The organism is Thiohalophilus sp., from assembly GCF_034521165.1.
Classification (GTDB): domain Bacteria; phylum Pseudomonadota; class Gammaproteobacteria; order UBA6429; family Thiohalophilaceae; genus Thiohalophilus.
This window is the reverse complement of the sequence record NZ_JAXHMV010000013.1, coordinates 1-57,671: the sequence shown is the minus strand read 5'-3', so window position 1 is coordinate 57,671 and position 57,671 is coordinate 1. Positions and strand designations below refer to the sequence as shown.

At 57.0% G+C, this 57,671-nt stretch carries 54 protein-coding genes, 2 tRNA genes and 1 pseudogene (1 of these 57 running past the window's edge); 26 read left to right on the top strand and 31 right to left on the bottom strand.

From position 1 onward, the window contains the following. On the top strand, window positions 1-470 hold the 3' portion of the coding sequence (locus U5K34_RS12370; protein ID WP_322568706.1) for a pteridine reductase. 265 nt of this gene lie to the left of the window's left edge; only the last 470 of its 735 coding nucleotides appear in the window; the start codon falls outside the window, past its left edge; its stop codon occupies window positions 468-470. Window positions 471-659: 189 nt separating this feature from the next. Here the strand turns inward: U5K34_RS12370 and folK are convergent, their stop codons facing one another. Both folK and folB read right to left on the bottom strand, forming a co-directional pair. Next, complete coding sequence (folK, locus tag U5K34_RS12365) at window positions 660-1,160, bottom strand: 2-amino-4-hydroxy-6-hydroxymethyldihydropteridine diphosphokinase (protein WP_322568705.1); 501 nt, start codon at window positions 1,158-1,160, stop codon at window positions 660-662. Window position 1,161: 1 nt separating this feature from the next. After that, window positions 1,162-1,518: a dihydroneopterin aldolase gene (gene folB / locus U5K34_RS12360; RefSeq protein WP_322568704.1), complete on the bottom strand. Its 357-nt coding sequence runs from the start codon at window positions 1,516-1,518 to the stop codon at window positions 1,162-1,164. 94 nt (window positions 1,519-1,612) lie between these two features. Between folB and plsY the strand changes: the two genes are divergently transcribed. Then, window positions 1,613-2,209 (top strand): glycerol-3-phosphate 1-O-acyltransferase PlsY, encoded by a 597-nt coding sequence (gene plsY / locus U5K34_RS12355; RefSeq protein ID WP_322568703.1) that lies wholly within the window; start codon window positions 1,613-1,615, stop codon window positions 2,207-2,209. A 285-nt stretch (window positions 2,210-2,494) separates the two neighbouring features. Here plsY and U5K34_RS12350 read toward each other — a convergent pair whose 3' ends face one another. Both U5K34_RS12350 and thiS read right to left on the bottom strand, forming a co-directional pair. Next, window positions 2,495-3,289: a thiazole synthase gene (locus U5K34_RS12350; RefSeq protein ID WP_322568702.1), complete on the bottom strand. Its 795-nt coding sequence runs from the start codon at window positions 3,287-3,289 to the stop codon at window positions 2,495-2,497. Window positions 3,290-3,352: 63 nt separating this feature from the next. After that, entirely contained in the window at window positions 3,353-3,553 is a 201-nt protein-coding gene (gene thiS, locus U5K34_RS12345) for a sulfur carrier protein ThiS (RefSeq protein ID WP_322568701.1), read from the bottom strand. A 458-nt stretch (window positions 3,554-4,011) separates the two neighbouring features. On the opposite strand from thiS, the gene U5K34_RS12340 reads away from it, so the two are divergent. Next, a tRNA-Gly gene (locus tag U5K34_RS12340) sits at window positions 4,012-4,085 on the top strand. A 27-nt stretch (window positions 4,086-4,112) separates the two neighbouring features. Here U5K34_RS12340 and U5K34_RS12335 read toward each other — a convergent pair. Beyond that, window positions 4,113-4,979, bottom strand: coding sequence for a methyl-accepting chemotaxis protein (locus tag U5K34_RS12335; RefSeq protein ID WP_322568700.1), 867 nt, complete (start codon window positions 4,977-4,979; stop codon window positions 4,113-4,115). Window positions 4,980-5,363: 384 nt separating this feature from the next. Between U5K34_RS12335 and U5K34_RS12330 the strand changes: the two genes are divergently transcribed. The 6 genes from U5K34_RS12330 to U5K34_RS12305 all read left to right on the top strand — a co-directional run bounded on the left by U5K34_RS12330 (window position 5,364) and on the right by U5K34_RS12305 (window position 10,119). Continuing rightward, a complete protein-coding gene (locus U5K34_RS12330) occupies window positions 5,364-7,637 on the top strand; it encodes an AsmA family protein (RefSeq protein WP_322568699.1) in 2,274 nt (757 codons plus the stop codon). 4 nt (window positions 7,638-7,641) lie between these two features. Further along, window positions 7,642-8,193, top strand: coding sequence for an SRPBCC family protein (locus tag U5K34_RS12325; RefSeq protein WP_322568698.1), 552 nt, complete (start codon window positions 7,642-7,644; stop codon window positions 8,191-8,193). Then, window positions 8,183-9,253: an A/G-specific adenine glycosylase gene (gene mutY / locus U5K34_RS12320; protein WP_322568697.1), complete on the top strand. Its 1,071-nt coding sequence runs from the start codon at window positions 8,183-8,185 to the stop codon at window positions 9,251-9,253. The genes U5K34_RS12325 and mutY overlap by 11 nt, the downstream gene beginning before the upstream one ends. A gap of 23 nt (window positions 9,254-9,276) precedes the next feature. Further along, window positions 9,277-9,549, top strand: a complete 273-nt coding sequence (locus U5K34_RS12315; protein ID WP_322568696.1) for an oxidative damage protection protein — start codon at window positions 9,277-9,279, stop codon at window positions 9,547-9,549. A gap of 175 nt (window positions 9,550-9,724) precedes the next feature. Beyond that, window positions 9,725-9,800, top strand: a tRNA-Phe gene (locus tag U5K34_RS12310). 115 nt (window positions 9,801-9,915) lie between these two features. Further along, window positions 9,916-10,119 carry a hypothetical protein gene (locus tag U5K34_RS12305; protein ID WP_322568695.1) on the top strand — a complete coding sequence of 68 codons (204 nt, stop codon included), beginning with the start codon at window positions 9,916-9,918 and terminating at the stop codon, window positions 10,117-10,119. On the opposite strand, the gene cysQ is transcribed toward U5K34_RS12305, so the two are convergent. After that, a complete protein-coding gene (gene cysQ, locus U5K34_RS12300; RefSeq protein ID WP_322568694.1) occupies window positions 10,113-10,988 on the bottom strand; it encodes a 3'(2'),5'-bisphosphate nucleotidase CysQ in 876 nt (291 codons plus the stop codon). The genes U5K34_RS12305 and cysQ overlap by 7 nt on opposite strands. A 67-nt stretch (window positions 10,989-11,055) precedes the next feature. After that, the gene (locus tag U5K34_RS12295; RefSeq protein WP_322568693.1) at window positions 11,056-11,757 is read right to left on the bottom strand and encodes a hypothetical protein; all 702 of its coding nucleotides are present in this window, start codon (window positions 11,755-11,757) and stop codon (window positions 11,056-11,058) included. A gap of 160 nt (window positions 11,758-11,917) precedes the next feature. Between U5K34_RS12295 and yrfG the strand changes: the two genes are divergently transcribed. Beyond that, window positions 11,918-12,571 carry a GMP/IMP nucleotidase gene (gene yrfG, locus U5K34_RS12290; RefSeq protein ID WP_322568692.1) on the top strand — a complete coding sequence of 218 codons (654 nt, stop codon included), beginning with the start codon at window positions 11,918-11,920 and terminating at the stop codon, window positions 12,569-12,571. Between the two features lie 491 nt (window positions 12,572-13,062). Here the strand turns inward: yrfG and U5K34_RS12285 are convergent, their stop codons facing one another. Further along, a complete protein-coding gene (locus U5K34_RS12285; protein ID WP_322568691.1) occupies window positions 13,063-13,467 on the bottom strand; it encodes a YkgJ family cysteine cluster protein in 405 nt (134 codons plus the stop codon). 92 nt (window positions 13,468-13,559) lie between these two features. Between U5K34_RS12285 and U5K34_RS12280 the strand changes: the two genes are divergently transcribed. Further along, window positions 13,560-15,296 (top strand): ATP-binding protein, encoded by a 1,737-nt coding sequence (locus U5K34_RS12280; RefSeq protein ID WP_322568690.1) that lies wholly within the window; start codon window positions 13,560-13,562, stop codon window positions 15,294-15,296. Beyond that, window positions 15,271-16,398: a sensor domain-containing diguanylate cyclase gene (locus tag U5K34_RS12275; RefSeq protein ID WP_322568689.1), complete on the top strand. Its 1,128-nt coding sequence runs from the start codon at window positions 15,271-15,273 to the stop codon at window positions 16,396-16,398. The genes U5K34_RS12280 and U5K34_RS12275 overlap by 26 nt, the downstream gene beginning before the upstream one ends. Here U5K34_RS12275 and U5K34_RS12270 read toward each other — a convergent pair. From U5K34_RS12270 to U5K34_RS12240, 7 genes are all read right to left on the bottom strand, one after another. Further along, window positions 16,379-17,026, bottom strand: coding sequence for a hypothetical protein (locus U5K34_RS12270; protein ID WP_322568688.1), 648 nt, complete (start codon window positions 17,024-17,026; stop codon window positions 16,379-16,381). The genes U5K34_RS12275 and U5K34_RS12270 overlap by 20 nt on opposite strands. Before the next feature lie 144 nt (window positions 17,027-17,170). Then, complete coding sequence (dtd, locus tag U5K34_RS12265; RefSeq protein WP_322568687.1) at window positions 17,171-17,623, bottom strand: D-aminoacyl-tRNA deacylase; 453 nt, start codon at window positions 17,621-17,623, stop codon at window positions 17,171-17,173. After that, window positions 17,620-18,576, bottom strand: coding sequence for a prolyl aminopeptidase (gene pip / locus U5K34_RS12260; protein ID WP_322568686.1), 957 nt, complete (start codon window positions 18,574-18,576; stop codon window positions 17,620-17,622). Before pip ends, dtd begins: the two co-directional genes overlap by 4 nt. A gap of 9 nt (window positions 18,577-18,585) precedes the next feature. Continuing rightward, window positions 18,586-19,143 carry a hypothetical protein gene (locus U5K34_RS12255; RefSeq protein ID WP_322568685.1) on the bottom strand — a complete coding sequence of 186 codons (558 nt, stop codon included), beginning with the start codon at window positions 19,141-19,143 and terminating at the stop codon, window positions 18,586-18,588. Window positions 19,144-19,237: 94 nt separating this feature from the next. After that, window positions 19,238-21,043 (bottom strand): GGDEF domain-containing protein, encoded by a 1,806-nt coding sequence (locus tag U5K34_RS12250; RefSeq protein ID WP_322568684.1) that lies wholly within the window; start codon window positions 21,041-21,043, stop codon window positions 19,238-19,240. A 148-nt stretch (window positions 21,044-21,191) separates the two neighbouring features. Continuing rightward, entirely contained in the window at window positions 21,192-23,006 is a 1,815-nt protein-coding gene (gene typA / locus U5K34_RS12245) for a translational GTPase TypA (protein ID WP_322568683.1), read from the bottom strand. A gap of 207 nt (window positions 23,007-23,213) precedes the next feature. After that, entirely contained in the window at window positions 23,214-23,924 is a 711-nt protein-coding gene (locus U5K34_RS12240; protein WP_322568682.1) for a response regulator transcription factor, read from the bottom strand. A gap of 480 nt (window positions 23,925-24,404) precedes the next feature. On the opposite strand from U5K34_RS12240, the gene U5K34_RS12235 reads away from it, so the two are divergent. Continuing rightward, window positions 24,405-26,273 (top strand): putative bifunctional diguanylate cyclase/phosphodiesterase, encoded by a 1,869-nt coding sequence (locus tag U5K34_RS12235; protein ID WP_322568681.1) that lies wholly within the window; start codon window positions 24,405-24,407, stop codon window positions 26,271-26,273. An 11-nt stretch (window positions 26,274-26,284) separates the two neighbouring features. Here the strand turns inward: U5K34_RS12235 and aroG are convergent, their stop codons facing one another. The 5 genes from aroG to U5K34_RS12210 form a co-directional block, all read right to left on the bottom strand. Continuing rightward, on the bottom strand, window positions 26,285-27,349 hold the full coding sequence (gene aroG / locus U5K34_RS12230; protein WP_322568680.1) for a 3-deoxy-7-phosphoheptulonate synthase AroG: 1,065 nt from the start codon (window positions 27,347-27,349) through the stop codon (window positions 26,285-26,287). Window positions 27,350-27,619: 270 nt separating this feature from the next. Further along, window positions 27,620-28,492, bottom strand: coding sequence for a dienelactone hydrolase family protein (locus U5K34_RS12225; RefSeq protein ID WP_416224097.1), 873 nt, complete (start codon window positions 28,490-28,492; stop codon window positions 27,620-27,622). Between the two features lie 272 nt (window positions 28,493-28,764). Then, window positions 28,765-30,006, bottom strand: a complete 1,242-nt coding sequence (locus U5K34_RS12220; protein WP_322568678.1) for a hypothetical protein — start codon at window positions 30,004-30,006, stop codon at window positions 28,765-28,767. Between the two features lie 79 nt (window positions 30,007-30,085). Then, on the bottom strand, window positions 30,086-32,500 hold the full coding sequence (locus U5K34_RS12215) for a putative bifunctional diguanylate cyclase/phosphodiesterase (protein WP_322568677.1): 2,415 nt from the start codon (window positions 32,498-32,500) through the stop codon (window positions 30,086-30,088). Window positions 32,501-32,700: 200 nt separating this feature from the next. Next, window positions 32,701-33,039: a rhodanese-like domain-containing protein gene (locus tag U5K34_RS12210; protein ID WP_322568676.1), complete on the bottom strand. Its 339-nt coding sequence runs from the start codon at window positions 33,037-33,039 to the stop codon at window positions 32,701-32,703. Between the two features lie 109 nt (window positions 33,040-33,148). Between U5K34_RS12210 and U5K34_RS12205 the strand changes: the two genes are divergently transcribed. The 4 genes from U5K34_RS12205 (at window position 33,149) to U5K34_RS12190 (ending at window position 36,995) form a co-directional block, all read left to right on the top strand. Continuing rightward, window positions 33,149-35,359, top strand: coding sequence for a tRNA(Met) cytidine acetyltransferase TmcA (locus tag U5K34_RS12205; RefSeq protein ID WP_322568675.1), 2,211 nt, complete (start codon window positions 33,149-33,151; stop codon window positions 35,357-35,359). Beyond that, a complete protein-coding gene (locus U5K34_RS12200) occupies window positions 35,356-35,646 on the top strand; it encodes a hypothetical protein (protein WP_322568674.1) in 291 nt (96 codons plus the stop codon). The genes U5K34_RS12205 and U5K34_RS12200 overlap by 4 nt, the downstream gene beginning before the upstream one ends. A gap of 101 nt (window positions 35,647-35,747) precedes the next feature. Next, entirely contained in the window at window positions 35,748-36,629 is an 882-nt protein-coding gene (locus U5K34_RS12195) for a PfkB family carbohydrate kinase (protein ID WP_322568673.1), read from the top strand. 6 nt (window positions 36,630-36,635) lie between these two features. Continuing rightward, window positions 36,636-36,995: a hypothetical protein gene (locus tag U5K34_RS12190; protein ID WP_322568672.1), complete on the top strand. Its 360-nt coding sequence runs from the start codon at window positions 36,636-36,638 to the stop codon at window positions 36,993-36,995. On the opposite strand, the gene U5K34_RS12185 is transcribed toward U5K34_RS12190, so the two are convergent. After that, complete coding sequence (locus U5K34_RS12185; protein ID WP_322568671.1) at window positions 36,980-37,177, bottom strand: PA3496 family putative envelope integrity protein; 198 nt, start codon at window positions 37,175-37,177, stop codon at window positions 36,980-36,982. The genes U5K34_RS12190 and U5K34_RS12185 overlap by 16 nt on opposite strands. A 222-nt stretch (window positions 37,178-37,399) precedes the next feature. Between U5K34_RS12185 and U5K34_RS12180 the strand changes: the two genes are divergently transcribed. The 4 genes from U5K34_RS12180 to U5K34_RS12165 all read left to right on the top strand — a co-directional run bounded on the left by U5K34_RS12180 (window position 37,400) and on the right by U5K34_RS12165 (window position 41,000). Then, window positions 37,400-38,248, top strand: a complete 849-nt coding sequence (locus U5K34_RS12180) for a LysR family transcriptional regulator (protein ID WP_322568670.1) — start codon at window positions 37,400-37,402, stop codon at window positions 38,246-38,248. A 173-nt stretch (window positions 38,249-38,421) separates the two neighbouring features. Further along, a complete protein-coding gene (locus U5K34_RS12175; RefSeq protein ID WP_322568669.1) occupies window positions 38,422-39,456 on the top strand; it encodes a putative zinc-binding metallopeptidase in 1,035 nt (344 codons plus the stop codon). After that, a complete protein-coding gene (locus U5K34_RS12170) occupies window positions 39,453-40,475 on the top strand; it encodes a D-alanine--D-alanine ligase family protein (protein ID WP_322568668.1) in 1,023 nt (340 codons plus the stop codon). Before U5K34_RS12175 ends, U5K34_RS12170 begins: the two co-directional genes overlap by 4 nt. Window positions 40,476-40,571: 96 nt before the next feature. Then, complete coding sequence (locus U5K34_RS12165; RefSeq protein WP_322568667.1) at window positions 40,572-41,000, top strand: hypothetical protein; 429 nt, start codon at window positions 40,572-40,574, stop codon at window positions 40,998-41,000. A gap of 78 nt (window positions 41,001-41,078) precedes the next feature. Here U5K34_RS12165 and U5K34_RS12160 read toward each other — a convergent pair whose 3' ends face one another. The 4 genes from U5K34_RS12160 to U5K34_RS12145 form a co-directional block, all read right to left on the bottom strand. Further along, window positions 41,079-41,753, bottom strand: coding sequence for a c-type cytochrome (locus U5K34_RS12160; protein ID WP_322568666.1), 675 nt, complete (start codon window positions 41,751-41,753; stop codon window positions 41,079-41,081). Window positions 41,754-41,973: 220 nt separating this feature from the next. Next, window positions 41,974-42,726: an MBL fold metallo-hydrolase gene (locus tag U5K34_RS12155; protein WP_322568665.1), complete on the bottom strand. Its 753-nt coding sequence runs from the start codon at window positions 42,724-42,726 to the stop codon at window positions 41,974-41,976. 74 nt (window positions 42,727-42,800) lie between these two features. After that, the gene (locus tag U5K34_RS12150) at window positions 42,801-43,790 is read right to left on the bottom strand and encodes a prolyl oligopeptidase family serine peptidase (RefSeq protein ID WP_322568664.1); all 990 of its coding nucleotides are present in this window, start codon (window positions 43,788-43,790) and stop codon (window positions 42,801-42,803) included. A gap of 24 nt (window positions 43,791-43,814) precedes the next feature. Beyond that, window positions 43,815-44,309, bottom strand: a complete 495-nt coding sequence (locus U5K34_RS12145; RefSeq protein ID WP_322568663.1) for a DUF302 domain-containing protein — start codon at window positions 44,307-44,309, stop codon at window positions 43,815-43,817. Between the two features lie 188 nt (window positions 44,310-44,497). On the opposite strand from U5K34_RS12145, the gene U5K34_RS12140 reads away from it, so the two are divergent. Further along, window positions 44,498-44,809: a cytochrome c gene (locus U5K34_RS12140; RefSeq protein WP_322568662.1), complete on the top strand. Its 312-nt coding sequence runs from the start codon at window positions 44,498-44,500 to the stop codon at window positions 44,807-44,809. An 18-nt stretch (window positions 44,810-44,827) separates the two neighbouring features. Beyond that, window positions 44,828-46,117, top strand: a complete 1,290-nt coding sequence (locus U5K34_RS12135) for an NAD(P)/FAD-dependent oxidoreductase (protein WP_322568661.1) — start codon at window positions 44,828-44,830, stop codon at window positions 46,115-46,117. A 150-nt stretch (window positions 46,118-46,267) separates the two neighbouring features. On the opposite strand, the gene U5K34_RS12130 is transcribed toward U5K34_RS12135, so the two are convergent. The 6 genes and pseudogenes from U5K34_RS12130 to U5K34_RS12110 form a co-directional block, all read right to left on the bottom strand. Next, window positions 46,268-48,226, bottom strand: a complete 1,959-nt coding sequence (locus U5K34_RS12130; RefSeq protein WP_322568660.1) for an alpha-amylase family protein — start codon at window positions 48,224-48,226, stop codon at window positions 46,268-46,270. Window positions 48,227-48,289: 63 nt separating this feature from the next. Then, the gene (locus U5K34_RS12125; RefSeq protein WP_322568659.1) at window positions 48,290-49,051 is read right to left on the bottom strand and encodes a M90 family metallopeptidase; all 762 of its coding nucleotides are present in this window, start codon (window positions 49,049-49,051) and stop codon (window positions 48,290-48,292) included. Between the two features lie 6 nt (window positions 49,052-49,057). Continuing rightward, window positions 49,058-49,828: an FkbM family methyltransferase gene (locus U5K34_RS12120; protein WP_322568658.1), complete on the bottom strand. Its 771-nt coding sequence runs from the start codon at window positions 49,826-49,828 to the stop codon at window positions 49,058-49,060. 145 nt (window positions 49,829-49,973) lie between these two features. Continuing rightward, window positions 49,974-50,093 (bottom strand): annotated as a pseudogene (locus U5K34_RS16205) (Cys-tRNA(Pro) deacylase); the annotation flags it as partial. A gap of 94 nt (window positions 50,094-50,187) precedes the next feature. Next, the gene (metH, locus tag U5K34_RS12115) at window positions 50,188-53,895 is read right to left on the bottom strand and encodes a methionine synthase (protein WP_322568657.1); all 3,708 of its coding nucleotides are present in this window, start codon (window positions 53,893-53,895) and stop codon (window positions 50,188-50,190) included. Between the two features lie 231 nt (window positions 53,896-54,126). Continuing rightward, window positions 54,127-54,543, bottom strand: coding sequence for a hypothetical protein (locus tag U5K34_RS12110; protein ID WP_322568656.1), 417 nt, complete (start codon window positions 54,541-54,543; stop codon window positions 54,127-54,129). Window positions 54,544-54,645: 102 nt separating this feature from the next. Between U5K34_RS12110 and U5K34_RS12105 the strand changes: the two genes are divergently transcribed. The 3 genes from U5K34_RS12105 to U5K34_RS12095 all read left to right on the top strand — a co-directional run bounded on the left by U5K34_RS12105 (window position 54,646) and on the right by U5K34_RS12095 (window position 56,915). Continuing rightward, window positions 54,646-55,425, top strand: a complete 780-nt coding sequence (locus tag U5K34_RS12105) for a tRNA 2-thiocytidine biosynthesis TtcA family protein (protein WP_322568655.1) — start codon at window positions 54,646-54,648, stop codon at window positions 55,423-55,425. Between the two features lie 290 nt (window positions 55,426-55,715). Beyond that, window positions 55,716-55,901 (top strand): hypothetical protein, encoded by a 186-nt coding sequence (locus U5K34_RS12100; RefSeq protein WP_322568654.1) that lies wholly within the window; start codon window positions 55,716-55,718, stop codon window positions 55,899-55,901. A 147-nt stretch (window positions 55,902-56,048) separates the two neighbouring features. After that, window positions 56,049-56,915 carry a lysophospholipid acyltransferase family protein gene (locus U5K34_RS12095; RefSeq protein ID WP_322568653.1) on the top strand — a complete coding sequence of 289 codons (867 nt, stop codon included), beginning with the start codon at window positions 56,049-56,051 and terminating at the stop codon, window positions 56,913-56,915. The last annotated feature ends 756 nt before the right edge of the window (window positions 56,916-57,671 follow it).

Sequence of the window (57,671 nt, the reverse complement as noted above, 5' to 3'; positions counted from 1 at the left end):
ACAACGCCTCGACCTTCTATCCCACGCCGATTGAGTCGGCCAATCTGGAACAGTGGGATGATCTGATGGGATCCAACGTCAAGGCGCCGTTCTTCCTGAGCCAGGCCGCCGCCCCGTACCTGAAACAGCAGCAGGGCTGCATCGTCAACATCGTCGACATTCATGCCGAACGACCGCTGCGCAACTTCCCCATCTACAGCATGGCCAAGGCCGCACTGGCCATGGCCACCCGGGCCCTGGCCGCCGAACTGGGACCGGAGATCCGCGTCAACGGCGTCGCCCCCGGCGCCATTTTATGGCCGGAAAATCTGGAAGACGACGACAAGGAAAAGATCATCTCCCGTACCTTCCTCAAACGCCGCGGCAGCCCGGATGACATTGCCAAAGCAATTCTCTATCTCATCCGCGATGCCGGCTACATGACCGGCCAGATCCTCGCCGTCGATGGCGGGCGGTCGCTGAATTCATAAAAGTGATTCACCACGAAGGCACGAAGACACGAAGAAAACACAAAGAATTTTATTATGAAGCTATTGGCCTGGTGGCAGTCACCAATTTAACCGGGGCACATTACCTATAATGATGTCCCGCGGCGGAAGATAATCCCCTGCCCTGACCGGATTAATTATTGATTACTTCGTGTCTTCGAGACTTCGTGGTTAATCTTTTCCTTCCCACTCGAAGGGTATCGCCCAGAGTGACTGGCTGGCCTTGTCGAACTGTTGCCACAGTTCCGATATGGTGTTCTGTAATTGGGGATGTTTGAGATCCGGGGCGATCTCTGCCAGGGGTTGCAGGACGAAGGCGTTGTGGGTGATCTCTTCGCGCGGCAGGTCGATGCCCTGGTCCTGCAAATCCAGGTCATCGTAGAGCAGCAGATCCAGGTCCAGGGTTCTGGATGAAAAACGCGGACCGGTGCGTTTGCGGCCAAACCGGTTTTCGATGTCGTGCAGTGTATCGAGAACGTCTTGCACGCTTTGATCGGTTTTCAGTCCGACAACCAGGTTGAGAAAGTTGTCGCCCTCGAAGCCGACCGAAGCGCTTTCGTAGACACTGGAGAGGATCAGTTCACCGTACTGTTCTCTCAGTGCATGGATGGCGCCGCGAATATTGTGTTCCGCGTCGATATTGCTGCCAATGCTGATATAGATCTGCGCCATATCAGGCCTGCGTGCCGCGCTCGATGATCACGCCCACATCCCGTGCGCCGCGCACCGCGCCCTGCTTGTTGAGCCGGATCCGCACCCAGGGCACGTTGAATTCACCCAGAATAATTTCGGCAACTTTTTCCGCCAGGGTTTCGACCAGCTGGTATTCGCTCTCTTCCACAAAGCCGATGATGCGTTTGGCCACGGCCTTGTAGTTGAGTGTGTCGTCGATGTGGTCGCTGGCGGCGGCCTTACGGATGTCGGCGCCCATTTCCAGATCCAGCACCACGGTCTGCTTGATGCGCCGCTCCCAGTCATAGATACCGATGACGGTATCAATGCGCAGGTCGTTAAGATAAATAATATCCATACTCGTACATCTTTGCCTGATCAACTGGCGCCCAACTATACACGGCTTGCGCCAATCCCTCTATAATCCGGCCTCCAGTGGGGAGGATTTATCCATGGCGATCATCGATTACAGTCTGATAGCGGGCGCTTATCTGCTCGGCTCGCTCTCATCCGCCATCATTGTCTGCAAGCTGGCGGGGCTGCCCGATCCGCGCGGCACGGGCTCCGGCAACCCCGGCGCCACCAACGTGCTGCGCCTGGGCAGCAAGAGGGCGGCCGCCATTACTTTGCTCGGCGATATGCTCAAGGGCTTGCTGCCGGTACTGCTGGCGGTCACGCTGCAGGTCAGTCCGCTGGTGCTGGGGCTGGTTGGCTTCGCAGCCTTTGTCGGCCATCTGTATCCGGTGTTTTTCCAGTTCAAAGGCGGCAAGGGCGTGGCCACGCTGCTGGGCGTCCTGTTCGGGTTTAGCTTCTGGGTTGGTCTGGCGACGGCCGCCACCTGGCTGTTCATCGCCAAGGGTTTGAAGATCTCTTCCCTGTCAGCGCTGGTCGCCATGGCGCTGGCGCCGGTTTATACGTGGTTGATACTCGGCCCGGCATGGGAGCTGGTGATTGCCAGCGCCGCCATGGCCGTGCTCTCCTTCTGGCGCCATCGCAGTAACATTGCCCGGCTGGTCAAAGGGGAAGAGAGCCTGATCGGCAAAAACTAGAAATAGCCTGAAATTCTGACTTTGCAGGCGATTGAAAACGTCACGAGCGAAGCCAGGACAAGGCGCGAGAGGACGACAAAGCGGAGTTTTGTACAGGATGTACTTACTTCGCGGAGGCCAGGGACGGCTGGGAGCGAGTTACACGAGAGAAGTGAGCATTTACAAAGGACATCCCTGTCCTTTGCCCTTCGGGCCGCGCCTTGTGCGTTCCAATTTGTTCCCGACAAATTGGTGGAGTCCTCTCGTAACGCCGTAGTGGCGAGCGCAGTAGTTTTCAAACGTCTGCTAGAAAAACGTCCCGTCCAGCGGCGATGAGGCACTGGCGTACTGCTTGCGCGGCATGCGCCCGGCCAGGTAAGCCTCGCGGCCGGCCTCGATCGCCTTTTTCATGGCCGAGGCCATCAGCACTGGATCCTGCGCCCCGGCGATGGCGGTGTTCATCAACACCCCGTCGCAACCCAGCTCCATGGCGACCGCCGCATCGGAGGCGGTGCCGACTCCTGCATCCACCAGTACCGGCACGCTCAGCTCCTCGATGATAAAGCGGATGTTATAGGGATTGCGGATCCCCAGCCCCGAACCGATGGGCGCGGCCAGCGGCATCACCGCCACGCAACCCATAGCTTCCAGCTCTTTGGCAATAATCAGATCGTCGGTGGTGTAGACCATCACCTTGAAGCCGTCCTTGATCAGGGTCTCGGCCGCCTTGAGGGTTTGCTGCACATCGGGGAACAGGGTCTTCTCGTCGCCCAGCACTTCCAGCTTGACCAGATCGTGGCCGTCCAGCAGCTCGCGGGCCAGGCGACAGGTGCGCACGGCATCGTCGGCGGTATAGCAGCCGGCGGTGTTGGGCAGGATGGTGTATTTGTCCGTCGGGATGGCGTCGAGCAGGTTGGGCTCGTCCGGATTCTGGCCGATGTTGCTGCGGCGTACCGCCACGGTGACGATCTCGGCGCCGGAGGCCTCGGTGGCCCGACGGGTCTCATCGAGATCCTTGTATTTGCCGCTGCCGACCAGCAGGCGGGAGTGGTATTCCCTGCCGGCAATGGTCAACGGGGTATCTTGTTTACTGCTGCTCATGGTCCTTCCTGAAAATCGGGCGGGTGAAAAAAAAGATTATACCCTCTCGGGCAGCGAGACAGGTCAACCGCCACCCACGGCATGGACGATTTCCACCCGGTCGCCGTCGGTAAAGGTATGCTCGCCATAGCGGCTGCGCGGCAGGATCTCCAGATTCACCTCCATGGCGATACGCCGCCCGCCCAGGCCCATCTGCTCGACCAGCGCCGCCGCCGTCAGACCCGGCTCAACCTGTTTCTGCTCGCCATTGACGACAATCTGCATACTTCCGTCCACCCGAATATCACATCAGTAAGGGAATCGACCGCCCGGCCGTTTGTGAAGGGCACTATCTTACCAGTTGCGGGCGCATCCCGTCAGGATCAAGGGGAGCCGGGAGCCGAAGCAGGTCTGATATAGCACCGCGGTGGAGGGGTTTCTGTCAGTGGACTCGTGGAAAGACGTGCGGCGGCGACTTCCCTGCCCCTGTTCTGTTCGCGCTTGCAAAGCGCTCCTACAGGGAGGGACAAAGATGGAGGCCCGATATAGCGCCGCGGTATCGAGCATTCTGTCCGTTAGGACTCGTGGGAAAATGTGCGACAACAACCTTCCTGCCCCTGTTCATCGCGCTTGTAAAGCGCTCCCACAGGGACAAGCTCAAAGGACATCCGGGAGCGGGTTTTTTTTCCTCGTCACTCGTCCCTGGTACCTCGCCCCTGCTCGCGCTAGAATAGCGCGAGCCTGCGGGTGTAGTTCAATGGTAGAACCGGAGCTTCCCAAGCTTCTAATGTGGGTTCGATTCCCATCACCCGCTCCACTTTTAAACCGTTATCCAGCCGGTGGATTAATCCGGAGCTTGTTCGTCCTGTTCCGCCAGCCCCGAGCAGGCGCTGCGTAACTGATCCAGCCGGATTTCGGTCTGGCGGCTGATCTCGCGTAACTGGCGCAACAGGGCCAGTGCCTGCCCGGCCGTCTCCTCCATTTCCGGCTGGGTATCCGATCCCGTGCCACTTTCCTGTATCCTGGCGACTTTCCTGATTTCCCCGACGTACTGGCGAATTTTCCAGGCCAGGCTGCCGGTTTCACGCGTCACCGTGGCGATACTCTCCGATCCTTCGTCGGCGCGGGCGGCCTCGATCGCCGCGTTGAGGGCAATGTTGTCGGTCTGCTCGGCCAGTTCCTCGAGGATGGCCAGCACACTGTGCAACGAGAGGTCCACTTCCTCGCCGAGGACCTCAACCACGCCGGGCTTGCTATCAAAACAGCGCTCCAGTAGTTCCAGCATCGCCTGCTGCAGTTCCAGGTCCTGTTGAATATCCACCACGGTCCGGGCCAGCACCCGGGCCTGCCGCGCCGGCAGTGAAATGACGTTGTCCGCCCCGGGGTCGCTCCCCGCACGGCCATAAAGGAGATCGCGCAGCGCCGAGCGAAACTGACGGACCGGGGTAAGACGCGGCGTGTTCGCTGGCATGGCCGGTGTGCAGCGTTGTGCCCTGAGACAAACAGTGGCCCATTGCAGGGTATCCCGGTACTGACGATTCCGGTACCAGAGCCAGCCCACGCCAGCGGCCAGAAGCAGCAACAGCAGCGCCTCGAACCAGGGCAACGTTCTGCCCTGACTGCTCAGCACGACGACAAGCAGGACGCCCCCCAGCAACAGGAGGGCTCCCGGCCAGAGTCGTTTCAGTGTGATCAACCGCGCGCTGTGCATCGCATATCAGCCTGTGCCGTCAAGTCGGCACATCAATAGACCCACTGCAATAATAGACAATATGTGACAATTTCCTATAGGGGAAACTACTTATAATACAACATGATTCACAAGGTTATTACCCCGTCAACTCAAGTCGCTATCTCATCGGATCCGGCGAAGCGGTCCCCAACAAAGCCGCATAACGCCCTGTCTAACGCAGCGCCTTGCGATGGAATCGATTGTCACTCGCTTCACCATTTGGCCCGGCTCACGGATTGGTGATCAGCAATGGCGACCCATGCCAAAAGCGCAAAACAAGCGGCCATCACCGCCATGTTCCCTCTACCGAAGCCGAGGCGACACTGATACTTTATAGGACCGACCATCCCTGACAGGAATGCCATGAGAGCCTTTTTTAAAATCGTATTGATTACCCTGCTGGCGATCGTCTTGTTGCTGCTGGCAACCATCGCAGTGGTCACCCTGGTCATCGACCCGAATGATTACAAGGAGCAGATCAGCGAGACCGTCGAGGCGCAAACCGGTCGCCAGCTGAGTATTCCCGGGGAGATTAACTGGAGCTTCTTCCCCTGGCTGGGGGTGGAGCTGGGCGAGGTCCGCCTGGGTAACGCGCCGGGCTTTGAACCCGAAACTTTCGCCGCCGTGCAACAGGTCGAGGTCCGCATCCGCCTGTGGCCGTTGCTGTTTGCCGAGTTGGAGGTCGGCCAGATCCTCCTCGACGGGCTGGAGGTCACCCTGCAACGCAATGCGGCCGGTGTCAGCAACTGGGACGATCTGCTGCAACCGGCTCCCGCGCAAGCACCAACCACCCCCGAAGCGCGGCAAGCTTCCGGCCCGCCACCGCTGGCCGCGCTGGCGGTGGCCGGGCTGGACATTCGTCAGGCGCGCATCGTCTGGGACGATCGCAGCAGCGGGCAGCACTTTACCGTGGACCCGCTCAACCTGAGTCTCGGGCGCGTGGCCCTGGCCACCCCCGTCCCCCTGCAGGCGGACTTTCGACTGCAAAGTCGCAACCCGCAACTGGATGGTCGGGGCAAGCTGTCGCTGCAGTTCACCGCCCACCTGGAGCGCCAGCAATTGCTGCTCGAAGATCTGCAGTTTCAGACCGATCTGAACAGCCCGTTGCTGCCCGGCGGCCAGGGCGAGGCGCGACTGGCCGGTCCGCGTATCCTGCTGGATCTGGCCCGACAAACCGCCACGGCCGAAGCCCTGTCGTTGCGCAGTTTCGATCTGCGCCTGCAAGCGGATATCGAGGCCAGCCGGATTCTGCAAACCCCCCGTTACCAGGCCAGCGTGGCACTGGCTCCGTTCTCGCCCACAACATTGTTGCAACAACTGCAGATCGAACTGCCGCCGATGGCCGACGACGAAGCCCTGCGCACGGCGCAACTGAACGCGGAGATTAGCGGTGACACTCAACAGGCCACGGTCTCTGATCTGTTTGTCCGGTTTGACGAGAGTGAGCTGAGCGGTGAAGTGGCCATCAGCAACTTCTCATCACCCGCGATCACCTACGCACTGCGGCTCAATCAGATCGATGTGGATCGTTATCTGCCGCCCGCGACCGACAGTAATACCCCGGCCGCGAGTGTGAATGAAACACCCGCCACGCAAAGCAAACCCGCTGCCGCGACACCGGCGACCGCGGCGACGGCAACCGCGACACTGATTCCGGCTGAGGTGATTCGCCCGCTGGACATCGACGGCACGCTGCGCATCGATCGGCTCAAAGCGATGAACCTGCACTCCCGCGAGATTCGCATTACCACCCGGGCCCGGGATGGCCGGGTACGGCTGCATCCACTGGGGGCGCAACTGTACGAGGGCAACTACAGCGGGGATATCCGCCTGGATGTGACCGGCGATACCCCGCGGCTCAACCTGGATGAGAGTCTCTCGGGCGTTCAGATCGGCCCGCTACTGCAGGATCTGTGGGGCGACGACAAGTTGCGTGGACGCACCGATCTGTCACTGACCTTGAGCGCCACGGGCAATGACCCGCAGGCCATTCGTCAAAGCCTGAGCGGCAACAGCCGGTTTGCCGTACACGAGGCCGAAGTCAAAGACATCGACATGGCGCAACTGCAAAAAGTCGTCAACGAGATCGACAATGACATCAAGGCCGTCATCAACGCCCCCAACCTGCTGGAAGCCCAAAACCGCCTGGACCAGGTTCAACGGAAGTTCGACAACATCAAGAACCCGGCGGCGGACAACGCCAGTTACTTCTCACAGATTAGCGGCACGGTGAATATCAAAAACGGCCTGGCGCGCAACGATGATCTGCAGGCCCGCCTGCCGTTTGGCCGGATTCGGGGTGAAGGGACGTTTGATCTGGTGCGGCTTTACAGCGACTACACGGCCTTTATCAAACTGACCTCCAAAGGCGAAGTCGATCAGGGCAAGACCTACGCGCAGATGGATCGCACCCCGTTCATGATTCATTTCAAGGGCCCCGTCGACGACCTGACACCCCGGCCGGACTTCAGCGCTTACCTGCGCAGCGAAGGCCAAAAGGCACTCGATGACATCGAAGAGCAGGCCAAAGCCGAACTGAAAAAGAAAGCGGACGAGAAAGTCGAAGAAGAAAAAGACAAGCTGAAACAGAAACTGGATGAGAAAGCTGGCGACATGCTCAAGAATCTGTTCAAGTAAGCCAGTGGCCCGACAACTGACTCTCCTGCTGTTGTTGTGCCTGTGCGCGCCGTTGCCCGCCGGCGAAGTGCTGCACTCGCAGGTGCGCCGCGACGGCGATCACTTTCTTATTCATCTGCAAATGCGCATCGATGCCCCGCCCGGGCGGGTTTATCAACTCCTCAGCGATTACGCCCGGCTCGATCAGCTGAGTAATGTGATCATCCGCAGCCGGATCCTCGAGCGCAACGGCAATCGGCAGCGCATCGAGGTGATCAGCGAGGGCTGCGTGCTGATGTTCTGTCGACGAGTCACCCAGGTCCAGGTCGCCACCGCGCTGGGACAGGGTTATATCCGCCTGATCGACGACCCCGAGCACAGCGATTTTCAATCGGGCCGCACGTTGTGGCATATTGCCCCGGCCGACGACGGCACCCACGTGACTCTCAGCGCCGATTTGCAGCCGCGCTTCTGGGTCCCGCCGGTCATTGGCACCGCGATCTTCAAGCATAAACTGCTCAACGAAAGCACCACCTTGATCAACAACCTGGAGCAACAGGCCCGGCATGCCCCCTGATTCCCACGCCGCCACATTCAGCGCCCGGCTGCTCGACTGGTTCGAACGCCACGGCCGTCACGATCTGCCCTGGCAAGCGGGACGCTCCGCCTACCCGGTGTGGGTGTCGGAGATCATGCTGCAGCAGACCCAGGTGGCCACGGTGATCCCCTATTTCGAGCGCTTCATGGCCCGCTTCCCTGACATCCGCGCGCTGGCCGATGCCGAACTGGACGAGGTGCTGCACCTGTGGACCGGGCTGGGGTATTACGCCCGGGCACGCAACCTGCACCGGGCGGCGCAGCAGATCCGGGATTCGCACGACGGCCGGTTCCCGGCCGATTTCGAGCAGGTACTGGCCCTGCCCGGCATCGGCCGCTCTACTGCCGGCGCCATTCTGGCCCAGGCCCAGGAGCAACGTTTTGCGATTCTCGACGGCAACGTCAAACGGGTCCTCGCCCGCTATCACGCCGTGGACGGCTGGCCGGGCGAAAAAGCGGTGGAGAACCGCCTGTGGGAGCTGGCCGAGCACTATACCCCGGCGCGCCGGGTTCGCGACTATACCCAGGCGATCATGGATCTGGGTGCCACCATCTGCCGGCGTCGCCAGCCCGACTGCCCCACCTGCCCGCTGGCGGACGGTTGCCAGGCGCGCCAGCAGGACAATCCCCACGATTACCCCGGGCGCAAACCGCGCAAGGCGCTGCCGGTGCGCCAGACCACCATGTTGATCCTGCAAAACAGCGCCGGCGAGGTGCTACTGGAGCAGCGTCCGCCAGCGGGTATCTGGGGCGGACTGTGGAGCTTTCCCGAATGTCCGCCCGATACCCCGGCGGCCCAGTGGTGCACCAGCCAGCTGGGCCTGGAGACCGGTGAATTGAGCCCGCAACCGCGACTCCGCCATACCTTCAGTCATTACCATCTGGATATCCAGCCGCTGCGCGGGCGCATCACGGGGCAGAATTCACGAGTTATGGAACCGAGTAAAAGAGTCTGGTATAACACACGCCGGCCTGACGAACGGGGCCTGCCCGCGCCGGTCAAGGCCCTGCTGCAGGAACTGGCCGCCACATCCGATTAAATACCCGAGCGAAGGAGATTTTCATGGCCCGCATGGTGCATTGCGCGAAACTCAACAAAGAAGCCGAAGGGCTGGATATGCCTCCCTATCCGGGCGAACTGGGCAAACGGATCTACGAGAACGTCTCCAAGGAAGCCTGGCAGATGTGGATCCAGCAGCAGACCATGCTGATCAACGAATACCGCCTCAGCCCCATGAATCCCGAGCACCGCAAAATGCTCGAGGACCAGATGGAGAAATTCTTCTTCGGTGAAGGCGCCGAGACCCCCGAAGGCTACGTCCCGCCCTCCGCCTGATTCGACTTGACGCCGGGGTCGCTTTTCACGTTAAATACGCGGCTCTTGCCCGTACGTAAGGGCCAAGGGACGAGTTACGAGGGACGAGGCACGGCAATAGCGTTCCTCCCCGAACCCGAACTGTGGCACAACCCGGTTTTTACTCGTTACTCGTAACTCGTCACTGATATATATAGGCCGGGTAGCTCAGTCGGTAGAGCAGGGGATTGAAAATCCCCGTGTCGGCAGTTCGATTCTGTCCCCGGCCACCATCTTTCCAGTACCTAGGAGCTAGATACTAGTGACTAGAAACTGCCCCAGCGGGATTACCATGGCCGCCCATTTCCCCGCTAACCAATATCCAGAGACCAGAACCTGCCCTGGCCTATGACCATCGACGATCCCAAGCTCAGCCAGTATCTCGATCACCTGTGCAAACAGGGCTGTACGGCGGTGCGGGAGGTCATTGAACAGATGGAAGCCGGTGACGAGGTGCCCGAACTGGCCAGTTTGAATCCGACCGAGCAAGCGCATTTGTTAGCGGAGCTCAAGGCCATCATGGCGGTGTACGACAGCCACGATTATCACTGAAGATATTCGGCCCAGTTGATCGAGCGATCGCCGAAGACCAGGAAGTGGGGATTGAGCAACTCTTCCTTGGTGTTATAGCGCAGCGGCTGCATGTTGGTATCGGTCATACAGCCGCCGGCCTCCTCCACAATACACTGCGCCGCCGCGGTATCCCATTCCGAAGTCGGCCCCAGACGAGCATACAGATCGGCCGTACCTTCGGCCACCAGGCAGGATTTGAGCGCGCTGCCCATGCTGATGATTTCGTAATTATCGAGCTGGGCGATGAAATTCTTGAACTCGGGGGTCTGGTGCGAGCGACTGCCGGCGATCACCATCCGGTCGGGACAGTGCTCCCGCACCCGGATGGCGTGCGCATCATCCAGTCCGCTGCGCTTGCGGGCGCCCAGTCCGCGGGCGGCATAATAGAGGGCGCCGATCACCGGCGCATAGACCACGCCCAGTACCGGCTCGTGGTTATCGATGAGGGCAATGTTCACGGTGAACTCGCCATTGCGCTTGATGAACTCGCGGGTCCCGTCGAGCGGGTCCACCAGCCAGTAGCGCTGCCAGTCGCGGCGCTCGTCAAAGCTGGCCGGGATGGATTCTTCCGAGAGGATCGGCAGCCGGGGGGTCAGCGCCTGCAATCCCGCTTCCACCGCTTCGTGGGCGGCCAGATCGGCCTCGGTCAACGGGGTGTTGTCATGCTTTTCCTCGACCGAAAAACCCTGTTCATAGATCACCATGATACGCCGGCCGGCTTCATAGGCGATCTTTTTCACCGGTTCAATCAATTCATCAAGTTGTTGCGAGAGGCTCATGGGCGGGCAAGACACCTGGGTAGCCGAATGCTGGCGCGTATTGTGCCAGTATTCACCGGCCAACTCCACGCATCAATGCCGTCCCGGACGCTCCGTCAGCGAGGGATTGGGTCGCGACAGATGCCCGCTTGCCGCTTCAGTTCACCGCGGCCAGCCGGAACATCAGCTCGGTATTCAGACGCCCTTCAAACCAGGCATTGAAACTGATCCCGTCGCCACGCTGATCGACATCAAAGCCGGTTTGCTGTTGCGGTGACACGGACACCAGTTGCAGGCCGGTACCGCTATAGTCGATATCCATACTGACCCGCATCGGGTAATAGCCATCCAGAAACTTGCGCATGAACGGGCCGTTATGCATGGTGTAGCGCCCGCCCGCGCGGCTTTCCAGCGCCTGTGTCCAGCCCGAAACGCACAATCTGGCGCCGGCACGCACATCCCGCAGCTGAACACTGTTATCCTCTACCCAGCTTTCGGTGATGTTATCGGCCCGGGTAATGGCCAGATCGCGGATGCGTCCCTTTTTGAACAGGATCTGGACCCGACTGAACTCGTCCATATTATCGTGACATTGCTGCAGCCAGACCCAGCCGGTCGCCAGACTCAATTCGCTGATAACCAGTTTGTTATGGTGATGATGCACCGGCTTGCCCGGCGGCTGCCGGAGAAAAACCAGATTACCTTCATTGACATCGGCCGCCGAGCTGGCGGGCGGGTGCGGATCATCGCTTTCGAACCAGCGCTCCAGCTCTTCCTGCGACAATTGCTGGGCCGTTACCGGCGCGCCGCCAACCAGTAACAGCAGGCCGGCCAGTAAAATTTTGCCATGGATGTTCATAACCGCCTCCAACACACTGCCCTGTGCGATAAGCCTAGATCAAAATCCCGCAATCGGGTACGTTTACGGGATACCATTTCACCCCGCACAGCCCGCCGAAAACCGCTTTTGCGGGAAGGGTTAATCACACACCGGACCTGGCTTACCCTGGTTGACACCGATGCTTGACTGGAATTCCATCGATACCGTACTGCTGGATATGGACGGCACCCTGCTGGACCTGAATTTCGACACCTATTTCTGGACCGAGCATGTCCCGCAGCGCTATGCCGAAAAACACGCCATGGAAATCGAGGCGGCCAAGCAGGCGTTATACCCGGTGTTTCGCCGCATCGAGGGGACGCTCAACTGGTACTGTGTTGATTACTGGAGCGAGACGCTGGATATGGATATCGCCGCGCTCAAGGCGGAGATCGATCACCTGATTGCCATTCACCCCTACGTGACCGACTTTCTCGATCAATTACACCAACACGGCAAAACCAGTGTGCTGGTGACCAACGCCCACCCCAAGAGCCTGCAGCTCAAGTTCGAGCGTACCGCCCTGCACAATCACATCGAGCATGTGGTCTGCTCGCACGAGTTCGGCATCCCCAAAGAGGAGCAGGATTTCTGGCACCGCCTGCACGACCGGTTTCCCTACCACAATGCCCGCACCCTGCTGATCGACGACAGCCTGCCGGTCCTGCGCTCGGCGCGCCAGTACGGCATCGGCCATCTGCTGGCGGTCAAGCACCCGGACAGCCAGCTGCCGCCCAAGGATGTGGAGGAATTCGAGGCCGTACGCTGCTACAGCGAAATCATGCCCAGGTAACAGCGATACGCCCTTTCTCTGCTGCCCTGGAAATTAACGCGGAGGCGCAGAGAACGCAAAGGTAAATTATTTATTCAGAAATCTGCTCAGGAGCCACTCCTGGGGCACGTCCCACGACTTTGGCAGCAGTCGATTTCATCAAATTACTTCTCTGCGTTCTTGGCGTCTTTGCGTCCTTTGCGTCCTTTGCGTTACTTCCAGAAACCCGGAGAAGAGTCGGATTGCCGGACGCCGCGTTGCTCAGTCCGGCCTACCGGCTTTCTCCGACGCCCTGGAAATTAGCGCTAAGAACGCGGAGGCGCAGAGGACGCAAAGTTACATTATTTATCAAAAATTCCACATAAACTTGTAGGCCCGATATAGCGCAGCGGTATCGGGCAATCGTCGGGGTGCCGGACACCGCGTTGCTCAGTCCGGCCTACCGGCTCAGCACTTAGTACTAAGTACTAAGTACTAAGTACTAAGAACTCAGAACTGAGAACTGAGAACTATTATTTAAACCGTTTGTCCCAGCTCTTGAAGCGCTTGCGGCAGTAGTTGTCGAGCTCGGTGTAGGTTTGAAAATAGTACTCAAACCCTTCCTCCGCCGGGGCGTCGAATTCGCAGTAGTCGTTGCTGTAGTCCCGACAGACCTGTGGCCGGGTTTCGTAAATACCGCAGTTGCCATCGTTTTGCAGGTGATTGCAGCGGGTCATCACCACCAGGAACCAGCCGTCCTCATCCTTGTAGGCCTGAATATTCGCATGGGCCAGCTGCCAGAGCAGATGATCGAAATCATCGATCGAACGCGGTGTGTCGATCTCCTGGGTGATGTAATTACAACACTTGGTCCCGGGGCAGAAGCTGCATTTGTTCTCGGGGGTCAGTTTGACGGGGATTGTTTGTTTGACAGACATTCTGAATTACCATTAATTTTGTATTGAAACTACTGTAAAAAGCCGGTCATACTGGCAAGGATTGTCCAGGAAAATCTTCCAGGGAATGACAGATGCTACAGAAACAACTCGACCATTTTGTCGCCTATCTGAAAACCACACGTATGTGGTCCAATCCGGACTTCAGCCAGGCCGTCGCCCGACTGGTTATCTGGCTGTTTGCCTTTGCCCATATCGGTGCCGGAATCCACACCGGTTACTACCCGGATAACACCTTCCAGTACTATCTGTTTGCGGCAATTTTCCTGGTCTACACCCTGATCGTGCTGGTCAGTGTCTTTGTCTATCCGGATTCACGCCTGCGGCCCTACGTTACCATCCCGCTGGACATCGTCGCCATCAGCACAGCCATGATCGTAACCGATGCGGGCCCCTTCAGTCCCTATTTTCTCTTCTATCCCTGGATTTATATCGGCTACGGAGTCCGCTATGGCCGTGGAGAACTGTTTTCCGCGACCGCGGCCAGCGTGATTGCTTTTTTGTTCATCCTGATTTACAGCGACACCTGGTATTCCCATTATATCGACGCTATTGCGTATATCATCTTTCTCATGGCATTACCGTTTTACCTTAATGTCATGATTGGCCGGATCAAAACCGCACGCATGGACGCCGACAAGGCCAATCGCGCCAAGAGCGAATTTCTTACCACCATGAGCCATGAAATCCGTACGCCGATGAGCGGCATCATCGGCATGACCGAACTGCTCGACAAAACAAATCTCGATGAGAAACAGCGCGAGTATGTCTCCAACCTGAAAGAAGCCTCGACCACCCTGCACTCGATCATCAATGACGTACTGGACCTTTCCAAGATCGAGGCCGGCAAATATAACTTCCAGTATACCCGCTTCGATCTGGAAACGGTGTGTCATGGCGTTACCAATATTTTTTCTCCCTCCGCGGCGGAAAAGGGGATCAACATTGATTGCCAGATCGACAAGTCGCTGCCGCGCTATTTTATCGGCGACCCAAACAGGCTGCGCCAGATTTTGCTCAACCTGATCAGCAATGCGATAAAATATACTGATAAAGGCAGCGTGCACGTACAGGTCACGCAACGCCGGCGCCAGGATGCAATCTATCTGGTTCATTTTGAAGTCCGGGATACCGGAATCGGCATCGACGAATCAAAACTGGCCCATATTTTCGATCCCTTTTATCAATGCCATAATGAACATCCTGCGCAAAAATCCGGCACCGGACTGGGAACCACTATATCCTATAGTCTTGTCCTGGCCATGGGCGGTAAAATGGGGGTCACCAGCCAACCCGGAGAAGGCACCTGTTTCTGGTTTGGCCTGCCGCTGGCAGCCGCCGATGACCAGCAGAAAAGTTATGATAACGAGCAAACAACCCGACCCATTGAAACAGAAAAAGCCAACCTGCATGTCCTGCTGGCCGAAGACAGTGAGATCAATGCCAAAGTTATAACCACTTTTCTGCGCATGGATGGCCACCAGGTTACGCATGTTAAGGACGGCAATCAGGCGTTAAGCACTCTGATTAAAAAGCCATTTGATCTCGTCCTGATGGACATGCGCATGCCGGGACTCAATGGTATCGAGGTCACCCGTGCCTGGCGCAAACAGGAGCCCGATGGACAACACACCCCCATCATCGCACTGACGGCCAATGCCACTACCGAGGACAGGAAAAACTGCCTGGCGGCGGGGATGGATCATTTTTTGTCCAAGCCGGTCAGCCACGACACCTTGCAGGCGGTGATTAACGAACTTTTCGAAACATCAACGGATGAGAGTCATGCGCAACAACGCTCTGCTCGATGAAAACCGCCAGTTACGGCGCAAACTCAAGGCCTACGAGGCCAATGCCAGTCGTAACGAACAGAAGCTGCGGCGTTTCCAGGATCATGAGCTGCGCTTTATCAGTGCCAGTGGTGTACATGAACTGCTGGAAGCCATATTCAGTGAATACCGTGACGAATTTCGCCTCGATGCTCTCACACTTGTATTGATTGATCCCGAATACGAGATCCGCCGTGTTATGGAGAATCTCGACATCACAACCCGGAGTCATCCGGATCTGTTATTTGTGGAGGATGCCGCGCCGCTGCAGGCCTATTTCAACGAGCACTTCCACCCGCGACTTGGCAGCTGTAACGAATCCTGTTACCAGTTTCTGTTCCCCAATACAAACACACTGCCTTCGAGCATGGCCCTGTTTCCCCTGGTACGTCAGGGAAAACTCATTGGCAGCCTGAATATCGGCAGTTATGAACCGCAACGCTATACTCAGGGCGTCGCCACCGACTTTCTCGAGCGGCTGGCGGCGATTGTCGCCGTTTGCCTGGAAAGTGCGATTAACAATGAAAAACTCAAATTACTCGGTTTGCTCGATCCTCTTACCGGGGTACATAACCGTCGCTATTTCGACGAACGTCTCGAGGAGGAGACGGATCGCTGTCTGCGCGAGCAGGTCGCGCTAAGCTGCCTGTTTCTGGATATCGATCACTTCAAGCAGTTCAATGACAACCACGGTCATCATATCGGTGATCTGGTCTTGCGTGATGTGGCGTCATTGATCAAGCGACAGATGCGCTCCAGTGATGTGATGGCGCGCTTTGGCGGGGAGGAATTTGCCGCCCTGCTGGTACGTACGGATAAACAGGAAGCCATGGACATTGCCGAGCGCATTCGCACCTCGATTGCCCGGCATCAGCCGCGGGACGCGGATGGTCAGCCGTTACAGATCACCATTTCCATCGGTTGTGCCAGCCTGGCCGGCAATCCGGATGTTGCTCCCCAGCCTGCCGCACAGCATTTATTACAGCAGGCCGACAAGGCGCTGTACCGGGCCAAACAGTCCGGCCGCAACCGTATCGATTATTTACTCGCAAAAACGTGCGAGCTCAGGAATCGATCTGCCTGAGCAAAGGCTGGCGCACCCGTTCAAAATCCCTGGGTGCCACATACTGCAGCAGTTCCTTGCCATCCTCGTCCAGCAGCAGGTCCAGCCCCTTATCCGGATAGAGCCAGTGACGCTTGCCTTGCTCTAGGGGAATAATCTCATCGGGCAGCCCGAATCGCTGTCGAATCATTTCCTCATCAAGATTCGTATACGGGATATAACTTAACGCACTGATCGCCATGCTCTCCAGCTGCTCACGATCCGCCGGCGCCATGCGATAGCGCCGGGCCCCGCTCTCCATCCGCTTGCTGCCGGTAGCCCGTTGCCGGATTGCCTGCAGTTGCGACGGCGAGGCATCGAGCAGCAGGATAAATTTGCCGCTCAGGCCGCCCAGGGTCACTTCGTTAAAATAGATCTCCAGCGACAGGCTGCCATCCGGATTTTCGAATAAACCCTCGTCATAACGTGTGCCCAGAATCCTCCGGGCGCCTTCCAGGGTTGTCTGGTTGAACTGGATACCAAAGACACGACTGCCACCATCAGGCAGGCGGGTGACCTGCCAGGGATAGATTTGTTCGGTCGGTGGCGTCTGCTGTTCGCAGCCGGCCACAAACAATAAAACAAATAGTGGAACCCAGAGTTTGTACATCGTTTATCCCCATTGATTTACTCGCGACAGCACGGACCCGGCCACGCGTACAAGGCTGCCGGGTGAAATACCGCCATGCACGAGTCTCGCCTGTCATGGATTATTCAGCATGCATGGGCGGGCAAACTGTTCATTTGCCGCTCATTATTGCGCATCGGGCGGAACCTGAAGCCAGAAAGTCACCGGCCCCTCGTTGACCAGGCTGACCTGCATATCCGCCCCGAAATCTCCCGTGGCGACGGGGGCGTGTTGCTGGCAGGCCAGCTCCAGCAACAGATTGAACAGCCGCTCGCCTTCATCGGGTGCCGCGGCCCGGCTGAAACCCGGACGCATTCCCTTGCGGGTCTCTGCCGCGAGAGTGAATTGCGGCACCAGCAACAGGCCGCCGCGGGTCTCCTGCAAGCCCAGATTCATTTTACCCTGTGCATCGGCAAATACCCGGTAGCCGAGCAGGCGTTGCAAAAGCCGCTCGACCTGGGGCTGACCATCCCCCTGCTCAATACCGATTAACGCCAGCAACCCGGAGCCAATCTCCCCGATCAGCTCACCCCGGGCATGCACCGCGGCCGTGCTGACACGCTGGATCAGGGCAATCATACCGAGGCAAGTTCGTCGGCCATACTGCGTGTTGCGCGCACCAGGGCATCGACCATACCCGGCTCCGAGGCCGCATGACCGGCATCGGCAATGATCGACAGCTCGGCACGCGGCCAGGCGCGGTGCAACTGCCAGGCATTCTCCAGCGGACAGATCATGTCATACCGGCCGTGCACGATGTAGCCGGGGATATCCTTGAGACGCCCGGCCTCTTCCAGGATCTGGTTATCGCGCAAAAAGGCGTTATGCATAAAATAGTGGGCTTCGATCCGGGCCAGGCTGAGCGCCGTGTGGGTATCCCCGAAATGGTTCAGCACCCCTTTGCTGGGCCGCAGCGTCGCCGCCCGTCCTTCCCACAACGACCAGGATTTGGCGGCCGTTAGCCGCGCTATATCATCATTGCCGATCAGGCGCCGGTAATAGGCGCCCAGCATGTCATCCCGCTCTTCTGGCGGAATCGGCCGCAGATATTCTTCCCAGTAATCGGGAAATATGCGGTGCGCACCGTGCTGATAAAACCACTGGATTTCCTCAGCCCGGCACAAAAAAATACCGCGCAGAATCAGACCCAGCACCCGTTCGGGATGGGCTTCGGCATAGACCAGAGACAGGGTTGAACCCCAGGAGCCACCGAACAGGACCCACTGTTCGATGCCCAGATACTTGCGCAGCGCTTCCATGTCCGCCACCAGTGCCGGAGTGGTGTTATTATCCAGCGAAGCGTGCGGGGAGGAATATCCCGCACCACGCTGATCGAACAGGATGATGCGGTATTTTTCCGGATCAAAAAATTGCCGGTGATAGGCCTCACACCCCGAACCCGGCCCACCGTGGACGAACAGCACGGGAATTCCCTCGGGGCTGCCGCACTCCTCCACATGCAGGATGTGCGGCGCCTCGACGGCGAAGCTGTGCGTTACATAGGGCTTGATCGCCGGATACAGGGTCTCCACTCGGCTGCCCTAGTCCTTAACCGGTTCGCCCCGATACCCCATGGCGGCGGCAATGCCGGCCAGTGCCAGGCCGATCAGGATCAGAAACGGGCCAATGCCGGTATTCAGAACCGTGTTAGCCCAGCCCAGACCGAAAACCGTGCCCAGATAGAGCATGCCCGAATGCAGGATAGCCCCGGCAATAAACACCCAGCTGATCACCTGCTTGAAGATGACATTCACCGCCAGGAAACCGAGCACCACGCCGACCGCGATATTCAACAGGGATTCGAGATTACCGTGCGCATGCGCCCCGCCCTTGATGGCGTCGATCTCGCTTTCAATATTGAACAACTTGTTCAGCGACAGCACCCCGGCCGTATTGGCCTTCGCGATTTCCTCGCCACTCAACGGCTCCAGCATCTCCTCGAAATCATTGGTCTGCAGCTGCTGCAGACGGCCGACAGCGGACTGCTTTTCCTGGACCGCCGCGCCATAGGCTTCATATTTGTCGACCATGACAAGGCCCAGTGCCGCGGTAAAAACCAGATAAATAAAACCGAAAACGATGTTCTTTTTACCAACCATGACCGCCTCCTTGTGCTGCTTGCTTTTTATTGATGGGGAACCATCATAAAGCCTTCACCGGACGGCGCCAAGGTGTCACAAAGGGAAATGCGGCTTAACTGTCGGGACGGCGTCGACGATCGACAAAAACCCGGCTGCCCTGAAGTGCTTTTGCCTCCCGTTTGGCGGCGGTCGCCATGGCGGCAATGTCATGGTGAGAATAGCAATACTCGATATCCGGCAAGACCAGCCCGATGGAGACGGTCAGCAAGGGAAAGAAACTTTCCTGGCCCTGTCGATTCCGGGCCCGAATTCCTACGGCTTGCTGGTCATCCGCACTGTAAAACCGGGGGACCCGGCTGTGAAATTCCTGCTGGATATTGCTGCAAATCTGCTGCCAATCCTCGCTTTGTAAGATAAGTATGAAATCATCTCCGCCGATATGGCCGACAAAATCCTGCTTTGCATTAGTCTTTTCCACCATCACCGAAGCCAGACATTGCAATACCTCATCACCTGCCGCATACCCATAAACATCATTAAATGGTTTAAAGTTATCCAGATCGCAATAGGCAACCGCGAATGTTGCTTTTTGTCTGATCAAATCGTCCAGTAGCTCGTAGATAGGCACATTGCCTGGCAACAGTGTCAGTGGATTGGCATAACGGACATTGCGAATCTGAAGATCGGTGATTTTACGCAAGAGATCGACAACTCGACCAATACCCAGCAACTTATGACCGTCTGTAATGATGAAATCATCTTCCAGATGAACCTGCATGCTGTCGGTAACGAGCTGGCTGACTTCCTCTACCCGCATATTCTGTTCCACCACAACCGGTTCCTGGTCCATAAATCGGGCAATCGGCTTGCGTCCGTACAGCTCCCTGCCGTAGCGGCTTGAGGCATATATTTCCATCAGCTTGAACCGGCGAACCATACCGACAGGCCGGTTCTGTTCATCAATGATCGGCAAGGAGTGCAGGCTCGAAGTAGAATGAAACAAATCCACCACCTGATCAAGACTCGCGGATGGTGGCAGTGAAGGAACTTCACGCGAAATACTGGCCACGGTGTCGGAGAGCCGCGCAATTCCCATACGGACATCTCCGTCCCGGACACAGTCACATAACAGGTGATCGATACAGCTCACCGGTGTCGATGCCGGCCGGGCAAAATAATATCCCTGTCCAAGAACAATCCCCATATTACAAATCGTTCGATACTCTTCCCTGGTTTCAATACCTTCGGCAATCACTTTGCATTCCAGCCCCCGGGCAATATCCAGTATCGAGCGAACAAATTCTTTTTTGACCGGATCCTCATTAATCCCCTGGATAAAGTGGCGATCAATCTTGACGTAATCAGGACGTAATTCGGACCACATGCGCAGACCCGCATAACCTGCGCCGAGATCGTCTATCGCAATTTCAAATCCCATGGACCGGTAGTAATGCAGCGCTTCACGCAATAGTTCGTAATTATCCAGCGGATGTTGTTCGGTCAGCTCGATGACTACCGACTCGGGGCTGATACCCAGTCGCCGCAGGGTAGCCAGCGTCTTGCCGTGGGGATGGTCCGCATCGAGTAACACTGCAGGTGCACAGTTGATAAACAGCTTGCCCTTGAGTGTCAGTCGATGGAACTGTTCGATAATGAACTGCCGGCAGCCCAGATCCAGCTCGCTCAAATGTCCCCATTGGCTGGCGAATTCAAACAGCGACTGTGGATTGTGAAAGACACTGGCCGAGGGCCCCCGGATCAACCCTTCATAACCGATAATGCGTTGTTGCTCCAGATCTATTATTGGCTGATACAACGAGGCAAAACGGGATTGCTCGACAATCCCGACAAACTCCTTCAGCAGGGCGTGCTCCGGTCTGGAGGCACTAGAATCGGTTGAGGTGGCGGAAACAGGCATCAGCAATCTAGTCAGGTGAATCACGCCCGGGACGGGGCGTGCAAAATCTCACGCTAATTCTAGATTGCCCGGATGACAGCCGGATGACAGCGGACCAGCATGACGCCTGGATTACACCGCATGTGCAGATACATCCGGATCACTTAATTTAGCTGGCGCGCGCCGCCTTTTTGCGTTCGTGCTCCTTGAGGAATTTCTTGCGCAGGCGAATATGGTTCGGGGTGACTTCCACCAGCTCATCGTCATCGATGAACTCCAGCGCCTGTTCCAGGGTGAGCTTGATCGGCGGGGTCAGCACAATATTCTCGTCCGTCCCGGCGGCACGCACGTTGGTGAGCTGCTTGGCCTTGAGCGGGTTGACCACCAGATCGTTGTCACGCGAGTGGATGCCGATGATCATGCCTTCATACACATCGGTACCGTGGCCGATGAACATCCGTCCACGCTCCTGCAGGTTATACAGGGCATAGGCGAGCGCCTTGCCGTTGGCATTGGCGATCAGCACGCCGTTGTTGCGCTGGCCGAAATCGCCTGTGCGTAACGGCCCATAGTGATCGAACACACTGTAAAGCAGGCCGGTACCTTGGGTGGCGGTGAGAAACTCGGTACGAAAACCGATCAGCCCGCGCGAGGGAATAATAAAGTCGAGCCGCACCCGACCCTTGCCGTCGGGCGCCATGTTGGTCAGCTCGGCGCCACGCTGGCCGAGTTTTTCCATTACCCCGCCCTGATGCTGTTCTTCCACATCCACGGTCAGCTGCTCGTAAGGTTCGTGCCGCTGGCCGTCCACCTCGCGGTATATGACCTCGGGGCGGGAAACGCCCAGCTCGTAGCCTTCGCGGCGCATGTTCTCGATCAGGATCGACAGATGCAGTTCGCCGCGCCCGGAGACCCGGAACTTGTCCGGATCCCCGGTCGGCTCGACGCGCAGGGCGACATTGTGAATCAACTCCCGCTCCAGGCGCTCCTGGATCTGACGCGAGGTGACGAACTTGCCGTCCTGCCCCGCGAAGGGCGAGTTGTTGACCACGAACATGACGCTCACGGTCGGCTCGTCCACCAGCAGGGCCGGCAGGGCCTCGACCTTGGCCGGGTCGCACAAGGTGTCGGAGATATTCATGCCGTCGATCCCGGTGATGGCGACAATGTCACCGGCCTCCGCCTCCGGCACTTCCAGGCGCTCCAGACCCAGAAAGCCCAGCACCTGCTGGACCCGGCCATTACGCCGTTTGCCGTGACGATCCACAATCACCACATTGGTGTTGGTGCGCAGCTTGCCGCGGGTGATGCGGCCGATGCCGATGACCCCGACATAACTGTTGTAGTCGAGCTGGCTGATCTGCATCTGCAGCGGAGCATCGGGGTCCACGTCGGGATAATTGACCCGATCGACGATTGCCTGGAACAACGGGGTCATATCACCGTCGCGCACATCGGACTCCAGGCCGGCGTAGCCGTTCAGGGCCGAGGCGTAGACCACCGGGAAATCGAGCTGCTCATCCGAGGCGCCCAGGCGGTCAAACAGATCGAAAGTCTGATCCAGCACCCAGTCGGGACGCGCGCCGGGGCGGTCAATCTTGTTAATGACCACGATCGGCTTGAGACCGCGGGCCAGGGCCTTCTCGGTGACGAAGCGGGTCTGGGGCATGGGCCCGTCCACCGCGTCCACCAGCAGCAGCACCGAGTCGACCATCGACAGTACCCGTTCCACCTCGCCGCCGAAATCGGCATGGCCGGGGGTGTCGACGATATTGATCCGATAATCCCCCCACTTGATCGCGGTGTTCTTGGCCAGGATGGTGATGCCGCGCTCTTTTTCCAGATCGTTGGAGTCCATGATCCGCTCCTGCACCTCCCCCCGGCTCTCCAGCGTTCCGGACTGGGCCAGCAGCTTGTCCACCAGGGTGGTCTTACCATGGTCAACGTGGGCAATAATGGCGATGTTGCGCAGATTCTCGATCACAAAAGTTCTCCAACGGGGTCGGCAAAAGGGGCGCATTATACGGGAACTGGACGAAAAACAGGCAAGATATTTCGCTCTCCCGACGGGATTTCACCACGGCTAAAAAAAACCGCCCCGGCGCGGCGCGCAGGAAAACCACCGAAGTCATTGAAAACACGAAAAAATAGCGCACGGATGGCACCACCGGCGCCGGGCGAGCGGTCCCCCTCAGCCGGCGGCGGAGCCCTGTTCTTCGGGCGGGATCTGCTCCAGCCGGTAGCCCTGGTGGTAGATAGAACTCAGCCGCCAGCCCTGCTCGGGGAACAGCTCGAGTTTTTTGCGAATCCGGCTCATGTGGGTATCCACGGTGCGGGTATTGAGACTGGCGTCATATCCCCAGACGGAGGAGAGGATGTGATCGCGCGACAGCAGGCGCCCGACATTATGGAAAATCAGGGTCACCAGATTGAACTCCTTTTCCGTCAGTTTCACCGGCTCGCCGTGGCGGGTAATCAGGCGCGACTCCTGGTCGATTTTAAATTCATTGAGGGTCAGCACATCCTGCGGGTTCGCCCGGTGCGAGCGGCGCGTGACGGCATTGATGCGGGCCAGTAACACCGGCTGGTGAATCGGCTTGACCAGGTAGTCATCGGCGCCCTGGTTAAGCATTCTGACCATATCCTCTTCGGAATCCCGGGCGGTTACGAAAACGATCGGCGTATCCCATTCGGACTGCCGTTTCAGGCGCGCAAGCACCTCTTCACCGGACAGTTTTGGCAAGAACCAGTCCAGCAGCACCACATCGAAGCTCTCATTTGTGGCCTGACGGAGAAAATCCTGCCCTTCCTGATAGCTGACGCACTCATGCCCGGCCTCTTCCAGCCACAGGGAAAGCAGCTCTGCCATAGCCGAATCATCTTCCACCAGCGCGATACGCACGGTTACCCAACCCCCAAACGCTAATTAACCCGAACTGTTTTTCTTATATCCCAGCAATCATTTGCTGTTATATCCAGACAATCGCTTGCCTGATAGATTCAATCAATTATTTTATATGTATATAGCAGATTTGCACTGCCCGTGCCAACGATGACCCGCTTCCCCTGCAAGATACCCTGCAATGTGACAAACGTCCCCCGTTCACTCCCTTTTTGCCGGACAAGCCGAATGACCGAGCACAGCGGTTAGGTATGAGCGATAAAATAAGCCCCGCTCAATCCGGGAGGAAGCGGGCGACAGGGATGACAGTAAATGAGAGAAGGTTCACCCTTAACAGCATCGCACAGGCTTTTAATAATGTTATTATTGATTCGTTGCCCGGCCAGTTCGGGCTGCCCGATCTTGCCGCGACGCTTTCGCCGCCTGTTCACTCTGCATCCTGGCCAATACCAGCACAAGGAAGGACCCGGATAACTCATTATGAGTCTCGGCCGCAAACTTTTCCTCGGATTCATCAGCGCTTCGCTGTTCGGTATCACCCTGTTCGGCTATATCACCTATCAGGCTACCCGCGCTGCCCAGCTGGACGAATTCGAACACTCCACTTCCGCCAATGCCCGACAACTGGCGGCTATGCTCAGCGGCCGGGAACCTGCCGAGGTTCGTTCCTTACTTGAGCGAGCCCGTCCGCATCAGCAAATGTCTGACTATAATCTGCTGGTGACCGACGCACGGCAAAATGTCCTGTTCATATCTGCCGAACAAAGTATCGATACTCAAACGCTTCGGCATATTCTTGGCAGTAGCGTCAGTGAAGGCCATATCGATGCCGGTAAACACTACCTGCTCTGGTCCGGGCAGACTGTACCGGATAGTGCGCTCTCCCTTTACCTGTTACGCCGAACCGAAAAAAGCGGTTTCACCGATTTCCTGAAAAGCTCGGGTCTGCCACTGGCCATTGCCAGTCTTATTTTGCTGTTGCTCGCCTTATGGGGTGCGACGATCCTGACCTCGCTTTACCAGCGACTTGAGCGCCAGCGTCAGGAGCTGAAACACCAGACCCTGCACGACGGCCTGACCGGTTTGCCAAACCGGACTTTTCTGGTAGAGCAGACCGAGCAACGCCTGAAAAGAAATCTGCCGGAAGGCGAATGTATCGCGCTGGTCATTATTGACATAAACCGCCTCAAGGAAATCAATGACACGCTTGGCCATTATGCCGGTGATACGTTGCTTTGCCAGTTCGCCGATCGGCTGCGCGACGCCATCCGATCTGATGATATCCTGGCGCGCATCGTCAGTGATGAGTTCGCCCTGCTGCTGGACGGCGTATCCCAACAGGCCGTACTGGCCACAACCACGCGTATTCAGGAAAGCCTGAGCGAAGGCTTTTTACTCGAGGGACACGAGTTTTACGTGGGTGCCAGTATTGGCGTAGCGTTTTACCCCGAACATGCCCTGAACGCGATCAACCTGATTCGCCACGGAGAAATGGCCATGTACGCGGCCAAGCGTATCGGTACCGGCATTGCGTTTTATGATGAAACGCACAATACCAGTACACTGGAACAGCTCAAACTGGTTAACGACCTGCGCACCGATCTGGAAAACCGGAATATTCAACTTTATTTTCAGCCCAAGGTGGATCTCAAACATGAACAGCCTGTCAGCCTGGAAGCGCTGGCCCGCTGGGAACATCCCGATCATGGCTATATCGCCACCAGCCGGTTTATTCATATTGCCGAAAATACCGGCCTGATCAACCCACTTACCTGGTGGGTAATGGAAGAGGCACTTAAAACAAGTTGTCTGCTACAGGAACAGGGGATCGATCTGAAAATGGCAATCAACCTGTCGGTCTGGAACCTGCAGGACCTCGATATCGTCGACCATTTACGCCGGCTGCTCGAACTGTATCGGGTTGATCCCTCCCGGATCATGCTCGAGATCACCGAAACGGCCATGATGGTCAACCATAAACGCGCCCTGCATACACTGCAGCAGCTGCATGATCTCGGTATTCGTTTCTCGATCGATGATTTTGGAACCGGTTATTCATCGATGGCTTATCTCAAGCGACTGCCGATCAGCGAAGTCAAAATTGACAAGAGTTTTATCAAGTCCATGGACAGACAACCGAATGATTCATCGATGGTGCGCGCCATCATCGATCTGTCTCACGACCTGGGGCTGACGGTAGTCGGTGAAGGGGTCGAAAGCCGGGAAATTGCCGCTATGCTGCGCGAACTCGGCTGCGATCAGGCGCAGGGCAGTTACTATGCCGACGCCCTGCCGTTCAATAAATTACTCAAATGGCTGGAAAACAGAGTACTCAGTACTGAGTACTGAGTACCGGGTTTTCAGGCTGCTTTATGCTTGCGCCGCTGGCGCACCGCGCTGGCCAGTTCTCTGAGCAGTTCCTCGCTCTCCTCCCAGCCGATACAGGCGTCGGTGATGCTCTGCCCATAAACCAGTGATTTGTCATCCTCGACATCCTGGCGCCCGCCAATCAGATGGCTTTCGATCATCGCGCCCATAATACGCTGATCGCCGGCGGCAATTTGCCCGGCGACATCGCGACCCACATCCAGTTGCCGCATATGCTGCTTCTGGCTGTTGGCGTGGCTGAAGTCGATCATGACCTTCTCTTCCAGCCCGGCTTCACGCAGTTCCTGGCAGGCGGCGTCGATGCTGGCGGTATCGTAATTGGGCTGTTTGCCGCCGCGCAGAATGATATGACAGTCTTCATTGCCGGTGGTGGCGAAAATGGCCGAATGGCCCGCCTTGGTCAGTGACAGGAAATTGTGTGGCTGGCTGGCGGCGCGAATCGCATCGATGGCGATCTTGAGCGTCCCATCCGTGCCGTTTTTGAAGCCGACCGGCGAGGAAAGTCCGGAGGCCAGTTCACGGTGTACCTGGCTTTCGGTCGTGCGCGCCCCGATCGCGCCCCAGCTGACCAGGTCGGCGATATACTGCGGGGTAATCAAATCCAGGAATTCGGTACCGGCCGGCACGCCCAGGTTGTTCACATCCAGCAACAGCGTGCGTGCCAGGTGCAGTCCCTTATTAATGTTGAAACTCTCATCCAGATCCGGGTCGTTGATCAGCCCTTTCCAGCCGACGGTGGTGCGCGGCTTCTCGAAATAGACCCGCATGACAATCAGCAAATCCTCGCCCAGCTCCTCGCGCATCGCCTTCAGGCGCCCGGCATATTCGACCGCAGCCTCCGGATCATGCACCGAGCAGGGTCCGATGATCACCAGAATACGATCGTCGCGACCGCGCAGAATATTATGGATCGCGGTGCGGGTCTCGAAGATGAGCTTCGAGGCGGTATCGGTCATCGGACAGTCGCCATGCAGCTGCACCGGCGGAATGACCTCCTTGAGCGCGGTAATCCGCAGATCGTCAGTTTTGTATTTCATATTCATAGCTGCCAATTCTAACGCAACCGGAGCAAAAAATGTTCACCTCATCGGCCTGATCCGTCGCCTCCTCCCACCAGGATGCTGCCCGAGGGACAGAACAGTAGACCACCGAAGACACCGAGAGTCACTGAAGGCAGCGAAGCGGGAACCTGTCTTACTGACCGTCAGCATATTCTTTTTGGTGTTTTCGGTGCCTGTTCGGTGTCGTCGGTGATCCCTCTGCCGGCTGTGGAACCGGGGAACGACCGCAAACCGCCCCTGGGGCGGCTAGTCCGCCCTCAGGTGCCGGCGCATGAAATCGGCCGCACGCTGGATGGCGTCCTTCGAGGCGAGTTCGTCGGCAAAGGTCCGCACACTTTCCGGACGAAAGTCGAAACCCCGGCCGACACCGGGATAGACGATCAAATGCGCGGGCTTGCCGTCTTTTTGCAGGGATTCAATGCTGCTTTCGATGACCCGCCGGCGCTGGTACTGCTCCTGCTCGCCGATAAAGACCAGCACGGGGATTTCCAACTGCTCGACTTCCCCGGCAAACCCGTAGACCTGCAGCGGCTCCGGGGCATTGGGATCCTGCAGATGCGGATAATAGGAAACATAACAGGCCACGTCCGACTTCTGACGCCCGAACGTGGTGGCCACCTTCAGGGTGTAATACCCGCCCCGGGTATGGGAATAAAGACAGATCCGGTCACTGCTGATGTCCTGGCGCGACAGCAGGGCGTCGACACCCCGATTGACGTCCTTCTCCAGCGCATAATCGTGTTCGATCGGGTGGGTGCCGATGAAATGGGCCTGATAAATATCCGGCGCCAGCACCACAAAACCCCGGGCCGCCAGGCGCCTGACGTGACGCCGGATCAGATCATCCAGCCCGCGCCGACCGTGCTGGAACAACACCGCCGGAAACTTGCCGGCCTGTTTCGGTCGCGCCAGCATGGCGGGGATGGTGACCCCGTCGCTTTCGTAGTTGTGCTCTTCGACCACAACCTCGTAATTGCGCGGCGCCTCGATCACGCCCTCGTTCCACCAGGCCTCGCTCCACCACAGTTCCTTTTCGATCTGTGGCTCATCATGCGCCCCGGCCGATATCGCCGCCAGCCCGAGACACAACCCCAGAACATATCGATTCATTTCAAACATCAACTGATTTACCTGAAGCAACACACCAAAACGCGCAATCTTACCGGGACAGACGGCAGAGGTAAATCTTCCTCTTATTTAATATACAGTAAATAACGCAAAGAACGCGGAGGCGCAAAGGACGCAAAGTACATATTGTTAACAAACTTTTTATCGCCGTTGCTTTACTACCAGTTTATAATAATAACGGCTGACGGTTTTATGAATTCTATTCTTTGCGTTCTCCGCGCCTTTGCGACCTCCGCGTTATTTTCCAGTGGAAGCAAGAAGAGCTATTTAAGGTCGAAGCGGTTGCGGCGCTGGACGAGTTCGTCGTTTTTCGCCAGCCCATCCAGATAGGTCGTAAAATCCGGCGGGGTAATGTTTTCAGCCTGAATTTTTTTCTGCAGTCTTTCGGCGTGCTTGATCACCGGTTTGTAAATTTTCATCACCCGGACATTGGCAAGCCACTTGAGCGCCTCCGGTGCCTCGGGATGTGATGTGGTCGCCAGCTTGTGGAACAGTCGCATGACATTGCGTGAGTTGACATCGATACCGCCCATGTGACCGTAGGAGTGTTCCTGCGGGGGGAAGATGGGCGCAATGATACGCAGTAACTGGGCGTCCATCATCGGGGTGAATTCAACACCGGTATCCGCATCCTTGGCGCCGACCTGCATCATAAAGTCGAGCAGGGGCAGAACCTTCTGTTTTTCGCGGCCAATAAAATTGGCCATGTGCTGCGCGAACTCTTCCGGGGAAAGTAAAAATGCAATGGCCAGCCAGTAGAGACGCCGGCTTTCATCCTTGATGCCATTCTCATCATTGAGCAGATCACGGGCCGCCTGCAAAAACTCATCGTGGTCCACATACCGCAGGGCCGCGAACACCAGTTCCCTGAAGGTCTTCAGCTTGCAGTTCTTCCAGTGAATCAGTACCGGCAACAGCACTTCCCGGTTCAGGTCGGCATATTTTGAATCGGCGATAATGATGCGCAGTCCTGGCAACATCTGGGCATCATTGTTGATCAGCCCCTGCCAGAAACCGTTAAGCGCGGGGGCCGAAATAGAAGCATCGGTGAGCAGAGCATCAAACCATTCATCCTGGTGATCGGTTTGATTGGCAAAATGAAAACAGATCGCCGACTGCAGGACCGTTTGCGGAAGTTGCTCCACCTTGTCAGGCTCGGTTTGCATCAACCTGTCGAGGCCGGCCAGCAGCACATAACCGGCGGGCGAGCTTTCGTGTTTAGCCAGCTGAGCACCAATCTCATAGGGCGTGAGGATATCATCGCGCTCAAGCGCGGCAACAAAGCCGGATAATACGGCCTCGCTGACTTGCTGATTGGCAAGCATGGCAACCTTGTCCGCCGGCGCAATGGCATCCTCTATCTCGTAAAACATGCCAAGGTAGGCGCGGGCAAAAGGCTCCAGCACCTGCATGTCCGCCCCATTGCGCAAGGTATCCAGCTGCCCGAGCAGTCGCTCGTCGTTTTCCTTGCGGGCCTGCTCGAAGGTATAGTCCGAATCACTCATTGAAACCGCCAGAATCGGTTAACGTTGTCAAATCACGAGACAACTATTATAGAGAGTGACGCGATAACATGACAGACCGTTATGCCGATAGCGGGAATGGCCCCCTTTCTATCAGGGTAATAAACGCCTCAATGCGTATCGGTTTGCTGAATAAGAAGCCCTGTACGCTGTGCGCGCCGTAGGTACGCAGGAACTCGAGCTGACCGGGATGCTCGACTCCCTCGCCGACCACTTTCAGCTTGAGACTCTCGGCCATGGCAATGATCGCCTGGCATAATTGCTTGTCACCGTCATCGGTTTCCACATCGCGAATAAAGCTGCGATCGATCTTGATCTCGGTAAAGGGGAAACGCTTCAAATAGCTCAATGAGGAGTAACCGGTGCCAAAATCATCCAGCGACAGAGATATCCCCATTTGACGCAACTCACCCAGCACCTCGACCGTATGACTATCCTCTTCCAGTAACAGCGATTCGGTGATTTCGATCTTCAACCGGGACGGTTCAACCTTATGTTCACGCAATATATCCCTCAGATGCCGGGCAAAGTCCTGATTACGAATCTGACGCGAGGAAATATTGATCGCCACTCTGGCATCCCCAAAACCGTGTTCGGACATGGTGCGTAAATCGCGACACACCTGATGGATCGCCCAGTCACCGATCTCCACAATCTGACCGCTCTCTTCCGCCAGCGGGATAAACTGGGCCGGCGAGATGGGCCCCATTTCCGGACTTTCCCAGCGCATCAGGGCCTCGGCACCGATAATATAGCCGTTTTCGATGTCCACTTTCGGCTGGTAAACCATATATAGCTCGTCACTGGACAACGCCCGCCGCAAGCGGTATTCCATGGCCAGCCGTTCGGCAGCCCGTTCATTCATACCCTCGGTATAGAACCGGTAGGTATTCTTGCCAGTCTGCTTGGCCAGGTACATCGCCGCATCGGCATTACTCAACATGGTATCCACGTTAGCCCCATCATCCGGATAACCGGCAATACCGATACTGGCGGTAATCAGAAACTCGCGATCCTCGATATACACAGGTTTGGTGAGACGGTTGAATATCTTGCTAACGGTTCGCTCCACATCCGTGAGCTGTACCAGGCCCGGAATAATAATCAGGAATTCATCGCCGCCCCAGCGGGCCACGGTGTCACTTTTTCGCACGCAACTTTCAAGATTGTGTGCCATTCGAATCAGCACCCGATCGCCAAACTTATGCCCCAGGGTATCATTGATATCCTTGAAGTTATCCAGATCCACAAACAACACTGCAGTATGCATATTAAAGCGCCGGGAGTGATTGATTGCCTGCTCAAGGCGATCAATCGCCAGCATCCGATTGGGAAAATCCGTCAGGGGATCGTAATAGGCGCTGTGAATCAGTTCGGCTTCGGCCTGTTTTTTGCGGGTAATGTCGTGCATGACATGTACCATCGCCCGGGTTTCTGTCTGATAGTCGAACGGCGTCAGGGTGACTTCCCGGTACTCGCCGCTTTCGGGATAATAAATCTCGAAATTTTCCAGTGGCGTCCCGGTATCAATGTTATGGCAGACGACACATTCGTCTTTTTGCATTCTGCGCGGATGAAAAACGTCATGGCAGTCCTGTTCCAGCATTTCCTGCCGCGGCAGGCCGGCCGCCTTCTCCGCGGCTTTATTCACCTGGATAATCCGCCCATTGTTATCGACTACAATGGCAGGATCGGGCACGGCATCGTAGGTACTCGAGGCGCGGGTCAATATCTGATAAGGCTCACTCAGGCTGGTGCGTACCACGGCCAGAAAAATAAGCCAGTAAGAGAGAAACTTGAAAATATGTCCGATAACAATCGGTAAACTGAAAAGATCTATATAGAGTGTAAAGCTCAGCTCGGCCGCCACCGTGCAAACAATCGAGGCAACCATAAGCCGGTAGATATGCCTGTCCAACAGCCGGCGGTAATGCGTTAATACCCCAATCGCGGCAAACAGTAACCCGACAATCAGATACTCACTGACAATTTTGGCCCGGGTCAGCCCGACCCCTTCCACAAACATGGCCGGAAAGTGTTCCTGCAACACCAGATAGATCACCACGATCGAACCACCACCAAATACCAGCAGCAGTGCCCGTTTCGGTATCCGGTAACGGAAAAACAGCGGCGCGCTCAGCAGCAGGGTCGCTTCCAGATAGCGGGTCACAATCCAGAACTGGATGCTGGCATTGCCGCCATCCAGCGCCAGCACCCCCATTCCCGTAAAGCTCAGGGTATGCATCAGATCCAGCACCCCGATCCACAGATAGCCGGTGCCCAGATACATCAGAAAATGGTTGCGCGAAAATCCGTAGGTGTACCAGGCGACCATCGCCAGCACGATGGCCACCATGATGGCGAACAGTTCGGCCAGGGTATGAAAGAGCAAAAAATTGTAGCGGCTGACAACCACCAGCACGGCAATCAGCAACAGCGGTACCAGCCAGCCCTGCACGGCCAGCGTTTTATGCAATTTCGGGAACCGGTTTCGAAGAGGGCTGAGTGTCACAGTTATTATCGTTACCGTTATCGCCAGTGTTGAGACAATAACGGCAGATCCCTGATATTACTTGAATAATTTCCCCGCAAGGCGGGCAACAGGGAGAATCCGGAGGAAGGGTATTCCACACCCGGCCAGCGCCGGGCGTGGAAAGGAGGGGGAGAGCGAACGGGTCAGACAGCCCGCGGCAGGGCCACCTGCTGACCGCTGGAGGCCCAGGCGATCATCCCCCCGCGCAGGTTGTAAACCCGGTCGAAGCCTTGCTGCTGCAGGTACATGCAGACCTGGGCCGAGCGGGCCCCGCTGCGACAGACGACCACCAGCTCCTGGTCTTTTTGCAGCTCGTTGAGCCGCACCGGGACGGTCGCCATGGGCATCGGATCGGCGCCCGGGAGGGTACCGCCGCGGATTTCATTCATTTCACGCACATCGATAATGCGAAACCCTTCGGCCTTGCTGTCGTACCATCGGGCCAGTTCAGGGGCATCGATTTCCTTGATATTCCAGTGCATGCGTCTCTCCGGTTTATCACGTGTCGGGATAGTATATTAGTGCTTTCTTATATTTCAACCCCGATTGGCCCACAGTGTGAGCCCCTCCAGCCCCGAACCCGGACCGCAAATGTCCCGCAGTCGTGTAGGATCGAGCCCATTCCCCGATTGCGACAAGGCCATGCCCCGGACCGCCGACACAACCCACACCAGGCCATTCGCCGCCGTCGCGGCCCTGCAACAACAGGCCCGGGCCGCCAACCAGCGGGCGCTGGTCATCGCCGCCGGCAACCCCGCCTGGAGCCGGCCGCTGGCCGACCGCCTCTGGTCGCAAACGCCGGTCGAACAGCGCCTGTGGCTCGGCGAATCCCCCGGTCAGCCACAACAACTGGCCCCGCGCCACGCCGTGCAACTGCTTGGCCAGGAACGCCAGCTGGTGATCCTGGACGCCCATGCCGGTTTCTCTGCCGATGCCTTCGGCGCCATCAGCGGGACGCTGGTGGGCGGTGGCCTGTTGTTGATGCAGGTGCCGCCGCTGCCCGACTGGCCCGGACAAACGGCGGCCAATCCCTATACCTGTGCCGACTCGCGTTTTATTCGCCACCTGATTCGCCACATCCGGCAGGACCCGGCCCCGCTGTTGCTCGAGGAACCGGACCGGCTGCGCCCGAGCGCGCATGCCTACCCCGCCAGCGCAACCCGCCCCGCAGTCTCTCCCTGTCGCAGTCGCGATCAGCAGGCGACCGTGGCGGCCCTGCTCGAGCTGGCCGACCAGACGCCTGCCCGCCCTCTGGTGATCACCGCCGACCGGGGCCGGGGCAAATCGGCGGCGCTGGGCATCGCCGCCGCCCGGCTGTTGCAACAGCGGCGCGGTTATCGCATCGGGGTCTGCGCCCCCAGACCGGCGGCCTGCGCGCCCCTGTTCGAGCGTGTCCGCGCCCTGCTGCCCGACGCCACGGCGGCGCGCAATCGCCTCGAATATGCCGGGGGCAGCGTGCAATTTCTGGCTGCCGATGCGCTGCTGGCGCAACACCCTGCGCTGGATCTGCTGCTGATCGACGAGGCCGCCGCCCTGCCCGTGCCGGTGCTGGAGAACCTGCTGCGCGCCTATCCCCGCACGGCCTTTGCCAGTACCGTGCACGGTTACGAGGGAACCGGACGCGGCTTCAGCCTGCGCTTTACCCGGGTGCTCGACGCGCTTGCGCCCGGCTGGCAGGCGCGGCAACTGGATGAACCGATTCGCTGGGAGGCGGGCGATCCGCTGGAACAATTTGTCTTCGACGCCCTGTTGATGAATGCCGAACCGGCCGACCCCGACCCGGCTATCACCCCGGCCGGGTGCCGGTTTGTCGAGCTGGATCGGGATGCGCTGATCGACACGCCCGCTTATCTGCGCCAGCTGTTCGGCCTGCTGGTGCTGGCCCATTACCGTACCCGGCCCGAGGATCTCTACCGCCTGCTGGACGCTCCCGATCTGCGCCTGTTTGCCCTGGAACAGGCCGGGCAGCCGCTGGCGGTGGCCGTGCTGGGCATCGAAGGCGGGTTCGATGCGAGCCTTGCCGAGGCCATCTATCGCGGCCGGCGGCGACCGCGCGGCCATCTGCTGGCCCAGAGTCTGGCGTTTCACGCCGGTGTACCCGATGCCGCCCGCTATCGGTACGGCCGGCTCCTGCGCATCGGCGTGCACCCGCTGTTGCAGCGCCGGGGGCTGGGCAGTGCACTGCTGGAGACGCTGATCGGCACGCTCGGGCGCGAGGCCAGCCTGGATGCCATCGGCGCCAGCTTCAGTGCCGGGGCGAAATTGCTCGCCTTCTGGCAGCGCGCCGGATTGCAGCCGGTGCGCATCGGCCTGACCCGCGAACACACCAGCGGCCTGCCGTCGTTGCTGGTTCTCAAACCGCTGAGCCCGGCCGGCCAGTCGGTGTTCGAGCGCGCCCGACAGCGGCTGGAACAGCACTGGCCCGCGCTGCACGAAGGCGTGCTGCGGGATCTCGATCCGGCGCTGGTCGAACAATTGCACCTGCCCGTTTCAGCCCCGCCGGAACCGGACCTGAATCGCGCGGATCGGGAGGATATCGATTCCTTCGTGCACGGCCAGCGCGGTTACGAAGTCTGCGTCTGGCCGATTGAAAAACTGATCGCCCGGCTACGGGAGCACCCCCCTCTGTTCGAGCGGCTGGACCCGGCCGATCAACAACTGCTGCTGCGCAAGGTCGTCGACAAATGCGACTGGCCGACACTCGGCGCTGAGTTTAAGCTGGAGGGACAAAAAGCCGCCCGGCGGCAGTTACGTCAGGCGCTACGGCGCGCCTGGCAACGCTGGCAAGAGGAGTCCTCATGAATCAGGAAGAAGAGATCATGCAAATGATCAATCTGCTGGCCGGCGCCGCCCAGGCCGGGGCGCAGGGGGTACTGGCCCAGGCCGCCTTCAACCTGATGCGCGCCTCCGAGGCGGTAGTCAAGGCGCGCAAAATGCAGATGAATGAAACGTTCCAGCAGGCGGCGATGGATCAGTTACTGTCTGCCCGCCAGACGCTGTTCCAGGCCCTGGAACTGCCCGATGCCATGCACGAGGCCCGCCAGGACATTATCAACACGGGCCGGGTTACCTATAATCCCGAGCAATAGACGGGCCACGACCGCAGTGAATACTTACCCTGTCGCGCCCCGTTTTGCCCCGTGGTGTTTTGGGGTAAGCTGCGCGCCCGTTTGCTTACCGAACCAGGCTCATGAGTCGCATACTCTGCACCGGCATCGCCACGCTCGACATCATCAATCAGGTCGACCACTATCCGGCCGAGGACGAGGAATTGCGTGCCACGGCGCAGTTCGTCCGCCACGGCGGCAACGCCGCCAACAGCGCCTGCGTCATGAGCCAGTTCAATCATCAGGTCGAACTGCTGACGACGCTGGGAGAGGATGCCGCCGGGCAGAGGATTTGCCGGGATCTGCAACATTACGGGGTAAACACCCGGCGGATCGTCACCCTTGCGCAGGGACGGACCCCCACCTCCTATATCACCCTCAACCAGGGCACCGGATCGCGCACCATTGTTCACTACCGGGATCTGCCCGAGTTGCGCCCCGGGGATTTTCCCCTGCGGGAGGTGGAGCGTTATGACTGGTTTCATTTTGAAGGGCGCAACATCGAAAGCCTGAAGACGATCCTGGCACAGCTTGCGGCGCAACGGATCGATCAGCCGGTGTCGATTGAAATCGAAAAACCCCGTCCCGGCATCGAACAGCTATACCCCTACGCGGATATTCTGCTGTTTTCCCGCGCATTTGCCCGGGCCCATGACTATACTTGCGCGGATGCGCTGTTCGACGATCTGCGCCGGCACGATATCAGTGCGATCCTGATCTGTGCCTGGGGCGACGAGGGGGCTTTCGCCTGTGATGCACAGGGAAACCGTTATCATGCGCCGGCTTCGGTCCCGATCCGGGTGATCGATACCCTGGGAGCCGGCGACACCTTCAATGCCGGCATGATTCTGGCACTGCTGGAAGGTCGCCCGCTCGACAGCGCATTGAGCACGGCCTGTGAACTGGCCGGGCGCAAGGTGGGACAAAACGGTCTGGCCGACCTCAATTCGTCAGAGGGAGAGTAACAGCCCATGAAGTTCAATCTGCTAGCGGTGGGGCAACAATTTGAATACCAGGGCGAGACCTATATCAAATCCACGCCGCTCATCGCTCATCAGGTGGATACCGGCGAGCAACGTCTGATACCGCGCTCGGCCATGGTGGTCAGCACCGATGCGCCTGCCGGAAAGCCACCACCGGTCAACAGCGAGATTGAGGCGCAACAGCTGCAAGCCGCCTTCGCCGAGCTGGAACAGGCGCTCCACCAGCAGTTCGGGGAAGATGAGGATTTCGGCCGGGCCTTCGAACAGGCCCGGCAACGGTTTTTCGAACGTCTTGGCCTGGCGGCAACGCCCGTGTCGCCACGGGTGAAGGATCATTCGCCCTCGTAGTAATAATCGTCCAGCAATCGGCGCAGGCGCATCATTTCCATATGTTCCTCGAGTTTTTTACGCGCGGAGTGACTGTAACGCGCGCGGGAACTCTCGTTATCAAAAATATCACTGGCGCTCAGCTCATCGTCCAGCAACCCGTCATCTTTATCCAGCATGCCTTCACCCTGTACAACATACATAGCGGTTAACCTCCAGCGGGACACCGACCCTGAACGTCGGCTTCGCCCCGATTTATCTGCGCGTGATTTACCTGCGCTGTGATTTACCTGCGCTATTTAGTGCTCCTAAAGGTTCTCGTAAAGCAAAATTAATTAATTGACACTATCGTCATTTTGAATTGATATTGGCGCCATGAAGCCCCGCCCGGGGTCACTGCGGGATAACCGTCCGGTACCAGGTCTATGGATATTCACGACTTCGCCACCTTCCTGGAGGTCAGCCGTACCCGCCATTTCGGTCAGGCGGCCACGAATTTGTGTATCACCCAGTCCACGGTCAGCGCCCGGATTCGCCAGCTGGAACAGCAACTGGGCACACCGCTGTTTATTCGCGAACGCAACAACATTCAACTGACCCCGGCCGGGGAGAAAATGCTCGCTTACGCCGAAACGATCACCACGGCCTGGAACCGGGCGCGACAGGAGGTCGGCATGACCCGGGCCGGCAAACTGCCGTTGAGTCTCGGCGGCATTATCAGTTTGTGGGATATCCTGTTACAGCAGTGGATTCAGCAACTGCACCAGCAGCACAGTGAACTCGCCCTGCAGGGCGAGACCCACGGCAATGAGGTGCTGATCCGCCGCACCCTGAGTCACACCCTGGATATCGCGGTGGTGTTCGATGCCCCGCAAAACGATCAGCTTGTCGTGCGCGAGCTTGCCACCATCAAGCTCATACTGGTTGCCTCGCAGCCGGGCAGTGCCGCCGATACCATGCGGCAGGATTATATTCTGGTCGACTGGGGCACCTCGTTTTTAACCCGCCATGCACAGGAATTTCCCGAACTACCCATGCCGACCCTGCGCATCGGCCAGGGACGCATTGCCCTGGAGTTCATTCTTAACTGCGGCGGCAGTGCCTATCTGGCCGAGCAAATGGTGCAGCCTCATCTGGACGCGGGACACCTGCAGCATATCGACGATGCGCCGGTCATCGAGCGCAGTGCCTATGCGGTATACAACAGCCAGAATAACAAAGCAGATCTGATCGAACAGCTTCTGGATGAGAGGACAATCAGCCCGAGCGGATGAAAACAACCACTGAACACACTGAAGTCACCGAATACGCCGAACTCATATAAAGGGTTGCTTTTAAATTTCGATGTTATCGCTGACTTCAGTGCTTTGCGTGTGACTCCTGTTACCCTTTGACTGCCGAGGCGGTGGTCTGGTTTTACGCCGGGCAATCGTTTACTGTTTCTGATATGAGTGCCAAGGCAAGCAAAGCCCCGCGTAACTGGCCCCGGCTGTCCCGGGAGCGGCTATTAAAGTTGCGCATTTGCGATCTGGGACTGCGTATCGAAGACAGCACGCTGGGTGCGCCGCTCAAACAACTCTATCGCGAGCTGGAACAAAAACAATTGCGCTTTCGCCCGCATGTCTGGCTCTCCGATGAGTGGTTCTGTCCCGATGGTGTGCCCGGTTTCGCGATGCCGTTTTTTCTGGCGCATGCCCGCCTGCGACGTCTGGAGCGCGAATTCATGCTCGAGGTCGAAGGCGGCGATCGCGCCTGGTGTATGAAACTGATGCGTCATGAAACCGGCCATGCCCTGCTCAATGCCTATCGCCTGGACCAGCGTCGCGACTGGAAGCAAACCTTCGGCCGACCGTCCATTCCTTACCCCGATACCTATCTGCCCAGACCCTATAGCAAGCGTTACGTGCTCAACCTGCCCAACTGGTATGCCCAGAGCCATCCGCACGAGGACTGGGCCGAAACCTTTGCGGTCTGGCTCAACCCCGGCTCGGACTGGCGCCGCCGTTATCGCAACTGGCCGGCATTGAAAAAACTCCATTATGTCGATGAGCTGATGAACGAAATTCATGACAAGCCGCCGCGATTGCGCAACCGCCAGAGGGATACGCCGGTCGAAAAAATCCGCACCACGCTGGGGGATTATTATGCCGACAAGATCTACCGCTACGGACTCGACAGCCCGGAATTCTCCGACACGGATCTCACCCGGCTGTTTTCCGCCGACCCCGAGTACCGGCGCCACGAGAAAGCCTCGCGCTATATCCGCCGACACCGGCGCGAAGTCATCGTAATTGTCGAGCGCTGGACCCATGAATACCGCTATCGCATCAACGAAGTGCTTAACGAAATGATAAAACGTTGCGACGAAATGCAACTGCGTGTCATCGACAGCAAGCAGGACACCTTTCCCGATCTGGCCGCCTGCGTCACCATGCTGGTGATGAGCAAACTCCACAGCGGAGGTTTTCATATCGCCTTATGAAAAAACTCAAGGTTATGATGCTGTTGCATCCCGAGATGGTACCGCCGGAGGATCTCACCAATATGGACGATCCTCGCCATGACAAGTACCGCACCGAAATGGATGTTAAACTCGCTCTGCAGACACTCGGACATGACGTGCTCATTGTGCCGGTACACGACGATATCGCCCCCATTCGCCAGGCGATTGATGACTGGAAACCTCATATTGCCTTTAACATGCTGGAAGATTTTGCCGGCTTCGGCGCGCTCGATTTCTATATCGTCAGTTATCTCGACATGCTCGGTATTCCCTGCACCGGCTGCAATGCTCGCGGCCTGCTGTTGTCCCGCGACAAGGCGCTGTCAAAAAAACTGATGGCCTATCACCGTATTCGGGTACCGCGCTTTCGGGTTTTTCCCATGTCACGCAAGGTCACCATGAAACGCGCCGCCAATCTGCCCTATCCGATGATCGTCAAATCCAAAATCGAGCAGGGCTCGGTCGGCATCGCCCAGTCCTCCTATGTGGAAACCCCCGGGGAACTGATCGAACGGGTACAACAGGTGCATAAAATGACCGGCGAGGATGCGATCGCCGAACAGTACATCGAGGGACGCGAGTTATATGTCACCGTGATGGGCAACCAGCGACTGGAGGTCTTCCCCTTTCGCGAACTGGTGTTCGACAAACTCGATGAAGGGATGCACCGCATCGCCACCTATCACGTCAAATGGAACGATGACTATCGTGAAAAATGGGGTATCGATTACCAGTTTGCCCGTAATCTCCCCCAGGGCATGGAAGAGACGATCGTGCGTATCGCCAAACGGGTCTACCGGGTACTGGAGATGTCGGGCTATGCCCGGCTGGATTTACGTCTGGCCGGCGACGGGACAATCTATGTGCTGGAAGCCAACGCCAACGCCGCCATCAGCCGCGACGATGATGTGGCCTATGCCGCACAAAAGGCCGGCTACAGCTACCAACAACTCATCCAGAGGCTGCTCAGCCTCGGCCTGCGCGCCAGTCGGGCCTGAGCCTGCTGTCATCGGTCTGCCATCCTTTGCTAAACTGGTCACGAATCCGGCTGCATTAATTCAGTTATCCATGAATTTACTTATCAGGGCAAGGTCATGAGCGAACAAGAGATCGACATCGAGAATCTGAAGATGAACACCGACGACCTGTATCGTGAAGAGGTCTTCACCGATCAACAGGTTGGCACCCTGCGGCGCCTGACGCCGGTGACCGCCGATGGCAGCGACGATAGTTCCCGTCCCGTACGCTATCTCGGCCAGTCACAGATGATGACGCCGATGGGGGCTCTGCCACTGAATTTTGAAATCGAGGCCGACTCCCTGCAACAGGCGCTCGACGGCTATGGCGAAGCCGCCAAACAGGCGGTCGAGCGCACCCTGGAAGAACTCAAGGAGATGCGCCGCGAAGCGGCCTCGCAGATCGTGGTCCCCGAAGCCGGCGGCGGCGGTATGGGCGGTGCCGGCGGACCGGGCGGTATGGGTGGCCCCGGTGGCATGCCCGGCGGCGGTTTCCAGCTGCCCTGATCAAATCCAGTTCAAATCCGGTTCAAATCCGGTTCAGAGCCAGTTCGGAACCGGTTCAAAGCCGGATCGGCGCCGGGCCTATTCCAGTCCGGCCAGATAGGCGGCCAGTACCTCAATATTTTCATCGCTTAACCGGGCGGCAATGGACTCCATGATCGGACTGCGCCGGACATTCTCTGCCGCCTGCTGTTCGCCCCGATCATAGGCACGAAAGCGTTCGAGCGTCAGGCGCAGATATGCCGGCCGCTGGCCGGCCAGCCGGGCATATTCGGCCGTGCCGTGGCCCCGCTCCCCATGACAGCCGACACACCGTTGTGCGTAAAGACGCTTTCCACTCGCGGCCAGCGCTTCATCCTGCGGTCGTGCCTTTACCGTCTGACGCGCAAAGTAAATCGCCAGATTCACCTTGTCATCCAGCGTAAAATCCTTTGCCAACGAATTCATGACAAAGTTTTTTCGCTCACCCCGGGCAAACTTGCCGATCTGATCCAGCAGATAGACCGGATTCTGACCGGCCAGATTCGGGACATCGGGTTTGACACTGTTACCGTCATTACCGTGGCAATAACTGCATAACAGCGCCCGGTTGCGACCGGCCCGCATCGCTTCCTGCCTGGCCGCCGGATCTTCCAGCCGCTGTTCGATGATCAACATCAGTCCCTGTATCTCATCCTCCATTGCCAGCGACGGCGATGCTGACATCGCCAGTAATATCAACAGGCCGAATCCCCGCGTCAGTTTTCGGTACATCATTTTCCCTCATTAAAGACTTGTCGATGACAACGATACAACATTGCTGCGCCACGATACGTCCTGTATCGAACCGACCCCGGGATTGCTTGAAGAAAAGTTGGCCGGGTTTGATCCAGATCAAACCCGGCGGGATACGACGACAAAACGGGAATAAATTACCCGCCTGCTACGTCACTCGCCCCTTCACTACAGGGACGGGCTTTTGCCGGAAAGAGTTTGTTCAACCCTGATCGTGGCGATCGCAGGGGGCCCGGTATTTATCCGGCACATTTTCCGGGCAGGCACCACACAGCTCGTTACCGGGCACGGCAAAGTCGATCTTGCGTGGATAGGGCAGGTCCATGTTGTCCATGATTTCGACAAACTCCTCCAGGCTCTTGTTGTTACCCAGGCGGGGATTGCGGATTTTCTCCTGGGCAATGGTGGTCACAAAGCGCCCTTCATAATCGTGGCAGGGATAAACCAGCGTGTCATCCGGCAGAGTAAAGAACTTGTCATGAATACTGCGATACAGCGTCGCCGCATCCCCGGACTGAAAATCGGTGCGCCCACAGGCCTCGATCAACAGGGCATCGCCGCTGAACAGCATTTTGTGCGTGCCGTTATCGATCAAATAGGCATGATGGTGATCGGTATGTCCCGGCGTATACAGCGGGTGAATGTCGATAATACCGAGACGAAATGGCTCGCCTTCACGAACACCGATATCGGTACACGGCAACTGATCGACAGCCGGGCCGACAATCCGGCTGCCGGTCAACTCCTTGAGGCGTTTGGCACCGGTCAGGTGATCGGCATGCACATGCGTGTCGAGCGTAAAGTCCAGCTCCAGTCCCAGCTCGTTCAGCATTTTCAGATCCCGCTCCACTGTATCCAGTACCGGATCGATCAGCGCGGTCTTGCCGCTATCGGGACAATGCAACAAATAAGTATAGGTAGAGGAATCCGGCTCAATGACCTGGCGAAATAACATAATAACTCCTTGAGTAATACCGGGTTAATAAACTCCGATCAAATTGTGCACAGAGTTTTACCCTGTTCACGCTATCAGGGCGAGGGTGTATCTCGCCATTTTTCTTCCGCGACAATCCGTTGGACCACCTGTTCGTTCAGTTGTTTCAGCACCCCGGGTCGGCCCGGGGTCACATGTTCCCCCGACAACCATTCCAGTTCATACGGCTCGCGTAACGAGGCATGCAGGGCCACCACACTGGCCGGTGGATAGGCGCTATCGCCTCGGGAGCTGATGACTACCACTGGCCGCGGGGAGATTTTCCCGACCCAGCGCTCCGGCTTCAGATCCTCGCTGGCCGTCAGCAAACCGAGTATCCGGGCGACCAGCGCGCGGGCCGGCTCAAAGGCGATCTGCTCGCGCAAACGGTATTCATACACCGCGCGCGGATCGGCCGCCCCCTGCACCAGCCAGACACGACGGAAACGTTCTTCCAGGGCCCCCGCGGTTCCGGCAAAGAAGGCACCGAGACTGACCCCCACCAGTTCCATCCGCCCGGGATCGACATACGCCTGCCGGGCCAGGTACTCGACGGCCAGCAACAGCGCCGGCGTGGTATCCAGTATGGCCAGCTGTATCTGGTCGAAGTGCCACAAACCCTGCCAGCCGGAAAGCTCCTCCGGCCCCTGGTAGGGATAGGAGATGGACGCGACCACCATGTTGCCGGTGTCCTGCACCAGTTCCGCCGCCTGGCGGCCGGTACCGGCGCCGCCCAGCAATAACATCAGGGGTCGCGCACCATTCCCTGTCCGCGGTCGACGTACTGTCATCTTGACCTGCAGACCGCTGCTGGATGTCAGTGTCAGGTGCTGATAGCGCGACTCCTGCGTTTGCCACTGGCGGGTGACCTGCACCTGTTCGATCTCGCCGCGACGATCAACAAAACGCTCGCTGGGATCCCCCCGTACCGGCCAGCCCAGCCATACCAGGGGTGCCGCCAGGACAACCCCCAGCAACACAATGAACAGCCATTTGCCTCCGCCACGTCGATCCCGATGCCACAAACCCCGTTGTGCAAAACTCATACAACCTGCAACCCTGCTGTTCTGTTAAAGGGCACCCTCGGCACCGGCCTGCATGATATCCATCAGCGCATCACGCACGCGAGTGGCCTCGGCTTTAAGTTCATCGGTCAGGGTGGCGCCATTGAGCATCATGTCGAGATTCATCATCACCAGCCAGCCCCGGCCTTTTGCATCTTCCACCAGGGCAATCCGGCACGGCAGATAGGCGGCGAAATTAATGTTCGCCTCGACCATGCGCTGCGCGGTCAGCGGATCGCAGAACTGGAAAATTTCCATTCGCCGGGCCTTTTTGCCCATGGCTTCCACCTGTTTGGACAGCGGCAACTCGGCGACCAGATTCATGTTATGCATATTGGCCCGCAGTTTCATCGAATCGACCGCCTCATTCATACTGATTCCCTCTTGCAGAGGCATTTTCACCACGGTCTGTTCCAGTTTGATATCGGGAAGCTGGGCCCCCTGCGCGGCAACGGTGACCATCAGGCCGGCAGTTAATAGCAAGAACATCACCTTTTTCATTCGCTGGCTCCTTTGTCCGTGTGACAATACAGCTTTTAATAACATTACCTTATGCTAAACCCCTCGTCATCCTCATTACTTACCCAACAAATAACCTTTTCATCATCGGGTTTATGGTCTAGATTGTAAACACGTTGTTCCCTGGATTTCTTGCCCGGTCTTTTGACTGTATTTTAAGGAGATAACACATGCCCCGCTTTTCCTTGCCCGCGACCTTGTTGTCAGGGGTCATAGCACTTTTCATTTCAACCACTGCTCCCGGCGCCGAGATCAGCCAGGGTGCCATGTTGAGCAATTCCTGTGCCGCCTGTCACGGCACTGACGGCAATAGCCCCGGCGCCATGCCCACCCTGAACGGCAAATCGGCCGATTTCATCGAGCGTGCCTTAAAAGGCTTCCGTTCCGGCGAACGCGATTCGACGGTTATGGGTCGCCATGCCAGTGGCTACAGCGACGAGGAAATCGCGCAGATTGCCGAATATTTTGCCGGTCTGAAATAAATTTAAGGAGTTGCCGTTATGAATCGTGTTAATCGCAGACAGTTTATCCAATTACTCGGCGGTGCCGGAGTGCTGGCTTCCTCGTTCGGCCTGACCGCCTGCTCCAAACAACCCACGGCTTCCGGCCGGGTTGTCATCATTGGCGGTGGTTTTGGTGGTGCCACCTGTGCCAAATATCTGCAACGCTTCGATCCGAATCTGGATATCACTCTGGTCGAACCCAAACAGAAATTCGTTACCTGCCCTTTCAGTAATCTCGTACTGGGCGGAATGCGCAACATAGACAGCATCAGTCACAGCTATCAGGCGCATGAGCAACGTGGTATCAAAGTCGTTCATGCCATGGCGCAGGAAATCGATCCCACGGGTAAAAAGGTGACTTTGAATAACGGCTCGACACTTGAGTACGACCGGCTGGTGGTTTCTCCCGGCATCGACTTCCGCTGGGAAGATGTGGAGGGCATGAGCGATGCCGATGTCGAGAATCTGCCGCATGCCTGGAACGGCGGCCCACAAACGACGATTTTGCGCAAACAACTGACCGACATGCCCGACGGTGGCACGGTCATCATTGCGCCGCCGGCCAATCCGTTTCGTTGTCCGCCCGGGCCGTATGAACGGGCCAGCATGATCGCCAACTATCTGAAACAGAACAAACCTAAATCCAAGGTGTTGATCCTGGATGCCAAAACCAAATTCTCCAAGCAACCGTTATTCATGCAGGGCTGGGAACAACTGTATGGAGATATGATCGAATGGGTTAGCGGAGATGCGGGAGGTCGCGTCAGCCGGGTTGATGTCGCCGGCAAGGGTGTCTATAACGAGCTGGGTGAGTCGTTTTCCGCGAATGTGGTCAACTTCATCCCGCCGCAAAAAGCCGGCAAGTTTGCCCATGACACCGGGCTGGTCGACAACACCGGCTGGTGCCCGGTCAATCAGCGGACCTTTGAATCCACCCTCCATCCGGACATCCACGTCATTGGCGATGCTGCGCTGGCCGGGGCCATGCCCAAATCGGGTTTTGCCGCCAACAGTCAGGGCAAGGTCTGTGCCGCGGCGATTGTATCGGCACTGCATGGTACCCGCATGCCCCAGCCGTCGTATGTGAATACCTGCTACAGCCTGGTGGGTCCCGACTACGGCATCTCCGTCGCCGCAGTCTACCGCTACGCCGAGGATCAGGGCATCTACAAGGTAGACGGCTCCGGCGGTGTCAGCCCCGCGGATGCGGATGCTGAATTCCGGCAGAAGGAAGCCCGCTACACCCGCGGCTGGTACGCCAGTATCACCAGCGATACCTGGGGTTAAAAACAGGTACTAAGTGCTGAGTACCTAGTACTCAGTACTTAGTACTAGTACTCAACACTAAGAACTAAGAACTAAGAACTAAGAACTAAGAACTAAGAACTAAGAACTTTTATATTCTGCCAACTGCCATCTGCAAACTGCCGACTATTTTTACGCTCCTCTCGACAACACCAGCAACTGATACGGTTCCATCACCAGCTCCTGGGTCGCTGTGATGGTATGCCCCCCGAACAGATCGACCATCGTCTTGCGTAATCCCAGCAAGCGCAAACGCCGGGCTTCCAGGCGCTGCTCATGCTCACTGAAATTGGCCAGCACGAACACGCTGTATTGTCCATTATTGCGAAAGAAACTCAGCACATGCGTATTACCACTATCGGTAAATTCGGTTTCGGCATGACTGAATGCCGGGTTCTGCTGGCGCAACTGGATCAGGCGCAGAATACCCTGATAGATCCTTCCGGTAACCGAGTCGCTATCCCGGCGTTGCTCGGCCAGCTCCCAGTCAAAGCGTGAGCGATGCAACCAGCGGGTATCTCCCAGCTTGGCACTGTCCTGATCGTAATCGTAATTATTCAACGTTCCAATCTCATCCCCGACGTACAGCAACGGGATTCCACCCAGCATGATAATCACGCCATGCAGCAGAAGGATCCGTTGGATCGCCAGATTGATATTCTTTTCATTTTTTTCCGCCAGCGCTTTTTCCAGTCCGCACAACGAGGCACAGGTTCCGGAAATACGGGCATCCCCGGTCTGTTTGTTTTCCTGGAATGGCGCACCGCTGGCGAAGCTGCCGGGATAACGCCCGGTATAAAAATCGGTCAGAAAACGCCGATGCTCGTCCGGCTCGAAGCCGGAAGCAATGATATCTTCATCGGAAAACGCCCAGCCGATATCATCGTGGCTGCGCACATAATTGACCCAGGCACAACCTGATGGAATAGTGAAATCGTCCTGCATCGCGCGCAGCAATGCCCGTGTATCACGTGTGGCGAGGGCTTCCCATAACAAGGCCATCAGTTGAGGATGATAGGAAAGCGGGCACTCTTCCACGTCGATATATTTTTTGACTTCGTCGGGATGCACGATCGCTTCGGATTTGAACACCATCGCCGGCGCCGCAATACTGACGATCGCATTAAACGCCTGTATCACCCAGTGCGCTTCCGGCAGATTCTGGCAATCGGTCCCCAGCCGTTTCCATAAAAACGCGACGGCATCCAGGCGTAATATTTCCACGCCCTGATTGGCAAGAAACAGCATTTCCTCCAGCATCTGGGTAAACAACACCGGGTTTTCGTAATTGAGATCCCACTGGTAATTGTTAAATGTGGTCCAGACCCATTTTTTAATCCGGTTACGATAGGTAAATGCACCCGGGTGATCCTCGGGAAAAATCTCACCCATGCTGCGCTCATAGGCATCCGGCAGGGCGCGATCAGGATACATACGATAATACGCCTGGTATTCCGGATCACCGCCCAGAGCGGCCTGTGCCCATTCATGCTCGTCCGACGTATGATTAAAAATGAAATCCAGCACCAGCGATATGCCATGATGACGCAACTCGGTCGCCAGGGCCTGGAGATCGTCCATGTTGCCCAGGGGAGGATGAACCTCCCGGTAACTGCTAATGGCATAACCGCCGTCATTATCCCCTTCGGGCATTTTAAACAAAGGCATCAGATGCAGATACGTAATTCCCAGCTCGGTCAGGTAGGGAATTCGGGCTCGCAACTGCTGCAGATCACCGGCGAACAGATCCACATAGCACATCGCACCGACCATGCGATTGGAAAGATACCATTCACGATTGACTTCACGCATGGCATCCAGTGCCCGCAGCTCGTCCGGACGTGCCAGCCACATATGTGTGGTTGACTTGAGGATATTTTCCAGGTGATAAAAGAAATCGTAGTTATGACCATACAGGCGATACAGCCGCTCGAACAGGCGCGGGAAATGGCGCTTCAGTCGCTCGAGATACCCCTCCCACTCGGCGCTGTCCACCTGCTCCCGGAATGCCGCTTCCAGTCGTGGGAGCAGGCGTGCGAGCGTGGTACGGCTCTCTTTTTTCAACCATAGCGGGTCAATATCGTCGTTCATGGTGACAAACTTCTCTGCTGTGCGATTTGTGCATGATCCACTATATGCCACTGCCGGGCATATTTAAACATTGAGGGGATCTTGCCGATAGAACTGTACAAGTTGTTGATACACCGCCGGGTAAGTTTGCTGAACTACCCGGGGTTGTTCGAAAAAGACCTCACTCACTACAGCGAAAAATTCCGCCGGTGCCGTCGCCGCATAATGATCGATCGCCACTGACTTGCCATGCGCAATCCGATTTTGCAGATCCGCATAGGCGGCGCTGAACGACTTGCTCCATTGTGGTGCGGACATACCTCGGTGCAGGGGCGGCATGCCATTGGCTACACCGTTTTGCATATCCAGCTTGTGAGCAAACTCATGTATCACCAGATTGTGACCGTCTATGAGTCCTCCACCCAGCGAATCCTCGGCTGACAGCACCACCGGTCCCCGCTCCCACGATTCGCCGCTCAGCGGGCGGCTGACTTCATGGACAACACCGTATTCATCCATTTCGGTATGCAGCGGCGTAAATCCGGCAGGATAGATAACCACGGAGACCCAGCCGTCGTACCAGTCCAGCCCCAGGTTCAGAATCGGCAAACAGGCTTGCAGGGCGATGACCAGCTTCAGTTCGGTCGTGACAACCAGATCGCCGGCCCCTTCGAGGGATTTATCGTGTAAAAACAGCGTTGCCAGTCTTTGCAGCCTGTCCAGTTCGTCCTGATTCAATGGTTCGAGCAGAGGCAGGCGTGACAATGCCTGTCGCCAGTGCGAATCGGTATAGGACGAACCACGGAGTATACGATTCTCACGCCAGTTATGGAGAAATTTCAGCACGTTGCTTCAGGACAGAATGCCCCGGGTCTCGAGTATTTTTTCCGTCAATTCGGCGGGAGAAAAGATATAATCGTCCTGGTAGTCCTGGTTGAACTCCTCGGCCCTGTTCAACACGCTAACCCCACCGGCAGTTTTGAAAGCGACGATGTTATAGTCGAGCTCATGAAGAATGTTGATTATCGCATCAATGCGTCTTTTACGTTCCTCAAACTCACCGATATCACTCACTAAATTCAATACTTCACAAAAAACAAACGGCCGGTAATCTTTGAGAACCTGCTGGATACCGTCAATGACCTCATACTCGGCCCCTTCGACGTCAATTTTTATCAGGGAAATTTCCGACAACGGAAGGCGACGAATGAACTCATCGCCCTGCACGGTGACCATTTCAAACGAGTAACCCAGCTTTTCATTTTCGCGCATAAACTTGTGCATGGAAGCGCGTTTCTCACCCAGCTTTCTGGCATAGAGTGTGCGCATGGAATTCTCATTCGAAATCGCCACGGGATAAAAACGGCTGTTCTCAAAACCGTTTAGCCGGATCAACTCCTGCACATAAAAATTGCACACGGGGTTGGGTTCAAAACCAAAATACGCCCGCTGCTGATCAATAACCCGCAGCTTGACCAGGAAGACACCCACGTTACCGCCAATATCCAGTACCGCACCCGGCTTCAGACCCGTCAGCAATTCTATGCAGTGGGACATCCACATTTCCCCCGTGGTGAGGTAACCGCGTCCCATGCCGTAAATCAACGGCACCTGCAGCTTCATACCCAGATAGTTGACCGTCGTCCTGCGACGACAGAGCCTGGAGAGTGCAACGTTAACTTCCCGTCTGAATTTCTTTAGTATTCCCATCGACAGCGGCTGATTGTTTTAACTGGTGGCTAAAATATCATACTTCTCGGACATTTCCCTACTCGGCCGAACTTTCCCGAATGCTATTGCGACTGATATCCGCGAATGTTGCGCCGGTCAGCAGCCTGAGAGCCGCCGGCGACAATTCGATTTCCAACCCCCGCCGGCCGGCACTGACCCGGCCTCATGTCACAAAATAATGTCCCGTTACCATAAAAAAAGCCAGTGCATCGCGGCACTGGCTTTTAGACTGGAGGGATTGGCTATCCCGTTCAGTCGGCGTCGTAGCCGAGGCTTTGTCCCAGCCAGCGTTCGACTTCGGCCACGGACATGCCTTTGCGTTTGGCGTAATCCTCGACCTGATCGCGGTTGATCTTGCCGACCCCGAAGTAGCTCGACTCGGGATGACTGAAGTACCAGCCGCTGACTGCCGCCGCCGGCCACATGGCCATGGAATCGGTCAGCTTGACACCGGTGTGGGTCTCGGCATCCAGCAACTCCCACAACTTCAGCTTCTCGGTATGTTCCGGACAGGCCGGATAGCCGGGAGCCGGACGGATTCCCTGGTACTCTTCGCGCACCAGCTTGTTACTGTCGAAGTTTTCGCTCTTCAGTCCGTAATCCGGTGTCCAGCCGTTGGGCTCGTAACCCCAGTTGATATGCCGCATGCGATCGTGCATGTGCTCGGCAAAGGCCTCGGCCAGGCGATCGGCCAGCGCCTTGAGCATGATAGAACGATAATCATCATTCTCTTTTTCGAAGCGCTGGATATGCTCATCGATACCCAGTCCGGTGGTCACCACGAAACCGCCGACATAATCTTTCTTGCCGGTTTCCCTGGGCGCAACAAAGTCGGTCAGACAACGGTTGGGTTTGCCCGGCGGACGCTGGGTCTGCTGCCGCAGGTGATTCAGGGTCATTTTCACTTTCTTACGTGAATCATCCTCGTAAACCTCGATGTCATCATCGTTGATGCTGTTGGCCGGCCACAGACCGACGACGGCCCTGGCCTTGAGCCAGCGCTCTTCGATGATCTGATCCAGCATCTGCTGGGCATCATTTAACAGTTTCTTCGCCTCGGGGCCCTTGTCGGGATCATCCAGGATCTTGGGATAGGAACCTTTCATCTCCCAGGTGTGGAAGAAGGGCGTCCAGTCGATGTAGGGACGCAGGAACTCCAGCGGCATGTCATCGAAGATCTGGATCCCCGGCTGCTCAGGAACCGGCGGGGTATAGTCGGACCAGTCGATCTTGGTCTTGTTGGCCCGTGCCTCTTCCAGGGTGATCCAGTTGGTCTTGGCACGACGACCGGCATGGTTCTCACGAACCTTGTCGTACTCGGCGCGCAGTTCGGTAACGAATTTTTCCCGATGCAGTTCACTGATCAGATTCTGCGCCACGCCCACGGCCCGCGAGGCATCTTTCACCCACACGGTCGGGGCATGATAGTGCTGTTCAATCTTGACCGCGGTATGCGCTTTGGAAGTGGTGGCACCGCCGATCATCAGTGGCGTATCGAAACCGTTACGTTCCATCTCCTTGGCCATGTGCACCATCTCGTCCAGCGACGGGGTGATCAGGCCGGACAGACCGACGATATCGACGTTCTCTTCTTTGGCTTTCTTGATAATGTCATTGGCCGGAACCATGACGCCCATATCGACCACTTCAAAGTTGTTACACTGCAGTACCACACCAACAATGTTCTTGCCGATGTCATGCACGTCACCCTTGACCGTCGCCATCAGGATCTTGGCATCAGCCTTGGCACCCTCTTCCTTCTCCGCTTCGATGAAGGGGAACAGATAGGCCACGGCTTTTTTCATAACACGCGCCGATTTGACCACCTGGGGCAGGAACATCTTGCCGTCGCCGAACAGATCGCCGACCACGTTCATGCCGTCCATCAGCGGGCCTTCGATCACTTCCAGCGGCTTGTTAAATGCCTGACGCGCCTCTTCGGTATCATCATTGACATAGGCATCGATACCCTTGACCAGCGCGTGTTCCAGTCGCTTGGCCACCGGCCAGCTGCGCCATTCCAGATCTTCTTCCTTTTTGGCACTAGTGCCGTCACCCTTGTACTTGTCAGCGAGATCCAGCAGGCGTTCGGTGGAATCGTCGCGTCGATTCAACACCACGTCCTCCACGGCCTCGCGTAGCTCTTCGGGCAGATCATCATAAACCGCCAGCTGACCGGCGTTGACGATCCCCATGTCCATGCCCGCCTTGATGGCGTGATACAGGAACACGGCGTGGATCGCCTCGCGCACCGGGTTGTTGCCGCGGAACGAGAACGAGACGTTGGAGACCCCGCCACTGATCAGGGCATAAGGCAGGTTGTTCTTGATCTCGCGGATCGCCTCGATAAAGTCGACGCCGTAATTATTGTGCTCCTCGATACCGGTCGCAATCGCGAAGATATTGGGATCGAAAATGATGTCTTCCGGCGGCATGCCGATCTGCTCGGTCAGAATCTTGTAGGCACGGCTACAGATCTCGACCTTGCGTTCCTTGGTGTCGGCCTGACCGGTTTCATCAAAGGCCATGACCACCACGGCGGCGCCATAACGGCGGCACAGTTCGGCCTGGCGAATAAATTCCTCTTCGCCTTCCTTCATGGAGATGGAGTTGACCACGCCCTTGCCCTGGACGCACTTGAGACCGGCCTCGATGATGTGCCACTTGGAGGAGTCGATCATCACCGGAACCCGGGAGATATCCGGTTCACTGGCGATCAGGTTGAGGAAGGTGACCATGGCGTTCTCACCATCGAGCATGCCTTCGTCCATGTTGACGTCGATGATCTGCGCACCGTTCTCCACCTGCTCGCGCGCCACGTCCAGTGCAGTGTCGTACTGCTCATCCAGAATCAGACGTTTGAACTTGGCCGAACCGGTCACATTGGTCCGCTCGCCGACGTTGACGAACAGCGAGTCCTTGTCAATGTTGCACGGTTCCAGACCGCTCAGGCGGGTAACATGATTATCTTCGGGCAACTTGCGCGGCTCATAGGGCGCAACCGCCTCGGCGATCGCCTTGATGTGTCCCGGTGTGGTACCGCAGCAACCACCGATGATATTCAGAAAACCACTTTTGGCCCATTCCTCGATCTGTTCGGCCATCTGCTCCGGTGTTTCATCGTATTCACCGAACTCGTTGGGCAGACCGGCGTTAGGATGCGCATTCACATGACAGGTCGCGATACCGCTCAGCTCTTCGATGTGCTGGCGCAATTCACCGGCACCCAGGGCACAGTTGAAACCGAAGCTGATCGGCCTGATATGACGCAGCGCATTATAGAACGCCTCGACGGTCTGACCCGACAGGGTACGACCGGAGGCATCGGTAATGGTCCCGGAGATCATCACCGGCAGGCGCTTGTCTTCATTGCCAACAAAATAGCTCTCGATGGCAAACAGTGCCGCCTTGGCATTGAGGGTATCGAAAATGGTTTCCACCAGGATCAGATCCACACCGCCGTCGACCAGCCCACCCAGTGCTTCGGTATAGGACTCGACCAGCTGATCGAAATTGATGTTACGAAAGCCCGGGTTGTTAACATCGGGTGAGATACTGGCGGTACGGTTGGTCGGGCCCAACACGCCGGCGACAAAACGTGGCTTGTCGGCGGTGCCCACCGCTTCGCAGGCTTCACGCGCCACTTCGGCGGAGGCCTTGTTCATCTCATAGGCCAGCTCTTCCATGTGATAGTCGGCCATGGAAATGGAGTTGGCGTTAAAGGTATTGGTCTCGACGATGTCGGCACCGGCTTCGAGATAGGCGGTGTGAATATCGCGAACGATCTTGGGCTGGGTCAGAGACAACAGATCGTTGTTACCCTTGAGATCGGATTGCCAGTCGGCAAAACGCTCGCCGCGATAATCTTTTTCTTCGAGTTTATAGGTCTGGATCAGGCTGCCCATGGCGCCATCCAGAATGAGAATACGTTGTTTTAAAGCTTCTTCAAATTGACTCATAACTAGTTTCTTTTAGCCGTTATTAATTGACTGATTATGCGTGAAAAATCGGGGAATACGCGGATAAAGAGCCGAAGATTATACCAGAAACAGCGTCATCCGCCTATTTCCCGTGATAATGGTATGGATGCTGACCGGCCGGGAGCATCAAAACCGCATGATTATGCGCGCTGCAGCACGGGTTATCAGCCCTCAATGACGCCCTTGAACGTACAATTCAAGTCTATTCGCTCAGGTTGTCAGTCTGATCAGGGTGAGCAATTCACGATATAACAGCAATAGTGCAACCAGTATCAATAACATACCGAACATTCGTGCATACTTGCCCTTTAACACCCGTACAGTAAACGGCGAGCGCGTACCGGCTGGCGGGACACGCAGCGAGGCAATAATGCGCCAGCCATACCAGAGAAAGAACAGAATCGGCAGCAAACGCCACAGGCTGTAGACATAACCGGTCAAAAGCTTCTTTTCATCCGCCAGTTCCATCACCTGATAGGGGTTGGCCGATCCGGGGTCGGGCACCAGCAGAAAATCGATCAGCGGCTCCAGCAATACCGCTATCAGAAAATAAGCGGCAATCACCAGGGCGAGATTCAGCCGCAATGACTTGTCGCCGGATTCAAACTCGGGGGGTTGCTCCTGCATCCGGACAACATAACATATCGTCCCGCCCGGGCCGTAGCGAAACTCACCAACACGGCTGACATAATGGTGATGACGGCAAACACGGGGTACACTGGCGGCATCATGTCCACAAGCTCACCGATTAGCGAAGATCTCCGTGATACCCCTGCACCACAGCTGAAGGTGCCCAAGGCCATCCTGCGACCGGTGGGTCGGGCGATTGCCGATTTTAGCATGATCCGCGAAGGCGATCGGGTTTTGCTCGGGCTCTCCGGTGGCAAGGATTCCCTGTCGCTGTTGCATATTCTGCGGCATCTGCAACGCCACGCCCCGATCCGCTTCGAGCTGGGAGCCCTGACCGTGGACCCGCAGATCGAGGGCTTTCATCCCGAAACCCTGAAGGATTACCTGGCGCAACTGGGCATTCCCTATTTCTTTGAAAGCCAGCCGATCGCCGAAAATGCCAAATCCCAGATGAAAAACGACTCCTTCTGCGCCTACTGCTCGCGCATCAAACGCGGCATCATGTACGCCACCTGCCGGCGCGAGGGTTACAACGTGCTGGCCCTGGCCCAGCACCTGGACGATCTGGCCGAAAGCTTCCTGATGTCGGCCTTTCACGGCGGCCAGCTGCGCACCATGAAGGCCTGCTATACCAACCGTGAGAGCGATGTGCGCATCATCCGCCCTCTGGTCTATGTCCGCGAACGCCAGACCTCGGATTTTGCCAACGAGAAAATCCTGCCGGTCATTCCCGACTCCTGCCCGGCCTGTTTCGCCATGCCCACCGAGCGGGATCATATGAAACAGCTGCTGGCGCAGGAAGAGTCCCACAACAAACAGCTTTTCAAGAGTCTTATGACGGCTATGCACCCTCTATACTCAAAATATGAGGCAGAATAACCATATTTCTCCCACTTTAATATTTTTTTAGTGAAATACATCCCTTTACTATCTTTTTTCGAACAAAGTGGGAACCATATTTCAGAGAGGCCAAAATATTGAAATTGATGTGGGGAATAATACCCTCACTCTAAAAACGGAAATGTGAAAAATTGTGAATTTATTCACATTTCTTTTATCACGGCGCTATGATTACCGGTAAGGTCTCCAGGCACCCCCAACATGTTGGGATGTTTAGCCCGGAATGTTCTCCAAATGTGTAGCACGATGAGCCTGTCGGGAGGTGTCAGATGAAGCACGTCAAACGTGAAGCGCCAGCGATGGTCCAGTGTGGCGAGGGCTGGTGTATTGAAACACCGGCCGGCATGGAAGGCCCGATGGACAGCCGACAGGATGCGGCCGTTTACCTGAACCTGCTCAACCGGGTGAATGCCGCCCGCAATGAACTGGCCTGCCTGGATTGCGAGGCCCCGTAACCGATACCCGTATCCAACCCCCCACTGCCTTGTCCGGTTCGCCCGCCCGAGCGGGCCGAACCGGCCACAAGGAAAATCCTGTACGCTACAAGGCGTGCAGGATTTTTTATTTTCAGGATTTATATTTAACAGTTCCGATAACACCCCATGCGTGAATTTCTATTGTTACTGCTCGCCGGTCTGCCCCTGGTGGTGCTGCACAGCGCCGGCTGGGTGAGCGGCCAGCTATTGTGGCTGTTGCGGGCCAAACCGGCGCGGATTGCCCGGCGTAACCTGGACGCTTGCCTGCCACAACTGAGCGACACAAAACGCCGACAGCTGGCGCGCCGCAGCCTGATCGCCACCGCCCGCACCCTGCTCGAATCCTTTCGACTGTGGCACGGTCCGGCTGATCGGGTCATCAAACTGGTGCGCCGCGTCGAAGGGGAACCCGCATTGCGCTCGGCACTGACCAGACAGCAGGGCGTGTTGCTGCTGGTCCCGCATCTGGGCAACTGGGAGATGATCGGCCTGTACTGTTCCCGCCACTATCCCATGACCAGCCTCTATCGAACCCAGCGCTCGCCGTGGTTCGATGAGTTTATTCTGCGCGGTCGCCAGCGCTTCGGCGCCGAACTGGTGACCACCACCGGCCGCGGCGTGCGGGCCGCGGTGCGGGCACTCAAACAGCAGCGAATTCTGGGCATCCTGCCCGATCAGAACCCCGGCGCCGGCGCCGGGGTGGTGGTGCCGTTTTTCGGCATCCGCACCAACACGCCGGTGTTGCCCGCCCGCCTGGCCCATCAGCATCAGGCCCCGGTGCTGTGCGCCTGGGCCGAACGCCTGCCGCGAGCACGCGGCTTTGTCCTGCATTTCGAACCGCTGGATAACGCCATCGCCGGCCCCGATCCCGAACAGGCCAGCGCCATTATGAACCGCGAACTGGAACGCCTCATCCGCCAGTGCCCCGAACAATACTGGTGGAGCCACCCGCGCTTTCGCCACCGCCCCGAAGGCGAAGAACCGATCTATTAGCTGATGCTCTGGAAATTAACGCGAAGGACGCAGAGACGCAAAGAACGCGAAGTAAAACAATTAATTTTCTTGTTCAGTTCTTTAATGCTTTGGTGGATCGGTCTGATTTTTTGATTCAGTTAATACTGCTGCAACTGAATCACTTTATTTAACTTTCCATACGCAATAAATAATTTCTTTCTTTGCGCCCTCCGCGTCTTCGCGTCCTTTGCGTTACTTCCACCCGCCTATCTCACTTCACTGAGCAGCGAGTCGATCTACTAGCTGACTCTCTGGGAATTAACGCGGAGGACGCGAAGACGCAAAGAACGCGAAGTAAAACAATTAATTTTCTTGTTCAGTTCTTTAATGCTTTGGTGGATCGGTCTGATTTTTTGATTCAGTTAATACTGCTGCAACTGAATCACTTTATTTAACTTTCCATACGCAATAAATAATTTCTTTCTTTGCGCCCTCCGCGTCTTTGCGTCCTTTGCGTTACTTCCACCCGCCTATCTCACTTCACTGAGCAGCGAGTCGATCTACTAGCTGACTCTCTGGGAATTAACGCGGAGGACGCGAAGACGCAAAGAACGCGAAGTAAAACAATTAATTTTCTTGCTCAGTTCTTTAATTCTTTGGTGGCTCGGTCTGATTTTTTGATTCAGTTAATACTGCTGCAACTGAATCACTTTATTTAACTTTCCATACGCAATAAATAATTTCTTTCTTTGCGCCCTCCGCGTCTTCGCGTCCTTTGCGTTACTTCCACCAACC

Bases quoted from the DNA above. Each gene is read 5' to 3' on its own strand.
- U5K34_RS12155 (WP_322568665.1), bottom strand. From the start codon at position 42,726: ATGTTATTTCGCCAGGTCATTGAGCCGGATTCCTCTACCTATACTTAT.
- U5K34_RS12135 (WP_322568661.1), top strand. From the start codon at position 44,828: ATGAATCGTGTTAATCGCAGACAGTTTATCCAATTACTCGGCGGTGCC.
- U5K34_RS12295 (WP_322568693.1), bottom strand. From the start codon at position 11,757: ATGAACATCCATGGCAAAATTTTACTGGCCGGCCTGCTGTTACTGGTT.
- U5K34_RS12095 (WP_322568653.1), top strand. From the start codon at position 56,049: ATGCGTGAATTTCTATTGTTACTGCTCGCCGGTCTGCCCCTGGTGGTG.
- U5K34_RS12200 (WP_322568674.1), top strand. From the start codon at position 35,356: ATGAATCAGGAAGAAGAGATCATGCAAATGATCAATCTGCTGGCCGGC.
- U5K34_RS12270 (WP_322568688.1), bottom strand. From the start codon at position 17,026: ATGTACAAACTCTGGGTTCCACTATTTGTTTTATTGTTTGTGGCCGGC.
- U5K34_RS12180 (WP_322568670.1), top strand. From the start codon at position 37,400: ATGGATATTCACGACTTCGCCACCTTCCTGGAGGTCAGCCGTACCCGC.
- U5K34_RS12100 (WP_322568654.1), top strand. From the start codon at position 55,716: ATGAAGCACGTCAAACGTGAAGCGCCAGCGATGGTCCAGTGTGGCGAG.
- mutY (WP_322568697.1), top strand. From the start codon at position 8,183: ATGCCCCCTGATTCCCACGCCGCCACATTCAGCGCCCGGCTGCTCGAC.
- U5K34_RS12165 (WP_322568667.1), top strand. From the start codon at position 40,572: ATGAGCGAACAAGAGATCGACATCGAGAATCTGAAGATGAACACCGAC.
- U5K34_RS12315 (WP_322568696.1), top strand. From the start codon at position 9,277: ATGGCCCGCATGGTGCATTGCGCGAAACTCAACAAAGAAGCCGAAGGG.
- U5K34_RS12120 (WP_322568658.1), bottom strand. From the start codon at position 49,828: ATGAAGCTGCAGGTGCCGTTGATTTACGGCATGGGACGCGGTTACCTC.
- U5K34_RS12250 (WP_322568684.1), bottom strand. From the start codon at position 21,043: ATGCCTGTTTCCGCCACCTCAACCGATTCTAGTGCCTCCAGACCGGAG.
- U5K34_RS12190 (WP_322568672.1), top strand. From the start codon at position 36,636: ATGAAGTTCAATCTGCTAGCGGTGGGGCAACAATTTGAATACCAGGGC.
- U5K34_RS12110 (WP_322568656.1), bottom strand. From the start codon at position 54,543: ATGCAGGAGCAACCCCCCGAGTTTGAATCCGGCGACAAGTCATTGCGG.
- yrfG (WP_322568692.1), top strand. From the start codon at position 11,918: ATGCTTGACTGGAATTCCATCGATACCGTACTGCTGGATATGGACGGC.
- U5K34_RS12255 (WP_322568685.1), bottom strand. From the start codon at position 19,143: ATGGTTGGTAAAAAGAACATCGTTTTCGGTTTTATTTATCTGGTTTTT.
- folK (WP_322568705.1), bottom strand. From the start codon at position 1,160: ATGGCGCAGATCTATATCAGCATTGGCAGCAATATCGACGCGGAACAC.
- thiS (WP_322568701.1), bottom strand. From the start codon at position 3,553: ATGCAGATTGTCGTCAATGGCGAGCAGAAACAGGTTGAGCCGGGTCTG.
- U5K34_RS12335 (WP_322568700.1), bottom strand. From the start codon at position 4,979: ATGCACAGCGCGCGGTTGATCACACTGAAACGACTCTGGCCGGGAGCC.
- U5K34_RS12210 (WP_322568676.1), bottom strand. From the start codon at position 33,039: ATGCACTGGAATATCAAGGAAATCGATGCCCCTGAACTGGCCCGATGG.
- folB (WP_322568704.1), bottom strand. From the start codon at position 1,518: ATGGATATTATTTATCTTAACGACCTGCGCATTGATACCGTCATCGGT.
- U5K34_RS12130 (WP_322568660.1), bottom strand. From the start codon at position 48,226: ATGAACGACGATATTGACCCGCTATGGTTGAAAAAAGAGAGCCGTACC.
- U5K34_RS12170 (WP_322568668.1), top strand. From the start codon at position 39,453: ATGAAAAAACTCAAGGTTATGATGCTGTTGCATCCCGAGATGGTACCG.
- U5K34_RS12285 (WP_322568691.1), bottom strand. From the start codon at position 13,467: ATGTCTGTCAAACAAACAATCCCCGTCAAACTGACCCCCGAGAACAAA.
- U5K34_RS12225 (WP_416224097.1), bottom strand. From the start codon at position 28,492: ATGTTTGAAATGAATCGATATGTTCTGGGGTTGTGTCTCGGGCTGGCG.
- metH (WP_322568657.1), bottom strand. From the start codon at position 53,895: ATGAGTCAATTTGAAGAAGCTTTAAAACAACGTATTCTCATTCTGGAT.
- U5K34_RS12150 (WP_322568664.1), bottom strand. From the start codon at position 43,790: ATGAGTTTTGCACAACGGGGTTTGTGGCATCGGGATCGACGTGGCGGA.
- U5K34_RS12280 (WP_322568690.1), top strand. From the start codon at position 13,560: ATGCTACAGAAACAACTCGACCATTTTGTCGCCTATCTGAAAACCACA.
- U5K34_RS12195 (WP_322568673.1), top strand. From the start codon at position 35,748: ATGAGTCGCATACTCTGCACCGGCATCGCCACGCTCGACATCATCAAT.
- U5K34_RS12330 (WP_322568699.1), top strand. From the start codon at position 5,364: ATGAGAGCCTTTTTTAAAATCGTATTGATTACCCTGCTGGCGATCGTC.
- U5K34_RS12175 (WP_322568669.1), top strand. From the start codon at position 38,422: ATGAGTGCCAAGGCAAGCAAAGCCCCGCGTAACTGGCCCCGGCTGTCC.
- U5K34_RS12275 (WP_322568689.1), top strand. From the start codon at position 15,271: ATGCGCAACAACGCTCTGCTCGATGAAAACCGCCAGTTACGGCGCAAA.
- U5K34_RS12185 (WP_322568671.1), bottom strand. From the start codon at position 37,177: ATGTATGTTGTACAGGGTGAAGGCATGCTGGATAAAGATGACGGGTTG.
- U5K34_RS12220 (WP_322568678.1), bottom strand. From the start codon at position 30,006: ATGAGTGATTCGGACTATACCTTCGAGCAGGCCCGCAAGGAAAACGAC.
- U5K34_RS12160 (WP_322568666.1), bottom strand. From the start codon at position 41,753: ATGATGTACCGAAAACTGACGCGGGGATTCGGCCTGTTGATATTACTG.
- U5K34_RS12235 (WP_322568681.1), top strand. From the start codon at position 24,405: ATGAGTCTCGGCCGCAAACTTTTCCTCGGATTCATCAGCGCTTCGCTG.
- U5K34_RS12305 (WP_322568695.1), top strand. From the start codon at position 9,916: ATGACCATCGACGATCCCAAGCTCAGCCAGTATCTCGATCACCTGTGC.
- dtd (WP_322568687.1), bottom strand. From the start codon at position 17,623: ATGATTGCCCTGATCCAGCGTGTCAGCACGGCCGCGGTGCATGCCCGG.
- aroG (WP_322568680.1), bottom strand. From the start codon at position 27,349: ATGAAATACAAAACTGACGATCTGCGGATTACCGCGCTCAAGGAGGTC.
- U5K34_RS12350 (WP_322568702.1), bottom strand. From the start codon at position 3,289: ATGAGCAGCAGTAAACAAGATACCCCGTTGACCATTGCCGGCAGGGAA.
- U5K34_RS12205 (WP_322568675.1), top strand. From the start codon at position 33,149: ATGTCCCGCAGTCGTGTAGGATCGAGCCCATTCCCCGATTGCGACAAG.
- plsY (WP_322568703.1), top strand. From the start codon at position 1,613: ATGGCGATCATCGATTACAGTCTGATAGCGGGCGCTTATCTGCTCGGC.
- U5K34_RS12145 (WP_322568663.1), bottom strand. From the start codon at position 44,309: ATGAAAAAGGTGATGTTCTTGCTATTAACTGCCGGCCTGATGGTCACC.
- U5K34_RS12105 (WP_322568655.1), top strand. From the start codon at position 54,646: ATGTCCACAAGCTCACCGATTAGCGAAGATCTCCGTGATACCCCTGCA.
- U5K34_RS12140 (WP_322568662.1), top strand. From the start codon at position 44,498: ATGCCCCGCTTTTCCTTGCCCGCGACCTTGTTGTCAGGGGTCATAGCA.